Origin of the sequence: Actinomadura sp. SCN-SB (assembly GCF_043906805.1) — a bacterium.
Classification (GTDB): domain Bacteria; phylum Actinomycetota; class Actinomycetes; order Streptosporangiales; family Streptosporangiaceae; genus Spirillospora.
Genome location: NZ_JBIMPP010000014.1, coordinates 1 through 56300, shown reverse-complemented (window position 1 = coordinate 56300; position 56300 = coordinate 1). Strand labels below are relative to the sequence as shown.

Genomic DNA, 56300 nt, shown 5'->3' with positions numbered 1-56300 from the left:
GTGGCGATGGCCCGCAACGGCACCGACTTCGGCATCCAGGTGTCCGGGACGGGCGACCGCTGGTTCACCGGGCCCGCCGGGGTGCCCGACGGGCTCTACCTCGGCGCGTACGGGCCGGACGACGCCAACCCCGACATCGGCGACTCGGCGATCACCGAGACCGCCGGGGTGGGCGGGTTCGCGCTGGCCGCGGCGCCCGCCATCGTCCGCTTCGTCGGCGGCGAGGTGCCCGACGCGCTGGCCGCCACCCAGCGGATGTACGAGATCACGCTGGCCGAGCACCCGGCGCTGCAGATCCCGCTGCTGTCGTTCCGCGGCACGCCCTGCGGGATCGACGTGACCAAGGTGGTCCGGACCGGGATCCTGCCGGTCATCGACACCGGGATCGCGGGCCGCGAGGCCGGCGTCGGCCAGGTCGGCGCGGGCCTGGTGTCGCCGCCCGCCACCGTGTTCCAGGACGCGCTGCACGCCTTGGCCGAACTGCCCTGACTCCGCGGCCGGCTTGGGTACCTTCGGGCCATGACCGAGTCGATCGACGGTGAGCCGATCAGCGGCGTCCAGCACGTCATCGCCGCCGGGCCGTACCGGGCCGTCGTCACCGAGGCCGGCGCCGGCCTGCGGGAGCTGGAGCGCGACGGGCTGCCGCTGGTGCTGTCCTTCGACGCCGACGAGCCGATCCAGGTGTCGTTCGGGCAGTTGCTGATCCCCTGGCCGAACCGGATCGACCGGGGCCGGTACGCCTACGACGGGCGCATCCACCAGCTCGACCTGTCCGAGCCGAAGAACGAGTGCGCCATCCACGGCCTCGTGCGCTCGTCCCCTTGGACGCTGGTGGAGCGCGAGCCTCATCGCGTACGGCTGGCGCACAGGCTGATGGGGCGGGCGGGCTACCCGTTCCGCCTCGACCTGGAGGCCGACTACGCGCTGGACGCGGAGCGGGGCCTGACCGTGCGGCTGTCGGCCCGCAACGTGGGCACGCGCACCGCCCCGTACGGGCACGGCGCGCACCCCTACCTCACCGTCGGCGAGCCGATCGACGACTGCGCCGTGACGGTCACCGCCGACCGGTGGCTGCCGGTGGACGAGCGGCTGATCCCGTCCGGTCCCGCGGTGGACGTCTCCGGCACCCCGTACGACCTGCGGAACGGCCGCAAGCTCGGCGGCCAGGTCATCGACAACGCCTTCACCGGGCTGCGCAGGGACGCCGCCGGGCGCGCGTGGGTGCGGCTGACCGGCGGCGGGCGCACCACGGCGCTGTGGGCGGACGCGGCCCATCCGTGGCTGGAAGTGGTCACCGCCGACGCCGCCCCCGGCGACCGGCGCCGCCGCGGGCTGGGCGCCGAGCCGATGACGTGCCCGCCCAACGCGTTCGCCACCGGAATCGACGTGATCCATCTCCGGCCGGGTGCCCACCACACGGGATCTTGGGGGATCATGGCGGAGTGAACTTCAGCGTCCCCTCGCTCGACGACCTGTCCGCGCGGATCGCGGCGATCCGCGACGCTCACGCCACGCGGTTCCCGGGGCCCGCCACCGGGCGGCAGCCGGTGCACACCGTCTACGTGCCCGCCGACCGCTTCTCCCGCACCACGCCCGCCGACTTCGGCGCCGAGGCGCTGCGGCTGCTCAACACCCACACGCCGGGCGCCGGCTCGTTCGGCACCGCGTTCGGCCTCGATCCCGAGCTGGCCGGTCCGGTGCGGGAGCGGGTGGCGGCCAAGCTGGTGGCCGAGCCGGTCGAGGACGTGCGGATCGACTTCGAGGACGGCTACGGGGTCCGCTCCGACGAGGAGGAGGACGCCCACATCGCCCAGGTGGTGGAGGCCGTCGCCGCCGCGTACCAGGTCAAGGGGCTGCCCCACTACTGGGGGCTGCGGGTGAAGTCGTTCGCCGACGGCGCGCACGAGCGGTCCATGCGCACCCTCGACGGGTTCCTCACCGCGCTGCGCGACCGGCTGGGGCGGCTGCCGGGCGGGTTCACCATCACCTTCCCGAAGGTGGTCGCGGCCGAGCACGTCCGGGTGTTCGTCGACTACCTGGACCGGCTGGAGGGCGCGCTGGGCCTGCCCGGCGGGATCCTGCGGTTCGAGATCCAGGTGGAGACCCCCGAGGCGATCTTCGACGAGGAGGGCCGGATCGGGCTGCGCGGGATCGCCGACGCCGCCGCGGGCCGGCTGACCGCCGCGCACTTCGGCGTGTTCGACTACACCGCCGCCCTCGGCCTGCCGCCCGAGCAGCAGCGGCTCGACCATCCCGCCTGCGACTTCGCCCGGCACGTCATGCAGGTCGCCTTGGCGGGTTCGGGCGTGCGCCTGTCGGACGGCTCGACCAACGTGGTCCCCCGCAACGACGGCGCGGATGAGGTCAACCACACCTGGGCGGTGCACGCGGCCCACGTCCGGCACTCCATGCTGCACGGCTTCTGGCAGGGCTGGGACATGCATCCGGCGCACCTGCCCAGCCGCTACGCCGTCGTCTACGCCTACCACCTGTCCGGCGTCGACGAGGTCATCGGCCGCGTCCGGGCCTGGCACGAGCAGGCGGCGGGCAAGCCCAACGGCGTCCTGGACGAGCCCGCCACCATCAAGGCCCTGACGGACCGCCTCCAGCGCGCCGTGGACTGCGGCGCCCTCGACGAGAGCGCGCTGCCCGCCTCCGTCGAACGCTAGACGCCGAGCGGGGGCTCGCAGACGACGACGGGGATGCGCCGGTCCGTCCACGACTGGTAGGCGGCGTACTCGGGGTAGAGGGCCACCAGCCGCTCCCAGAGCGCGTCGCGTTCGTCCCCTTCGGCCTCGTACGCCAGCATCCGCCGCGCCCGTCCGCGCGTCCGCACCAGGACGCGGGGCTGGGACAGCACGTTGAAGTACCACTGCGGGCTGCGGGGCGTCCCGCCGCGCGACGCGACCAGCACGACGCGGTCGCCGTCGGGAAGGTAGATCAGCGCGCAGGTGCGGGCCTTGCCGGACTTGCGGCCTCGTGTGGTGAGCAGGCAGACGGGCACGCCGTGCGGGAAGGCGCTGCCGAACCGGAACCGGCCGCCGACCCGGCCTCCCGTGGCCCGGAAGACCGCCACATGGATCCGGGTGACGACCCGCATCGCGGGCGCGAAGAGCGGCGAGCCGAAGAACGCGGGGGGACCGTCGGCCATCAAGGGCTCCCTCGGGGGAAGGGGACGCGGACGTCCAAGGCATCCCTCGATCGGTTCGCCGCCAAACCCGGGCGTCTAGCGGGAACCGCTCCATTCGCCGGCGGTGACGGCGTTGAGCGCGTCGAAGAGTTCCTTCTCCTCGTAGGCGTAATGGGCCTCCAACTGGTCGTTGACGTCGGCGAGCTTGGTGCGGACCTGGTCGGGGTCGGCGGTGTCGATGTCGTCCAGGAGGGCTTGGAGGTCCCGCCGCATGCCGGTCACGGCGTCGTGTTCCTGCCTCAGGCGTTCCAGGACGGGGGCCAACTCGGGGTGAAGGCGTTGCAGGCGCGGGAACCCTTCGGTCTCCTCGCCTTGGTGATGCTCGTGCAGCGCACCGCAGAAGGCGGTGCAGTGGGCGCGTAGTTGCGCGGCCAGGTCGGGCCTCGCCGCCCCCGACGCCTGGCCGTTGGACAGATACGACTCGACGTCGGCCCGGAGCGCCGCGAGGTCCTGGCGGAGGGAACGGTGCACGTTCACCAGAAGGTCGCCGATGCCCAAGGGCTGGTCCGAGTCGGCGCGGTAGAGCGCGACGACCGGGATCTCGCGGTCGGTCTTCTCCTGGTACTCGGCGAACGCGGGATGGCGCCGGGCCTGCTCGGCGTACTTGGCCGCGCGCTCCTCGCCATGCAACGCGATCGCCGTGGCCTCGTAGGTCTCGGTGCCGATCTCGACGGTGACGCGGTTGTCGGCGAGGAGGTTGGTGAACCACTGGGGGTGGGACGGGGCGCCGGAGTTGGTGGCGAAGACCAGGACACGGTCGCCGTCGGCCAGGTACACGAGGGGGGTGGTATGGGGCCGGCCCGTCTTGGCGCCGGTGGTGGTCAGCAGCGCCAGCGTGGCGCCCTCGAACGGTCCGCCGACCGCGCCGCCGTTGGCGCGGAACTCCTCGATGATCGACCGGTTGAACTCCGCGACCTCCATGGCCGCCCCCTATCCTGATGGGTCGGATGCGACGTGCAATAGCTTTGCTTTGAAAGCAAAGCTACTTTGAATGCAAAGCTATTTGGGTCGGGCGGGGATGTCAACAGACGAACAGGGCCTCGGTGTGGACGACGGCGTGCGGACCATGCTGCTGCTGATGCCGAGGCTGATCGGGCGGGCCAAGCGGACCCCGCCGCCGGAGGTGCTGCGCTCGCTCGACCTGGCGCCGCGTCATCTGTCCCTGCTGGCGTACCTGATGTTCGACGGGCCGATGAGCGTCAACGAGCTGGCCGCGCGCCTGGAGGTCGCCCCGGCCACGGTGAGCCTCATGGTCGGCGACCTCAGCCGCAAGGGGCTGATGGAGCGGCACGCCGACCCCGCCGACCGCCGCCGCGCCATCGTCAGCATCGCCGAGGACCGGCTGCCCGCCATCCGGGACTGGCTGGCCCCGGGCGCCGCCGCCTGGCGCGCCGCGCTCGAACCGCTCACGCCGGAGCAGCGCCGCCTCGTCGTCGACGCGCTCCGCGCCTACGAGAGCGCCCTCTCCGCCCTCTCGGAGTCCGGCTAGCGGGCGCGGCGCCGGTTGAACGCCTCCAGGTCGGCGGGGGTGTCGATGTCGTCGGGCGCGGCCACGTCCGCGCACGGCACCGGCGTCACCAGCTCCGGGTGCTCACGCAGGAAGACGCGGGCGCCCGCGTCGCCCCGCGCGGCCTCGGCGACCGCCTCGAAATGCTCACCCGCGATCAGCACCGGGTTGCGGGGACGTCCCTCGTAGGTGGCGACGGCGACGCGCGCCCCCGCCTCGTACGCCTCGATCAGGCGCCGCACCGCCTCGGGGCCGACCAGCGGCTGATCGACCAGCGCGACCACGACCGCGGGGCAGCCGGACGGCAGGGCCGCCAGCCCCGCCCGCAACGACGACCCCATCCCGCTGCGCCAGTCGGGATTCGGGACGACCACGGCCCCGATCACCTCCAGCGGGGCGGCGCCGGCCACCACCAGGACGGGCGAGCAGCCACCGTCGCGCAGCGTCCGCACGCCGCGGTCGACCAGCCGCTCCCCGTCCAGCTCCAGCAGCGCCTTGGGACGGCCCAGCCTGCTCCCCTCCCCCGCCGCCAGCAGCAACCCGGCCGGACGCTCACCCATGCGCGATGCCATCACGCCACGGTAGCTACTCCTCGCGGGCCTCGCCGTGGATGCGGCCGGTGGTGGCGGTCAGCGGGCGCCCCGACCCGCCCCAGCGAAGCTGGATCAGCTCGGCCGCGATCGACACGGCCGTCTCCTCCGGGGTGCGGGCGCCCAGGTCCAGGCCGATCGGGGACCGCAGCCGCGCCAGCTCGTCCTCCTTCAGCCCCGCCTCGCGCAGCCGCGCCATCCGGTCGTCATGGGTACGGCGCGACCCCATCGCGCCGACGTACCCGGCGGGCGTGCGCAGCGCCACCTCCAGCAGCGGCACGTCGAACTTGGGGTCGTGGGTGAGGACGCAGATCGCGGTGCGCTCGTCCACCTCCGTGCCGTCGAGGAACTTGTGCGGCCACTTCACCACGACCTCGTCGGCGTCGGGGAACCGCTTCGGCGTGGCGAACACCGGGCGGGCGTCGCAGACCGTCACGTGGTAGCCGAGGAACTTGCCGATCCTGGCGACGGCGGCGGCGAAGTCGATCGCGCCGAACACCAGCAGCCGCGGCGGCGGCGCGAACGAGTGCACGAACACCGTCAGCTCGTCCAGCCGGCGCTCGCCCTCGGGCCCGTAGTGGCGCTGGCCGGTGAGGCCCTGAGCGAGCATGCCGCGCACGTCGTCGTCGACCGCCGCGTCCAGCCGCGCGGCGTACGGGGCGCCGGGCGCCAGCGAACCCGACGCGCGCTCCGGCCACACGACCCGGCGCGCCCCGATCTCGCCCGGACCGGCCACCACCGTCGCGACCGCGACCGGCTCGCGCTCCCGGATGGACGCCGCCACCTCGGCGAACTCGGGGAAGGTCGCGGGCCCGACCGGCTCGACCAGCACGTCCAGGATGCCGCCGCAGGTCAGCCCGACCGCGAACGCGTCGTCGTCGCTGACGCCGTACCGCTGGACGACCGGCTCGCCCGAGGCCATCACCTCCTGGGCCAGCTCGTACACCGCGCCCTCGACGCAGCCGCCCGACACGCTGCCGGTCACCTCCCCCGACGGCGACACGGCCATCGCGGCGCCCGCGGGACGGGGCGCGCTGCGGAAGGTCCTGACCACGGTGGCCAGGCCGAAGGTCTCCCCCGCCGCGTACCAGGCGGCGATGTCGTCGAGCACGTCACGCATGGCGATCTCCGATCAGGCGGGCCAGATCCTCCAGGGCGGCGAGGCTGTGCCCGGAGGTGAAGTCGTCGATGTGCGGCAGCGCCGCCGCCATACCCGCGGTCAGCGGCTCGTACCCGGGACGCGCCTTGTGCGGGTTCGCCCACACGACGCGGTGCGCCAGCCGGCTCAGCCGGGCCATCTGCTCGCCGAGCAGCCCCGCGTCGCCGCGCTCCCAGCCGTCGGACGCGATCACCACGATCGCGCCCCGGGCCATGCCGCGCTGCCCGAACCGGTCGAGGAACTCCTTCAGCTCCTCGCCGAGCCGGGTGCCGCCGCTCCAGTCCGGGATCGCGGCGGACGCCCCGGCCATCGCGGTGTCGGGGTCCCGGTGCCGCAGCTCGCGGGTGAGGCGGGTGAGCCGGGTGCCCACGCTGAACACCTCGACGGCGCGCCCGCCGGACCGCGCCGCCGCGTGCGCGAACCGCAGCAGCGTGTCCGCGTACGGGCTCATCGACCCGCTCACGTCCACCAGCAGCACCACGCGGCGCGGGCGGGTGCGGTGCGACCGGTACCGCAGCAGCGAGATCTCGCCGCCGCGCCGCAGCGTCTCCCGCACCGTCCGGCCCGGGTCGAGACGGCCGCGCGGGGACGGCGCGAACCGGCGCGACCGGCGCGTCTCCGTGGACGCGTCCATGACCGCGATGAGCCGGTTGACCTGGGCACGCTCGTCCGGTCCCAGCTTGGCCACGTCACGGTTGCGCAGCACCTCGACCGCGCTGGCCGTCGCCACCTTGACCTCACGCGGCTCCTCCTCGTCGTCGCCGTCGCCCGGGTCGCCGGGTGACACGACGGGCATGTGCCGCACGATCACCGTGGGCGGCGGACGGCGTCCCGGGCGGACGGTCAGGCCCGAGAAGTACGCGGCGAAACAGCGGTCGTAGCGCGGCAGGTCGTCGGGATCGGCGCACAGCGTGAGCCGCCCCGCCCAGTACACGTCCGTCCGGTCGAGCACGTCGAGATGGTCGAGGGCCCGCAGCATGGCCTGCACCCGCTCGGGATCGGCGTCACCACCGGCGGCGCGCAGCGTCCGCGCGAAACCCACGATCGTCTCCGTGACGTCACGCCCGGCCGGCATGTGCGGTCAGCCCCCGTTCAGCAGCCCGTCGATGCCGTCGGCGAGGACGCGCTGCTGGTCCTCCCGGTACTTCAGGACGGTGCCCAGCGTCACGGCCGCGACCTCCGGGTCGAGCTCGCGGACGCCCAGGCTCACCAGCGCCTCGGTCCAGTCCAGGCTCTCGGCGACGCCCGGCGGTTTGAGCAGGTCGGCGTCGCGGAGGCGTTGCGCCGCCGCGGCGACCTGACCGGCCAGGCGCTCGGCCGCGTCCGGCAGCCGGCGACGGATGATCGCGACCTCGCGGTCGAAGGACGGGTGCTCCAGCCAGTGGTACAGGCAGCGCCGCTTGAGCGCGTCGTGCACCTCGCGCGTGCGGTTGGAGGTGACCACCACCACCGGGGGACGTTCCGCCCGGATCGTTCCGAGCTCCGGCACCGAGATGGTGAAGTCGCTCAGCACCTCCAGCAGGAACGCCTCGAACTCGTCGTCGGCCCGGTCGATCTCGTCCACCAGCAGCACGCTGGGCGTGGTCTCCAGGGCGCGCAGCAGCGGGCGGGCCATGAGGAAGCGCCGGTCGTACAGCTCGCCCTCCAGCCGCGCCACGTCGGTGACGCCGGCGGCCTCGGCCGCGCGCAGGTGCAGGAGCTGGCGCGGGAAGTCCCAGTCGTAGAGCGCCTGGGAGGCGTCCAGGCCCTCGTAGCACTGGAGCCTGATCAGCGGGGCGCCGAGCACCGCCGCCATGGTCTTGGCCAGCTCGGTCTTGCCGACGCCCGCCTCCCCTTCGAGGAAGAGCGGGCGTCCCATCCGCAGCGCCAGGAAGGCGGCGGTGGCCAGCCCGTCGTCGCACAGGTACGCGTGCCGGTCGAGCAGCACGGCCAGTTCCGCCGGGTCCGCGGGGAGGGCCGGGTGTACCGGACCGGGCGGTGACGCGATCTCACCCACTCCCACAGGCTACTCATCCGGGGACGGCACCAATACGGACGGGGCGCCCTTTTTCGTTGAGATTTATACAGGTTAATCCGGTAGGGAAAGTTGACTAATCCGGGACGGCGAGTGACCATCGGGCCCATGAGCGAGGACGATCTCACCGCCGAGGCCGCCTACGAGAGCGCACGCGCCCGCCAGTGGCGCGAGCGGCTCCGAGGTCCGGTGTCCCGCCGGACCCTGTTCCGCCTCTCCGCGGCGGGCGCCGCGGGCGCGGGCCTGGGCGCGGCCGGGGGCCTGGCCCGTCCCGCGGACGCGGCCGGGCCGATCGTCAAGCCGCTGCCTCCGGAGCTGTTCGTCGCCCACGGCACCAACGCCGAGACACGGTGGGAGGCGATGCGCGACCAGGGCTACCTCACCCCGGCGGACCGGTTCTTCGTCCGCAACCACATCGCGACGCCCCTCATCGACGCGCGCACCTGGCGGCTCCGGCTGTGGGGGACGGGCCTGCACGGCTCCCCCACCGAGGAGCGCCCGGTCGAGTTCACCTATGAGGACCTGCTGGGCATGCGCGCCGAGACCATCACCGCGTTCATCGAGTGCACCGGCAACGGGCGTGGCTTCTTCACCTCCCAGCAAGGGCAGCAGGTATCCGGCACGCCGTGGAAGCTGGGCGCCATCGGGGTGGCCCGCTGGCGCGGTGTGCGGCTGGCGTCGGTCCTCGAACGCGCCGGGCTCACCCGCCACGCCGTGGACGTGCTGCCACGCGGCCTTGACGCCGAGTACGTCGACGGAGGCGTGAACATGGGGCGCGTACGGCGGCCCCTGCCGGTGGCCAAGGCCCTCAAGGACGTCCTGCTCGCGTACGAGATGAACGGCGCTCCCCTGCCGCCGGACCACGGGCACCCCGTCCGCCTGGTCGTGCCCTCCTGGGTGGGCATCGCGTCCATCAAGTGGCTGGGCGACATCCAGGTGTCGGACCAACCGCTCTTCTCCCCGTGGAACACGCGCTACTACCGCTTGTTCGGGGACGCCTACCCACCCGAGGGAAGCGCCCCGCTCACGCGCATGAACGTCAAAAGCGCCTTTGAATTGCCCTGGGATGCCACCTTCCCAGGTGGGCGCGTGCATGTGCTGCATGGCCGCTCCTGGTCAGGCAACGGCCGCATCCGTCAGGTGTCCGTCAGCACGGACGGCGGCGCCACCTGGCACAGGGCCAAGCTGCACGGCCCCGGCCACGCCCGGGCGTGGGTGCGCTGGCAGTACCCCTGGCGCACTCCCAGCGCCCCTGGAAGCCATGTCCTGATGGCGCGGGCCACGGACGAGACGGGCGCCACCCAGCCCGCCACCGTCCCGCACAACACCCTCGGCTACCTGTTCGGCGCCGTCGTCCGTCACCCCGTGACGATCTCCTGACCACCTCCGGCCTCACTCGCGGCGCGATTCGGGGGGCGTGCCCATCCCATCACTTGCCGCGTCCCGGGGCGCGGCGTGACGATGCCCAATGACAGCAGGAGGAGCCATGGCCCTGTGGAAGCCCGACCCGACCTTCTACGCCTCCCCCCGCGACGCCGTGGGAGCACCACCGGAAAAGCTCGCCTATGTCGCCGCCTTCGACAGGGCGGCCGAGAAACCCGACGCCATCGCCGTCCTCGACGTGGATCCGCAGTCGGCCGCCTACGGCGACGTGGTCGGCTGGACCGAACTCCCCCACACCGGGGACGAACTCCACCACTTCGGCTGGAACGCCTGCTCCAGCGCGCTGTGCCCGTACGCGCCGCACCCGCACGTCGAACGCCGGTACCTCATCGTCCCCGGGCTGCGCTCGTCCCGGATCTACGTCATCGACACCAAGGACAAGCCCACCGCGCCGGAGATCATCAAGGTGATCGAGCCGGAGGAACTGGCCGAGCGCGCCGGGTACTCGCGTCCCCACACCGTCCACTGCGGGCCCGAGGGGCTCTACGTGACGGCCCTGGGCGGCGCGAACGGGCACGGCGGCGCGCCGGGGCCGGACGACGAGGCGGGACACGACGGCCCGGGCGGCATCGCGATGCTCGACCACACCTCCTTCGAGGTGCTGGGCCGCTGGGAGGTGGACCGGGGCCCGCAGCACCTGGCCTATGACGCCTGGTGGCACATCGCGCACGACGTCCTGGTCACCTCCGAGTGGGGGACGCCGTCCATGGTCGAGAACGGCGTCGTGGGCGAGCTGCTCCTGGGCCGCAAGTACGGCCACAAGCTGCACTTCTGGGATCTGCGCAAGCGCCGCCACGTCCAGGAGGTCGATCTGGGCGACGAGCACCAGATGGTGCTGGAGCTGCGTCCCGCGCACGACCCGACCAGGCAGTACGGCTTCGCGGGCGTGGTGGTCAGCGTCGAGGACCTGTCGGCGTCCGTCTGGCTCTGGCATCGCGACGGCGGCGCGTGGGCCGCCACGAAGGTCATCACCATTCCCGCCGAGCCCGCCGACGCCGCCGCGCTGCCGCCCGTCCTCCAGCCGTTCGGGGCGGTGCCACCGCTGGTCACCGACATCGACCTGTCCGTCGACGACACGTGGCTGTACGTGTCGTGCTGGGGCACCGGCGAGCTCAAGCGCTACGACGTGAGCGACCCGTTCAAGCCCGTGGAGGCGGGCTCGGTCCGCATCGGCGGCATCGTCGGCCGCACCCCCCACCCGGCCGCGCCCGACCTGCCCCTGGCGGGCGGCCCGCAGATGGTCGAGGTGAGCCGCGACGGCCGCCGCGTCTACGTCACCAACTCCCTGTACGGGGCGTGGGACGACCAGTTCTACCCCGACGGCGTCGGCGCCTGGATGGCCAAGCTCGACTCCAGCGCCGACGGCTTCGGCTTCGACGAACGGTTCTTCCCGCACGGGGCCGCGTTCCGCGGGCTGCGCCCCCACCAGACCCGTTTGCAGGGCGGGGACGCCTCGTCCGACTCGTACTGCTACCCGTGAGCAACGGCTCGCTCGCCGCGCTCGTCGCTCTCGGGGCCTTCCACGGCCTCAACCCCGCCATGGGGTGGCTGTTCGCCGTCGCGAGAGGATTGCAGGAACGCAGCCGCGCGCTGCTCCTGCAGTCCCTCCCCGCCATCGCCGCGGGCCACGCGGTCTCGGTCGGGCTCGTGGCCGTGCTGGTCGCCCTGACCCGTTCCGTGGTCGCCACGCAGGTCGTGGCGATCGCGGGCGGCGTCGTCCTCGTCGGGTTCGGCCTCTACCGGCTGCTGTCCCAGCGCCACTTCCGCTGGGTGGGCATGCGCGTCTCCCTGTGGCAGTTGGCGGGCTGGTCGTTCCTGATGTCGTCCGTCCACGGCGCCGGGCTGATGCTGCTGCCCGTCCTGACCTCGTCCGGCGCCGGCGGGGCCCACCACGACGGCCACCGCTTCGCCGCCTCCGCCGGGAGCGACCTGTCCGCGGGCGTCTTCGTCACCGGCGTCCACACCCTGGCCATGTTCGTCGCGGCGGGCACGATCGCGGTCCTGGTCTACGAGGTCGTCGGGCTGACCGTGCTGCGGCGGGCCTGGTTCAACCTGGACCGCGTCTGGGCCGCCGCTCTGATCACCGCCGGCGCCGTCACGCTCTTCACCGCCACGTCCTAGCCCGTCCGTACAGGTGACGCCGGTCGCCGCCGCGGGCCGGAGCCCGGTCACCGTCCGCGGCGGTGAACCCGCCCCCGCGCGGGTATCAATCCCCGGGGGGTGATGATCTTGCTGGACGCGGCGTGGAAGGCGCTCGGGGGTGAGCCCGGCCTGCTCGGGACGATCGAGCGGAGCGGACCCGCGGCGACGCTGCCGGCCCGGCTGGACGTGACCGGGATGCCGATGGCCTGTGCCGGGGCGGCGGGGGTCGCCGCCGCGGAACTGGAGCGGGCGCGTGGGAGCGCGTTGCCGCGGGTGCTGCTGGACAGCCGGGCGGTGGCGGTGGCGTTCGCGGAGGAACAGCACCTGAGAATCGACGGGATGCCCCAGAACTCGTCCGGTCCGTTGTCGCGGTTCTGGAAGGCCGCAGACGGATGGGTGCGGACGCACGGCAACTACCGGCACCATCGCAGGCGGCTCTTCAAGTCGCTCGGCGTCGAATCGGTGAACGACCCGGTCCCCGCCCTGGAGTTCATCATCCGTGACGCCCGCGCGGAGGAGATCGAGGAGACCGTCTCCGAGGCGGGCGGCCTCGCCGTCGCGGCCCGGACGGCCGAGCAGTGGGACGCGCACCCCCAAGGGGCGGCCGTGGCCGGCCAGCCCTTGGTGACGTCGATCCCGACGGGCAAGGGCGGGCGGCGGCGCGGGGCGGCGCCCCCGGCGTCCCCCATGGACGGTGTGCGCGTGCTCGACCTGACCCGGGTCATCGCGGGCCCCGTGGGGACCCGCTCGCTCGCGTACTTCGGCGCGAAGGTGCTCAGGATCGACTCGCCCGCGCACGCCGAGTTCCCCGTTTACCACGTGGTGACCGGGCCCGGGAAGCGGTCCACGTTCCTGGATTTCAGCGACCCCGTCGACAACTCGCGGCTGCGGGAGCTGCTGCGGGACGCGGACGTGGTCGTCCTCGGCTACCGGCCCGGCGCGCTGGACCGGTACGGGCTGGCACCCGAGGAGCTGGTCGACGAGTATCCCGGTCTCGTCGTCGCCTCCCTGTCGGCCTGGGGCAGGGAAGGGCCATGGGCGCGGCGGAGAGGGTTCGACAGCCTGGTGCAGGCGGCCTCGGGGATCTCCTTCGTCGAAGGGCGGCCGGGGACGCTGCCCGTCCAGGCGCTCGACCACGGGACCGGCTATCTCCTGGCGGCGGCGGTGATGCGGGCCCTCGCCGAGGGAGGCGGGTGCCGGATCGAGCTGTCCCTGGCGCGGACGGCCGCCTGGCTGCTCGCCCACTCGGGGGACGGGACCGCCACGGACTTCGACCCCGGCCCGTACCTGGACGAGGTCGCCGGCGTCCGCTACGCCCTGCCCGCGGTACGGCTGGAGGGCGGGCCGCGCACGTGGAAGCGTCCGGCGCCGATCTGGGGATCGGACGGGCCCCGCTGGACCTAGGACGGGTCCGGGGCCTCCCCGTGCCGGTGGACGAGCGACTGGAGCTCGTCCAGCTGCCGGGCGGCGTGGGCGCGTTCGGCGCCGTTGATGCCCATGGCGCCGATGGACGTGCCGTCCGACAGGTCCAGGGTGGGCCAGGGCTCACCGGTCGTCATGGTGACGTCGACGATCTCGGCCCATGCCAGGCGGCGGCTGCGGAAGGCGTTGACCACGGTGACCCCGCCGCAGTCGGCGACCACGCGGCAGCGCGCGAGCATGTGCAGGATCCAGGCCAGCGCCAGGCCGAACACGACCATCAGGACGCGGTCGACCACGGTGAACCGGGGGGGCACCACGACGGCGAGCAGGATCATGCCGAGCACGATCACGCCCGCCGTCGTGTACGCGACGACGCGGGTGGTGCGGGGGCGCCAGACCACCGGCAGCGCGGGGAGTTCGGTCAAGGGTCCGGGAGACCTCAATCAACGATCTTGGAGATGGGGATCTCCAGGATGTCCCGCGCGCCCGCCGCCTTCAACGCCGGGATGAGCGTGTTGACCCCGCGCTTGGCGACCACGCTCTCCACCGCGTGCTGCTCGCCGCCCGCCAGCGAGGTGACGGTCGGGGACGACATGGCCGGCATGATGTCCAGGACGGCCTTCAGGTCGGCGGCGTCGACGTTCAGCTTCAGCAGGACGTTGCCGCGGGCCCGGATCGCGCCCTGCAGCAGCAGCGCGATGTCCTCCATCGCGGCGCGCTTCCCGGCGTCCTCGTAGGACTCGCGGTTGGCGACCAGCTCGGTGTAGCTGGTCAGCAGGGTGTCGAGGATCCGCAGCCCGTTCTTGCGCAGCGAGGAGCCGGTCTCGGTCAGGTCGACGATGGCGTCCACGATGTCGGGGACCTTCGCCTCGGTCGCGCCGTAGGACGGGACGACCGTGGCCTTGACGCCGTGCCGGTCCAGGTACCGCCGGGTCATGGCGGGGAACTCGGTGGAGATCCGGACGCCCTCCGGCAGGTCGGACACCGTCCGCCAGGGCGCGTCGTCGGGCACCGCCATGATCACGCGGACGGGGTTGCTGGTGGCCTTGGAGTACTCCAGCTCGCCGAGGCTCACCACGTCGGCCTCGGTCTCGGTGATCCAGTCGCGGCCGGTGATGCCCAGGTCGAACAGTCCCTGTTCGAGGTAGGTGGGGATCTCCTGGGGGCGCAGCACCCGGACCCGGTCGATCCGCGGGTCGTCGATCTGGGCGCGGTAGTCGCGGTCGGACGCGCGCCGCACGGTGAGGTCGGCGGCGTCGAACAGCTGCATGGTCGCCTTCTCCAGGGACCCCTTGGGCAGGACGAGAGACAGCACGAGAGAACCTTTCGTGGGTGTGGGATGCGTGCGGATTCCGGGGGCGTTCTCAGGAGCCCAGATGCTCCCCGCCGTGCCCGGCGTGGCCGTGATGCCGCGGGCCTCGCAGGGTCAGTGCCATCGCGCGCCCGAGCTCGTGTGCGGCCACCATCGCCTCCCATCCCGTGGTACGTCCCTCGCCGGCCGCCTCGCCGGGCCGGCGTCGTCCGGTCACCGATCCTACGCGGTCCCGGTCACGCTTCGCCCGCCCGCCCCTCCCCGGCGCGCCGCGCCGTCCCGCCCGCGTCAGCCGCGCCCGCCGGACGAGCCGCCCGGCGAGCCGGTGGACGACCTGAGCCGGCGCAGGGTCAGCGCGGTGTCCAGGGCGGCCACGACCGACTCCCAGCCCTTGTCCTCCTTGCTGTCGGGGAACCCGGAGCGCGCGATGGCCTGCTCCTGGTCGTCGCAGGTGAGGACGCCGTTGCCGACCGGGGTGGACGCGTCCAGGGCGACCCGCGTCACCCCGGCGGTGACCGAGTCGCAGACGTGGTCGAAGTGCGCGGTCTCGCCGCGGATCACCGCGCCCAGGCAGACGACCGCGTCCAGCCGCCGGGCCAGCTCCTGCGCGACGACCGGCAGCTCCAGCGCGCCCGCGACCCGCGCGACCACCGGCTCCCGGACGCCGCACGCCTCGGCCGCCTCGACCGCCCGCTTGAGCAGTTGGTCGGTGATGTGCCGGTGCCACCGGGTGCAGACGATGCCGAGGGTGAGCCCCTCCGCCCGCACGACGGTGTCCTCGGGACGTCCCGTACCGCTCATGACAGCCCCTCGATCTGGTGTCCGAGACGGTCGCGCTTGACCGTCAGGTAGCGCCGGTTGTGCGGGGTGACGGCGGCGGGCATGGGCTCCCGGCCCAGCACCTCGACGCCGAAGCCGTCCAGCCCCTTCAGCTTGGCCGGGTTGTTGGTCAGCACCCGCACCGACCGGACGCCCAGTCCGGCGAGCATGTGCGCGGCGTTGGAGTACTCGCGGGCGTCGGCGGGCAGGCCCAGCTCCAGGTTGGCGTCCACGGTGTCGGACCCGTTGTCCTGCAAGGCGTAGGCCCGCAGCTTGGCCAGCAGGCCGATGCCGCGGCCCTCGTGGCCCCGCAGGTACAGGACGACGCCGCGCCCCTCGGCCGCGATCCGCTCCATGGCGGCGTCCAGCTGGGCGCCGCAGTCGCAGCGCTCGGAGTGCAGCACGTCGCCGGTGAGGCACTCGGAGTGCGCCCTGACCAGGACGTCCGTGCCGTCGCCCAGGTCGCCCAGCACCAGCGCGAGATGCTCGCCGCCGTCGATGGCGCTGGAGAACCCGACCGCGCGCCACGTCCCGTACCGGTTCGGCAGGCGGGTCTCCACGACCCGCTCCACCAGCGACTCGGTCCGCTTGCGGTACTCCACGAGCTGCTCGATCGAGATCAGCTTGAGGCGGTGCTCCTTGGCGAAGATCTGCAGCTCGGGCAGCCTGGCCATGGTGCCGTCGTCGTTGACCACCTCGGCCAGCACCCCGGCGGGCGCGAGCCCGGCGAGCCGCGCCAGGTCGACCGCCGCCTCGGTGTGGCCGCGGCGGCGCAGCACGCCGCCCTCGTGGTAGCGCAGCGGGAAGACGTGCCCGGGACGGACCAGCTCGTACGGCTCGGTCGCCGAGTCGCACAGCGTCCGGATCGTCCTGGCCCGGTCGGCCGCCGAGATGCCCGTGCTGACGCCGTCGCGGGCGTCCACGCTCACCGTGTAGGCGGTGCGCATCCGCTCGGTGTTCTGCGCGGTCATCAGCGGGATCTGCAGGCGGTCCAGGTCCTCGCCCAGCATGGGGACGCAGATCACGCCGCTGGTGTAGCGGATAGTGAAGGTCAGCAGCTCGGGCGTCGCCTTCGCCGCGGCGAAGATGATGTCGCCCTCGTTCTCGCGGTCCTCGTCGTCCACCACCACGACCGGGCGACCGGCCGCGATGTCGGCCACCGCCTCCTCGACCGGGTCGAAGATCCCGGTCCCGATCTGCTCGTCCGTACCGCTCATGCGCGCACCGCCTCACGCCGGGGGCTCCGCTCGATCCGTGCCCGGGACTCCCGGTGCCAGTCGCGGAACCCGATCATCACCATGACGAAGAAGACGCCGTACACCGCGGCCGAGACGTACAGTCCCGACTTCAGTGCCAGCGGGACGCCGACCAGATCGACCAGCACCCAGATGAGCCAGAAGTCGGTCAGCGCGCGGCTCTGCGCGAAGGTCGCCACCGCGCTGCCGACGAAGATGTAGGCGTTCGCCCACGGCGACCAGGCGATCCGCAGCCAGTCGAGGTGGAGGAACAGCTGCGCGACCAGCGCGGTGCCCAGCACCAGCGCGGCCAGCAGCACCACGCGCTCGCGGGCGGTCGCGGGACGGACCGCCAGGCGCCCGTGCTCCCCGCGGCGGCCGCGCGCCCAGCTCCACCAGCCGAACACCGCCAGGCCGATGAACAGCACCTGCTTGAGCGCGTTGCCGGGCGCGTCGGCGTGCAGCGAGGCGGCCAGCAGGAGGAGGGCGCCGGTGAGCTGCACGGGCCAGGTCCACAGGGTCTTGCGCATGGCCAGCCAGACCACGGCCAGGGAGAGCAGGTTGCCGATGAGATCGGTCCAGAGGATGTGCTCGCCGAAGAGCTCGAAGCTCGCGTTCAGCAGGCTCATGAGGGCTCACCCTGCCGCCCGGCGCGGGGGCCCAGCATGCGCTCGACGTACTTGGCGACGACGTCCACTTCGAGGTTGACGGGGTCGCCGCTGGTCTTGTGGCCGAGGGTGGTGAGGGCGAGCGTGGTGGGGATGAGCGCGACGCTGAAGCGGTCGGCGCCGGCCTCGACGACGGTGAGGCTGATCCCGTCGACCGTGATGGAGCCCTTGCCGACCAGGTAGCGGCTCAGCTCGGCGGGCAGGGAGATGGTGACCAGGTCCCAGCGTTCGCCCGGCTCGCGGGACAGGATCGTGCCGACGCCGTCCACATGGCCCTGGACGAGATGGCCGCCGAGCCGGTCCTGGAGGCGCACGGGACGCTCCAGGTTGACCCGCGACCCGGGTTCGAGGGCGCCGAGGCTGGACTTGGCGAGGGTCTCCTTGATGACGTCGGCGGTGAAGGCGCCGTCCTTCACCTCGACCACGGTGAGGCAGACGCCGTTGACGGCGATGGACGCGCCGTGGACGGCGTCCTGGGTCACCAACGGCCCACGGACGGTGAGCCGCGCCGAATCGCCGGCGGATTCGATCGCCACGATCTCGCCGAGCTCTTCGACGATGCCGGTGAACATCCCGGGCCTCCAATGTCCGATGCGAGGGCTCCGGGGATGTCACGGTCGAGCGGCGCCCCGAGCAGGGGCGTACGGCGCGCTGCCTCCCATCCGGACTTTCACCGTCGGTCCCGGAGTTCCACCGGGTCAACCGGCCGATGGCGTCGGCCGGGTCGCGGACTGTCACCGCCGGTTCGGAGTTTCACCGACCCCGGAGCACGCGTTCACTGCTGCCAACCAGTGTGCCATGCCGTGCATTCCCCGCCGCATGTGACGAATGCCACGATCACGCACCCTGTCCCGCCAGCATAGTCAACCAAGCGACCGCTTGGTAGTCCTGATGGCCGATCATTCAATGTTCAATGATCTCTGGGAGGGGTAGGAAACGATCGCCTGAAGGCGCCTTGACACTCGATCCCCCCGGAGGTGGTCATGGACGTCGTCGTTCTGATCGGGCGCATCCTCTTCACCACCGCCTTCCTGATGGGCGGGCTCGGACACCTGACCGCCACGCAGGCGATGAGCGGGTTCGCCGCGAGCAAGAAGATCCCGCGGCCCACGCCGGCGGTGCAGGTGTCCGGCGTCTGGATCCTGCTGGCCTCCGTCCTGCTCGTCCTGGGCGTGTGGCCCGATCTCGCCGCGCTGATGCTGGTCGTGTTCCTGCTGGCCACGGCGTTCCTCATGCACGACTTCTGGACGCTGCGGGACGAGCAGGCCAAGCAGATGGAGCAGATCCAGTTCACCAAGGACCTCTCCCTCGCGGGAGCGGCCCTGGCCCTGTTCGCGGTCTACGCCATGGACCCCCACCCGGGGCTGAACCTCGTGGGACCGCTCTTCTGAGGTGTCACCGGGGGCCGCGTGCCGTCCGCCAGAAGCCGAGGATCAGAGCGGCCCCCACCACCACGTGCATGAGCGCCAGCACGGCCTTCGTCGCCCCCGTCGCCTGCACTTGGAGGATCGGCGTGAACGACAGCAGCAGGACGGCCACGGCGACCACCGTCCAGACGGTACGGGCGCGGGCGGCGGCGAACCGCTCCAGCGCGGCGAGGAGGGCCCAGCCCGCCAGCGAGGGCACGATCGCGAAGACCAGCACCGGCACGATGTCGACCTCCGTCGCCCCCCGTCCCGGCTGCCGCACGGCCAGGTCCTGGTCGAACACCGTGCGGGCGACCAGCCACACCACCACCGCCGCGAGCACCGCCGCGGCCACGGCGAGCGCCCTGCCGAGGCGGCGGGCGCCGGCCGCGCCCTCGCGGACGTCCTGCGATCTCGACACCATCGCGTCCTCCACATCCTTCATAGTGAACATTATTGATGACCTCAACTATTGAGTCACTCTAGGGGTTATTCTTGAGGACCTCAACATTCAGGGCGCACCAGCGCTGCCTATGATCGAAGGATGAGCGCCGTTCCCGCAGCCGGCACGACGAGCCGGGAGCTGATGGACCTGGTGTTCGGCATCGCCACCCGCGTCCGGGACGGCCTCCAGGAAGCGCACGCCGACCTCGGCCTGCCGCCCGTCCAGGCGCAGGCGCTGTCCACCCTTGGCGAACCCGTCCCCATGCGGGAACTGGCCAACAGGCTGGCATGCGACGCGTCCAACGTGACCGGCATCGTGGACGGCCTGGAAAGGCGTGGTCTGGTCGAGCGCCGCCCCGACCCGCGCGACCGGCGCGTCAAGCAGCTCGTCCTCACCCCCGAGGGCGAGCGGATGCGCGACACCCTGAACGCGCGCGTGGACAGGGTCGCGGCCAAGGTCTTCGACCTGCCTGAGGCCGACCGGAAGGCCCTCCGCGACCTGCTGGCCCGCCTGGTGGACGCGCCCTCGCCACGCCGCTAGCGCGGCGCGCCCCGCAACTCCTCCGCGTCCCACGCCACGCCCTCCGCGGGGACGCGGAGCAGGGTCAGCAGCTTGCGGCGCAGGGTCGCGAACCCCGGCGTGTCCACCGCCCGCGACCGGCCCAGGTCGACCTCGATGGACTCGATGATGTGCCCGCCGTCCAGGACCATGAGCCGGTCGGCCAGCAGGATCGCCTCGTCCACGTCATGGGTCACCAGGAGGGCCGCGAAGCCGTGCAGGGCGCGCAGCCGCCCGAACAGGGCCTGCATCTTCAGGCGGTTGAGGGCGTCCAGAGCGCCGAACGGCTCGTCCATGAGGAGCAGTTCGGGCTCGCGGATGAGGGCGCGGGCGATCGCCACCCGCTGCGACTGGCCGCCCGACAGCTCCGCGGGCCACGCCCGGCCCCGGTCGGCCAGGCCGACCTCGGCGAGCGCCGAGGCGGTACGGGACGCGGCGTCCTTGCTGCGGACGCCCAGGGCCACGTTGTCGGCCACGCGCTTCCAGGGCAGCAGGCGGTGCTCCTGGAACACCACGGCGCGGGACTCGGGCACCTTCACCGTGCCCGTCGCCTCGTCGTCCAGCCCGGCCAGGATGCGCAGGAGCGTGCTCTTGCCCGAGCCGCTGGCGCCGAGGAGGGCCACCACCTCGCCGTGGCCGATGGTCAGGTCGACGCCGTCCAGCACGACGGTGTCGCCGAACGACCGGCGGACGCCCGCCGCCTCCACTACGAGGCCTGAAGACCGCGCCGCCATGACAGCAGCCTCCTCTCCCCCATGCGCAGGGCCAGGTCCGACAGCAGCCCGAGCACCGCGTACACCAGCAGGCCGAGCACCACGACCTCCGTCTGGGAGAACTCGCGGGCCTCCATCATCAGGAAGCCGATACCGCCCTCCCCATTCACCTGCTCGCCGACCACCAGGCTGAGCCAGCCGGCCGCGAACGCCAGCCGCACCCCGAGGAACAGGGACGGCAGCGCGCCGGGCAGCACCACGTGCCGGACCCGTTCCAGCCAGGTCAGGCCGCAGGTGCGGGCGGCCTCCACCAGCCGCTCGTCGATGCCGCGGATCCCGGCGTAGGTGTTGAGGTAGATCGGGAAGAAGGCGCCGAGCGCCACCAGCGTGACCTTCAGCGACTCCCCGATGCCCAGCCAGATGATCAGCAGCGGCACCAGCCCGAGATGCGGCAGCATCCTGGCCATCTGCACGGGCGGGTCGACCAGGTCGTCGCCGAGGCGCAGCAGGCCCGCCACCGCGCCCAGCACCAGTGCCAGCGTGCCGCCGATCACGAGCCCCAGCACGGCGCGCCGCAGCGAGTCGAGCAGGGAGCCGCCGAGCGTGCCGTCCGCGGAGAGCCGCCAGGCCGCCTCCAGCACCGTGCTCGGCGGGGACAGCTTGTCCGGCGGCAGGACGCCCGCGCGGGCCGCGCCCTCCCAGAGCACCAGCAGCACGACCGGCGTGGTCAGGCGGCGCAGCCGGGCGCTCACTCGAAGACCGCCGAGTACCGGTCGTCCACCCGTCCGGCGATGTCCACCTTGCCGGGGATGAGGTCCAGCGCGGTGAACCCGTCCGCGATCTTCTGCAGCTCGGCGCCGATCGAGGCGTCGACCGGGGCCGGCGGCTGCGCGCTGCGGGCCAGCGCCCGGTCCGCGACGTCGGCGGGGATCTTCAGCTCCGGGGCCAGGATGCGGGTGCGCTCGGCCGGGTTGGCGATCCCCCAGTCGGTGACCTGCCGGTAGGTCTTCAGGAACGCCTCGATCCGCTGCGGCTTCTCCTTCAGCGCCTTGGGCGAGACCAGGATGTACTCGCGGTTGTTGGCCAGCCCGCTCGCGTCCGCGAGGATCGTCACCCCGGGCCGCTCGGCCAGCGCGAAGTAGGGGTCCCAGATGATCCACGCGTCGATCTGGTCGTTGTCGAAGGCGGGCCGCCCCTCGGCGGGCTTGAGGTACCTGACCTTCACGTCGTTCATCGTCATGCCGTTGGCCTCCAGCAGCCTGACCAGCAGCCAGTGCACGTTGGAGCCCTTGTTGAGCCCGATGGTCCGGCCGCGCAGGTCCTGGAACGACCGGAAGCCCTTGCTCTCCTTGACCAGGACCGCCTCGCCCTTGGGCACCGGCGCCGAGGTCCCGACGATCGCGAAGTCGATCCGGCCAGCGGCGGCGAAGATCGGCGGGGCCTCACCGGTCTGCCCGATGTCGATGGAGCCCGCCTTCAGCGCCTCGGTCAGCGCGGGGCCGCTCTCGAACAGCGACCAGGTCGTCCCGGACGCGGCGGACCGCGCCTTGACCAGGCTCAGCCCGCCGAACCTCTGGTAGCCGACGCGCAGCGTCCCACCGGACGACCCGGCCTCTTCGCCACCCCCGCACGCGGCGAGCCCGCCGCAGCCGAGCACCAGCAAGAGACCGGCCAGTACGGCCGTGATTCGACGCATGTTCACGCTCCTTGCCGAACAGAGATCGGCAGCAGCATATAGGACAAATCCGACCGTTTGACTAGGGATCAGGCGCGGCGAACGTCACTCCGGCGGCGCGGCCGGATCAGCGCCGGCGGTGCGTGCAGACGTGCAGGGCGTCGCGGGTGGCGGTGACGGCGGTGAGGTCGGGGATGATCAGGTCGGCGCCGGCGAGCCGGGCGGCGTCATGGCTGGTGGTCAGGGCGAGGACGGTGGCGCCCGCGGCACGGCCCGCCCGGACCCCGGCGGGCGAGTCCTCGACGACGACGCAGTGGCGCGGATCGGCGCCCAGGCGGCGCGCGGCCAGCAGGTAGCCGGACGGGTCGGGCTTGCCCGCCTCCACGTCGGACGCCGTCACCGCGACCTCGGGCAGCGGGATCCCGGCGGCCCGCGACCGGGCCTGGAGCTGGGCGGCGTCCATGGAGGTGACCATGGCCCAGGGCAGGCCGTTCATCGCGGAGAGCAGTTCCCGGGCGCCCGGGGCCGGCAGGACGCTGGAGACGTGGTCGGCCTCGATGGCGCCCAGCCGTTCGGCGGCCTCGGTCACGCGGTCGGGCGGGAGGAAGTCGGCGACGCTGTCCTCGGTGCGGCGGCCATGGGTGACGGCGAGGTAGGCGTCGGCGTCGACACCGTACTCGGCCGCCCACACCCGTGCCGCCCGTTCGACCAGAAGCATGGAGTCGATCAGGGTGCCGTCCACGTCGAACAGGACGGCGGGGCACGGGAGGGTCAGCGACGTCACGTGGCGGCGGCCTTCTCCGCCTGCGTGCGCAGCGCGCGGACCGCCGCGGCGGGATCGTCGGCCCCGTAGACGGCGCTGCCCGCGACGAACACGTCCGCGCCCGCCTCCGCGCAGCGTTCGATGGTCTCGGCGCTGACGCCGCCGTCCACCTGCAACCAGACCGGGCGGTCGCCGATCAGGGCGCGGGCGCGGCGGACCTTGGGCAGCACGACGTCCAGGAACCTCTGCCCGCCGAAGCCCGGCTCCACGGTCATCAGCAGCAGCATGTCGATCTCCCCCAGCAGATCCTCGTACGGCTCCACCGGCGTCGCGGGGTTGATGCCCAGCCCGGCGCGGGCCCCGGCCGCGCGGATGGCGCGCAGCGTGCGGATCGGCGCCTTGGCGGCCTCGGCGTGGATGGTCACGCTCCCGGCGCCGACCTCGGCGTACCGCGGTGCCCAGCGGTCCGGGTCCTCGATCATCAGATGGCAGTCCAGCGGCAGCGCGCTGGTCTTGAGCAGCGCCTCCACCACCGGCAGCCCGATGGTCAGGTTCGGCACGAAGTGGTTGTCCATCACGTCGACGTGGACCCAGTCGGCGTCGTCGGCGATGGCGGCGACGTCGTCGGCGAGCCGGGCGAAGTCGGCGGACAGGATGCTGGGTGAGATCTGCTGAGCCATGATGCGGCCGAGTCTATTGCCGGACGCCCGTATCTTCCGGGGGAGGTCCCCCGGACCCCCCGAACGGCTTCGCCCCCCTGCCGGGACGTCCCTCACCCGGCCGGGTGAGCACGCGGGGGGTGCGCCCGGCGAGCCCCAGGCGGATGAACGCCTCCGGGGCGCCCGCCGCCACCCACACGCCGAGCACGGCCTGGACGATGAACGCCGGCACGGGATTCTCGCCCAGGAACAACCCGGCCGTGAAGATCACCAAGCCCCCGGCCACGCCGACGGGGATCCGGGCCAGCCGCCGCCACACCGCCCCGCCGGGCTCGTACCCGACCAGCCGGTTCGCGAGGGACAGCCCCGCCAGCAGGCCGCACAGCCCGCCCGCCGCGGCGGCGCCCTCGGACAGCGAGATCGGCTCCAGGCTGCCGCCCGCCTCGACGATCCTGCGCGCCCAGCCCGCGGGCCAGCGCCAGCCGTCCAGCGGCCGCATGGCGGCCCACATGGCCACGACGAACGCCAGCCCCGTCGCCAGGCTCAGCCCGAGCTGCTGGGCGAGGGGACGCCGCGTCCACCACGGCACGACCCGCGGCTCGGCCCACAGCACGACGCCCAGGAGACCGGCGCCGATCAGCCATCCGGTCACGACCTGTCCCGGTGAGTGGACGCCGAGCACGATCCTGGACACGCCGATCAGCGCGACCACCGCGGCGGCCGCGGCCCACGGCGCGCTCCGGCGGGTCCACGCGGCGAGGAGCCCCCAGAACACCGGCGCGTTCTGGGCGTGCCCCGAGGGCATGCCGAACGAGTCATGGGGCTCGTGCCCGGTGACCGAGTGGTCGGTCCAGAACGGGCGGGGGTCGTGGAACAGCAGCTTCAGCGTGACGTTGACGGCGGCGCTCACCAGCAGCGCCACCGCCAACCGCGCCCCCTGTACGCGGTCCACGCACCAGTAGACGAGCACCAGGACCGGCACGTAGAGGCCCGCGCTGCCGAAGAACGACACGACGTGCATGGTGTCGGTGAGCACGGATCTCCCTACGCGTCGACCGGCGGGCGCCCCCGGCGCCCCACGAGCGCCACCGAGATTACTGAGCGCTACCGGCTCGACGTCTCCGCAACACGCAAAGGTTCCCGGGCGCTCACCCGCCCGGCGCGTCACCCTTCCTGAGCAGGGCGAGGAACATCGCGTCGGTGCCGTGCCGGTGCGGCCAGAACTGGGCGTAGGGGCCGTCCCCGAGGCCGGTGAGCCCCGGCGCCAGCCCGGCGAGCACGGCCGGCGAGCCGAGCCGTTCGACGTCCTCGCGACCGCGCAGCACGTCGTCCACCACGACCCGGGTCTCGGCGATGTGCGGCGAGCACGTCACGTACGCCACCACTCCCCCGGGCCGCACCGCGTCGAGGGCGTGCCGCAACAGGTCGCGCTGCAACGGGCCGAGCTCGGCCACGGACTCGGGGCCGCGCCGCCAGCGGGCCTCGGGGCGGCGGCGCAGCGCGCCCAGGCCGGTGCACGGCACGTCCAGCAGGACCCGGTCGAACGTGCCGGGCCGCCAGGCCGGGACGCGGCCGTCGGCGACGACCACCCCCGCCCGGTCGTCGACGGCGCGGCGCACCAGCGTGGCACGCTGCGGCTGGACGTCGGCGGCCAGCAGCCGGGCGCCGCGCCCGGCGGCCAGGCCCGCCAGCAGCCCCGCCTTCCCGCCGGGCCCCGCGCACAGGTCGGCCCACCGCTCGTCGCGCCCCTCGACGGGCACGGCCGCCAGCGCCAGGGCCACGAGCTGGCTCGCCTCGTCCTGGACGGCGGCGCGGCCGTCCCGCACCGCGTCGATCGCCGCCGGGTCGCCCTCGGGCAGCACCGCCGCGTACGGCGAGTACGACGCGGGCTCGGCGCCCGCCTCCAGCAGGTCCGCGACGGCCGCCCGGCCGGGACGGGCCACGAGCGTGACGCGGGGACGCCTGTTGTCGGCCTCCAGCAGGTCCTCGATCTCACCGCGGTCGGGCCCCAGGGCGTCGCGCAGCGCGCTGACGATCCACGCGGGGTGGCTGTGCGCGACCGCGAGGCGGGCCGTCTCGCCGCCGTGGTCCGGGACGACGATCGCGAGCCAGCCGTCCAGGTCGCGGGTGGCGACCTTGCGCAGCACCGCGTTGGCGAACTTGGCCTGCCCGGGACCGGCCACCGAGCGCGCCAGGTCGACGGCCGTCCCGACGGCGGCGTGCGGCGGGATGCGGGTGGCCAGGATCTGGTGCGCGCCGAGGCGCAGCACGTCCAGCAGCGGCGGGTCGATACGGCGCAGCTCGCGGTCGCTGCACAGCGCCAGCACGGCGTCGTAGGTGCCGCGGCCGCGCAGCGTGCCGTAGGTGAGCTCGGTGGCCAGGGCGGCGTCCCTGCCGGTCAGCCCGCGGTCGCGCAGCCGGGACGGCAGCAGCAGGTTGGCGTAGGCGTCGCGGGTCTCCACGGCGCGGATCACGTCGAAGGCGGTGCGGCGCACCAGGTCCTCGGGACGTCCGGTCCGGCGCGGCCCGGGCGGCCTGCGGGTGCGGCCGGGGCGCCCGTGGCCGCCTCGGCGGTTGCGTGCGGGAGGCATCAGACCAGGACGTCCTCACCGGTGAGGGCCGCGCCGCGCGTCCAGTCCAGCGCGGACATCCGCCGCCTGCCCTGCGGCTGCACCTCGCCCAGCGCGACGGGATGGGTGCCGGTGCCGACCAGGACCTCCTTCTTGGAGGCGCGGATCCGCCCCGGCTCCAGCCGCTCGCCGCCGAGCGCGCCGCCGTCCGCGGCCGGGCGGACGGGCCCGAGCTTGAGCCGTTCGCCGCGGAACGTCGTCCAGGCGCCCGGCGTGGGCGTGCAGGCGCGGATCAGCCGGTCGATGCGCTGGGCGGGCGCGGTCCAGTCGACCCGCGCGTCCTCGGTGGTGATCTTGGGGGCGTGCGAGACGCCCTCCTCCGGCTGCGGGCGGGCCTCCAGCACCCCGGCCTCGATCCCGTCCATCGTGTCGCGCAGCAGCGTGGCGCCCGCGACGGCCAGCCGCCCCAGCAGGTCCCCCGCCGTGTCGTCCGGGCGGATCGGCTCGGTCAGCACCCCGTACACCGGCCCGGTGTCCAGGCCCTCCTCGATCCGGAAGGTGGCCGCGCCGGTCACGTCGTCGCCGTGCAGGATCGCCGCCTGGACGGGCGCGGCGCCGCGCCAGGCGGGCAGCAGCGAGAAGTGCAGGTTCACCCAGCCGTGCCGGGGGATGTCCAGGGCCGCGCGCGGCAGCAGCGCCCCGTAGGCCACCACCGGGCAGCAGTCGGGCGCGATGGCGCGCAGCCGGTCGAGGAACTCCGGGTCACCGGCCTTCACCGGCTTGAGCACCTCGATCCCGGCCTCCCCGGCGCGCCGCGCGACCGGGCTCTCCCTCAGGCCGCGGCCCCGTCCCGACGGCGCGTCGGGGCGGGTCACCACCGCGGCCACCTCGTGCCGCGGCGACTCCAGCAGGGCCTCCAGCGACGGGAGCGCCGTCTCCGGCGTACCGGCGAAAACCAGCTTCACGGGTCTCAGATGGCCTTTCCGAAGGTGCGGTGCGGGGACTCCTTGACCACGGGCGCGGGCTCGCCGAACCACTCGGCCTCGCGGATCGCCTTCATCGCGGCCTTGCGCTGCTCGGGGTCCATCCGGTCGATGAAGATGATCCCGTCCAGATGGTCGGTCTCGTGCTGGACGCAGCGGGCCAGCAGGTCGGTGCCCTCCAGCGTCACCGGCTCGCCGTACATGTCGAACCCCTTGGCCACCGCCCGCACGGCGCGGGGCGTGGGGAAGGCCAGTCCGGGCAGCGACAGGCAGCCCTCGTCGTCGGTCTCCTGCTCCTCCGACAGGTCCAGGGTGGGGTTGACCAGGTGCCCCAGCCGGTCGTCCACGTAGTAGGTGAACACCCGCAGCCCCACGCCGAGCTGCGGCGCCGCGAGCCCCGCCCCCGGGGCGTCGATCATCGTGTCGGTGAGGTCCTTGACGAGCTGCCGCAGCTCCTTGTCGAAGTCCTTGACGGGCTCGGCCGGAGTGCGCAGCACGGGATCGCCGAAGAGGCGGATGGGCTTGACGGCCAACGAGGACTCCGTTTCCTGCCAGGGACGCCGGTCGTGGGTCCGGACGCTCGGGATCGATGGTCCAGTCTACGAAGGTGATCGCACCGACCGCGCCTTGTACGCGGCGGTGCGGGCGGCCTTCGCGATCGCCCGGTCGGGATGGTGGGCGCCGAGCGCCGCCAGCACGTCCACCACCCCGGGATGGTCGGCGCGCCACATCTCCTCCACCATGCCGGTCAGGTCGGCGCCCGCCGGGGCGTCGGTCACGGCGGCGGCGACCGCGTCGCGCGGCTCGGCGGTCTCCAGCATCCCGGCGACGGTGTCGACGAACAGCCACAGGTAGTCGTCGCGGCCGAGCCCGCCGCCGTCCGTGCCCTCGGCCAGCCGGTCGAGCCAGAGCACGGCGTAGGGGCGGACGGGACGCTTTCCGCTCGCCTCGCGCACGACGCCGGCGGCCTCCGGCCCCACGCGCTGCAGGACGGCGGCGGCGAGGTTGCGGGCGCCGGGGCCGCCGGTGCGCATGACCTCCAGCAGCTCGCGGGCGGCGGCCTCGGCGTCCCGTCCCTCCAGCCAGCCGGTGATCTCCTCGTCGGCGGTGTCCTGGCGGTGCCAGGTGAGCCCGGACACCAGCGCGGCGGCGGGCGCGTCCGCCAGCTCGCCCACCACCGGGGCGGCGAAGCCGTCGGCCAGCAGCAGCTCCCGCACGGCCCACACGCCGAGCGGGGTGAGGACGTGGCCCTCACCGGCGCCGTCCAGCACGCCCCAGCGGGTCAGGTCGTCGATCTCCAGGGCCAGCGCCGCCGCGACCGCCTCGGACAGCTCGGCGGCGTCGCCGGCCTCGTACGCCTCCATGACATGCCCGGCCAGCAGCTCCGCCAGCTCCTCCCGCGGGGTGGGCGCCTCCTGCTCGTACAGGTGGATCAGCACCCCGGTCAGCTCGTTCTGGACGAGCCGTACCGCGTCCAGCCCGTCCTTGGGATCGTGGCCGGGCACCGCCACCCCGTCGAACACGCGTACCCAGACGTCCAGCATCGCCGCGTCGTCGGGGCCGTCCAGCACGCCGTGGTTCGGTCCCGGCGCGGCCGTGCCGCCGGTTTCGGCGATCACCCCGGCGTCCACGGCGGCCCACCAGAGCCGGTCGAGCTCGGGCAGGTCCGCCTGGCTCTCGACCTCCGGGGAACGCCTCGGCGTGGCGAGGCCGAGGGACTCGGCCGCCGCGACCGCGTCAGCGGCGCCCAGATCTCCGAACTCGTCCACGGGACGCCCGCCGTCCGTCCACGCCGCCAGGGCGCGGACCTCCTCGGTCAGCGCCGACGCGCGCGCCGCGGCGGCCACCTCGGCCTCGGGCGCCAGGCGCACGGGCGGGACGATCCGCTCCTCGGCCTCGCGCAGGTACTCCTCGGTGCGCGCGTACCGCTCCTCCTCGGGCAGCGCCTCGAAGTCCCGCACCCACCGGTCGACCGCGTCCTCGTCGTCCACGGGCACGCCGTCGGCGACCATCATGCCGGTGATCAGCTCGGCGGCGGCGCGCCGCTCCTCCCCGTCCGCCGCCGCGACGATCTCCTCGAACTCGGGGACGAGGCGGTCGAGCGCGTCCTCCAGCGCCGCGGCGGCCTCGGCGGTGACGGCGCCCGACTCGCGCAGGTACGCGAGCAGGGAGCGGGCGGCCCGCACGACCTCGGGCGCCTCCTCGCCGTCCGCGACCACGGACTCGGGGAAGACCTCCAGCATCAGCCGGCGCAGCAGATCCGGGGTCAGGTCCGCGGCGCCCGGAAGGCCGAGCTCTTCGCGGGCCAGGTCGAGCAGCAGCACGATCCCCCGCACGTCCACGGCCTCCGCGCCGCCCTCCCCGCCGCCCTCCGCGGCGTCCCGCGCGTCCGCCCAGCGGCGCAGATCGTCGGCGACGGCGTCCACCCAGTTCTCGGCCACCCGAGAACCTTAGTGGCTCGCCGGTGGCGGTTCAGATGAGTTCGAGCGGGTCGATCTGCACCCGCACGGGATCGGGCGCCTTGCGGGCGCTGCGTATCCCCTGCGCCGCCTGGAGCGCCTTGCCCAGAGCCGCCCCGGCGGCCCTGGGCACCCTGACGAGCGCGCGTTCCCTGCCGGCGTCCCTGTCGGCTTTTCTGTCGGCTCTCTGGTCGGCGCCGTCCCGTCCCGCCAGCGGGACGGGGCCGAGGATCTCCGCGCCGTCCGGGAGCCTGGCGTGGGCCAGCAGGTCCCTGATCGCCGCCGGTGTCCCGGTCAGCGACGCCATGCGGACGGCCGGGGGGAACCCGGCGTGGCGGCGGTCGGCCAGTTCGCGCTCGGCGTAGGTGATCGGGTCCCAGCGGAGGAGCGCCTGCGCGGGCGGCAGCCCGCCGTCGGCGGAGACCACCAGGGGCGCGGACGGCCTCAGCAGCGCGGCGGCGTTCATCCAGCGCCTCAGCGTCTCCTCCCCCGCCCTCAGATCGGCCCTGCCCAGCAGCACCCACCCGTCCAGGAGCAGCGCGGCCGCATAACCCTCACCCTCGGCGACGGGCTCGGCCCCTGGAGTGGACACCACGAGGGCCGGTGCCTCCCCCACCCGGTCGAGCACCGCGTCCTTACCGGACGTGCGCACCGGCACTCCCGGGAAGGCGCGCCCCAGCTCCTCGGCCGTACGCCGCGCACCGACGACGACCGCCCGCATGTGGCGGTGGCCGCACTCGGGGCAGTGCCAGTCACCCGCGATACGACCGCACCACCGGCAGTACGGGGCGGCATGGGCCGACCTCAGCGCGAGCGGCCCCTGGCATGCCTCACACCGGGCCGGGGTGCGGCACCGTACACAGGCCAGGCCCGGCAGGTAGCCGCGGCGCGGAACCTGCACCAGGACAGGCCCCTCCTCCAACGCCTGCCGCGCCGTCTCGAACCCGATGTGGGTGAGCCGTGCGGTGCGGGCCGCGTTGTCCTTGGCGACCTCCGCGTCATCCCCTACCGGACGCACGCGCGGCATCGACCGGCGCACCCGATTCCGTTCGGCGGCCAGGGTGTGGGCCCAACCCGACTCCACAAGCTGCGTCGCCTCGGTTGTCCGCGTGAACCCCCCGATCAGGGCCCCGGCGCCCGCCCTGTGCGCGCGCAACGCCAGCACTTCACGCGCGTGCGGGTAGGGGGCGTGCGGCTCGGCGTGGACGTCGTCACCGTCGTCCCACAACACCACCAGACCCAGGTCGGCGACAGGGGCGAACATCGCCGCCCGCGTGCCGACCACCGCCCGCACCCTGCCCCTGCGTACGGCGAGCCACCGCCGGTAGCGCTCGGCCGGGCCAAGCTCCGCCGTGAGCGCGACATGCCGCCGACCGCTCCCCCCAAGCTCCTCGGTCAGCGCGGCATCGACGCGATCGACGTCCCGTCCGTCCGCCACCACCACGAGCGCGCCCCGCCCGCCCGCGAGCGTGGCCGCCACCGCCCGCGCGATCGCCGCCGGCCACTCGGGACCGGGCAACGCCGTCCACACGGCGCGCGGCGCACGGCCGTCCTCCAGCGCCCTCAGGAACGACCGGCCCGCGGGGTAGGCCGCCCACGGCCCGGGACCCCCGGGCTCGGGCGGCTCCTGTGACCACGGCCCTTCGTCCGGTTCCGCCTCCACCCGCGCGTGGCGGGGCGGCACGGCGAGCCTCAGCACGTCGGCGAAGGTCCCCGCGTACCGGTCGGCCACCTCCCTGGCCAGCGCGGCGATCTCCGGTGACAGCACGGGCTCGGACGAGGTGACCCGCTCCAGGAACGACAGCCGCCCCTCATGCGCGCTCTCGGCCACCCGGTCGAGCACGAGCCCGTCCACGAGCTGCCCCGCGAACCGGACCCGCACCCGGCACCCGGGCACCACCGTGTCGTCCATCGCCGCCGGCACGTGGTAGTCGAAGGGCCGGTCAAGGTGCGCGAGCGACACGTCCACGGCGACCCGCGCCACCGGCAACCGCGCGGCGGGCTCCTTGGCCCCCTTCTTCTTTCCCGCGCCCTTCTTGGGAGAGGTCCCGGACCCGCCGGCGGGCACCCGGGGCACGTCCCCCAGCCCCGGGATCACCCCGGGGCCGGGATCGGACTCCCCTGGCCCGCCGTCATACGTCACGTCCCCCGTCCTACCAGACCCGCCGGACACCGCAGAAAGGCTCCAGAAGAGAAGGCTCCAGAAGATAAAGTGCCCACCGTTAGGTCGTAGCGCAGAGGTCGTCGCGCCCGGACCCACATCCGGGAGGACGCCGGTTCGATTCCGGCCGGCCTACCCCGTGCGCACGCGAAGGCCCCGGAGACGCCCGCGTCTCCGGGGCCTTCGCCGTTCCGGTCAGAGGCCGGCGGCCTTCGCCAGGTCGGCGGCGCGGTCGGTGCGCTCCCAGGAGAAGTCCGGCTCGGGACGGCCGAAGTGGCCGTACGCGGCGGTCTGGGAGTAGATGGGGCGGAGCAGGTCCAGGTCGCGGACGATCGCGGCGGGACGCAGGTCGAACACGTCCAGGACGGCCTGCTGGATCTTCTCGGCCGGCACCTTCTCGGTGCCGAAGGTCTCCACGAAGACCCCGACCGGGTGCGCCTTGCCGATCGCGTAGGCGACCTGCACCTCGGCGCGGTCGGCCAGCTCGGCGGCCACGATGTTCTTGGCCACCCAGCGCATCGCGTACGCGGCGGAACGGTCGACCTTGGACGGGTCCTTGCCGGAGAAGGCGCCGCCGCCGTGCCGGGCCATGCCGCCGTAGGTGTCGACGATGATCTTGCGTCCGGTCAGGCCCGCGTCGCCCATCGGCCCGCCGATCTCGAACCGCCCGGTGGGGTTGACCAGCAGCCGGTAGCCCTCGGCCGCCAGGTCGAACTCGGCCAGCACCGGGTCGACCACGTGCTCCTTGATGTCGGGGGTGAGCAGTTCCTTGAGGTCGATGTCGGGGGCGTGCTGCGAGGACACCACGACGGTGTCCAGGCGCACCGCGCGGTCGCCGTCGTACTCGATGGTCACCTGGGTCTTCCCGTCGGGACGCAGGTAGGGCACCAGGCCGCTCTTGCGCACCGCCGACAGCCGCTGCGCCAGCTTGTGCGCCAGCGTGATCGGCAGCGGCATCAGCTCGGGGGTCTCGCGGGTGGCGTAGCCGAACATCAGGCCCTGGTCGCCGGCGCCCTGGCGGTCCAGCTCGTCGGTGCCCTCGCCCTCACGGGCCTCGTAGGCGTCGTCCACGCCCTGCGCGATGTCGGGCGACTGCGCGCCGATGGACACCGACACGCCGCAGGAGTGGCCGTCGAAGCCCTTCTTGGACGAGTCGTAGCCGATCTCCAGGATCTTGTCGCGGATCACCCCGGGGATGTCCACGTAGGTCTCGGTGGTCACCTCGCCGGCCACGTGCACCTGGCCGGTGGTGATCAGGGTCTCGACGGCGACCCGGCTGCCCGGGTCGTCCTTGATCATCGCGTCGAGGACGGCGTCGCTGATCTGGTCCGCGATCTTGTCCGGGTGTCCCTCGGTGACGGACTCGGAGGTGAACAGGCGGCGAGACACGTACGTGAACTCCTTGCAGCGGCTGCTGACTGATGTCGCAGGGCGGACGGTGGATGACGGCACCCGGCGGGACCCGCCGGACCGTGTTTTACGCCGGGACGCGGCCGGTGGGCGGCTCGGCGTGCCGCAGTCTACAAGTGACGTCCGCGACGGCCGGACGGGACCGGAACCGCCGGGACCCTTTCGGACCTTACCGGCAGGGCACCCGGGACGGAACTCGGCCGCGGGTGCCGTGACCTGCCTCTCATGGGCGTTCAGGCGGCCGGACGAGGCGCCAGGCGGGCGACGACCAGATCCCAGACCACCTCGGCGAGCGCCTCCTTGGCACCGCGCGGCACATCGGTGACCGACCCGTCGGCGCCCAGCACCACGGCGGCGTTGTCGGGACGGCCGAAGGCCAGGTCCTCGCCCACCTGGTTGACCACCAGCAGGTCGCAGCCCTTGCGGGCGAGCTTGGCGCGGCCGTTGGCCAGCACGTCGTCGGTCTCGGCGGCGAACCCGACGATCACCTGGCCCGGCGTCCTGCGGGCGGTCAGCTCGGCGAGGATGTCGGGATTCTTGACCAGGCGGATCGGCTCCGGCTCGGCGCCCGGCACCTTCTTGATCTTCGAGCCGGCGTACCCGGCGGGTCGGAAGTCGGCCACGGCCGCGGCCATCACGACCGCGTCGGCCTCGGCGCCGTCCGCACCGCCCACGGCGTCCAGGACGGCCTCGCGCATCTCCTCGGCCGACCCGACGCGGACGACCCGCGCCCCCGCCGGATCCGGCAGCGCGACGTTGGCCGCCACGAGCGTGACCCGCGCCCCGCGCGCCACCGCCGTACGCGCCAGGGCGTACCCCTGGAGCCCCGAGGACCGGTTGCCGATGAACCGCACCGGGTCGATCGGCTCGCGCGTCCCGCCCGCGGAGACCACCACGTGCCGACCCGCGAGGTCGTGCGGGTCCTTGCCGGGACGGGCCAGGACGTGCCGCGCGACCTCGAACAGCTCCTCCGGATCCGGCAGCCGCCCGGGGCCGGTGTCGGCGCCGGTGAGCCGCCCGGACGCGGGGTCGATCACGATGGCGCCGCGGGACCGCAGCGTCTCCACGTTGGCCCGGGTGGCGGGGTGCTCCCACATCTCGGTGTGCATCGCGGGCGCGAACACCACGGGACATCGCGCCGTCAGCAGGGTGTTGGTCAGCAGGTCGTCCGCCAGGCCGTGCGCGGCCTTGGCGAGCAGGTCGGCGGTGGCGGGCGCGACGAACACCAGGTCGGCGCTCTGCCCGTGCCGAACGTGCGGCACCCGGGGGACGTCGTCCCAGACCCGCGCCGACACCGGGTGACCCGACAGCGCCTCCCATGTGGGCGCGCCGACGAACCGCAGCGCGTCCTCGGTCGGCACGACGCGCACGTCATGGCCCGACTCGGTGAACCGCCGCAGAAGCCCGCACACCTTGTACGCCGCGATCCCCGCGCCCACGCCGAGGACGACACGCGGCCCCGGCCGCGTCTGGGAGGAGGTCATGATCCTACGATCGCATTCCGCGCGCCCGCCCGATCATCCAGGGGCGCCCTGACACGCCCCACCTCGGCCCGGCGCGCTCCACGGCCTCCCGGGACCGCTCAGGACTCCGTCGGCTCGGCGTTCAGGAGGCCCTCGCGGGTCTCGCGGAGCGCGATCGACAGGGGCTTCTCCTGGACCTGGGTCTCGACGAGCGGGCCCACGTACTCCAGCAGGCCCTCGCCGAGCTGGGCGTAGTAGGCGTTGATCTGCCGGGCGCGCTTGGCCGCGATGCTCACGAGGCCGTACTTGGTGTCGACGACCTCCAGGAGCTCGTCGATCGACGGGTTGGTGATGCCTTCGCTGCTGGCTGCCACTCTGTGGCCTTCCACTAGGGACTTCTCTACGGCACGACGGGACCCCCGCCGCCTGGCGGGCCGTCGTGTCAGTGAACAGCCATCAAGGCTAGCAGCTCACGGCACACGTGCTCGACGGACGTGTTGACCAGGGTGACGTCGAACTCCTTCTCGGCGGCCAGCTCCACGCGGGCCGCCTCCAGGCGGCGCTCGATCACCTCGGGCGGCTCGGTGCCGCGGCCGACCAGCCGGCGCACCAGCTCCTCCCAGGACGGGGGGGCCAGGAACACCAGCAGGGCGGAGGGCATGGACCTGCGGACCTGGCGGGCGCCCTGCAGGTCGATCTCCAGGAGCACCGGCTCGCCCCGGGCGAGCCGGTCCTCCACGGGGCGGCGCGGGGTCCCGTAGCGGTTGCCCGCGAACTCCGCCCATTCCAGGAGTTCTCCCTCGGCGACGAGCCGGTCGAAACCGGCGTCGTCGACGAAGTAGTACTGCACCCCGTGGGTCTCGCCCGGCCGGGGGGGCCGGGTGGTCACCGAGACCGACAGCCACACCTCGGGGTGGGCCCGCCGGATCTCGGCGACGACCGTGCTCTTGCCGACGCCCGACGGGCCGGACAGGACCGTCAAGCGGCGCATGAGCGCATTCCGGGGATGGGAGCCATCCGGCGCTGGTTCGGGTGCGCCGGAGCCGGACGGGATGGAGCCGTGCGGATCGGAGAGGTCCGCACCGGCCGCGACGGGACCACCGTCGCGCCCGTCCATGAGTCGATGGTCAGCGGTTTCCACCGCCGCCGAACTCACGCTCCAGGGACGCGCGCTGGTTGGCGCCGAGGCCCCGCACGCGGCGGGACTCGGCGATGCCCAGGCGCTCCATGATCTGCTTCGCGCGGACCTTGCCCACGCTGGGCAGCGATTCGAGGAGGGCCGACACCTTCATCTTCCCGATGACGTCGTCGGTCTGCCCCTCCTTGAGGACCTCGGCAAGCGAGAGCCCCCCGTGCTTGAGCTTGTTCTTAACCTCGGCCCGCTCCTTGCGGGCCTTGGCAGCCTTCTCCAGGGCTGCGGCGCGCTGTTCGGGGGTCAGGGGCGGAAGAGCCACGCCGGGTCACCTCAGGTTTCCACTCGACGGAGTCGGACGGGTGAGGAAACTAGCGAGTTCACCGCCCATAAGGCAACGTGAAGTGCCGTTTGGCACACCACAAAATCACGGATATCACTCCTTGGCGTGTCCTGAATACGGAGCGTGCACAAGTCAGGCGTCCGCGACACCCATCCCCCCGCCTTGCAGGGACTATTGCTTGATCGTGAAAAACCGTCCCCCAATGACCCGTTCGTGTCACTCCCCTCCCCGCAACCCCCACCCATCCGGACTCGCCGATCATCCACCCGTGAGCGGGCCGTCACCGTCCGCAGTCTACCGAGGACCTGGGGAGGAGCCAGGGAGGGGCCGGGGAGGGCCGTGCGGGCGCCCTACTCGCCGTAACGTGACTCTCGTCACCTGACGGCCCTTAATCACGCTTTACGGACGCGCGTAACCGGTGCCGCTAGGACGCGTCCGCATAGGACCGGCGGAGCGCGGCGGCGATGGCGGCCGCGGCGGCACCCGGATCGGGCGCCCCCGTGATGGGGCGGCCGATCACCAGGAGGTCCGCTCCGGCCTCCAGCGCCGCCTCCGGTGTCGCCACCCGCGCCTGGTCCTGGTTCGCCGCCCCCGTGGGACGCACGCCGGGCGTGATCAGCGTGATGTCCGGCCCCACCTCGCCGCGCACCGCCGCCGCCTCCCGCGGCGAGCACACCAGCGCCTGGGCGCCCGCGCCCACCGCCAGGGCGGCCAGCCTGCGCACCGCGTCGGACGCGGGACCGGCCAGGCCGATCGCGCCGAGGTCGGCGTCCCCGAGCGAGGTGAGCACGGTGACCGCCGCGATGCGGGTGGACGGCGCCGCCTCCACCGCCGCGCGGATCATCGCGGGGCCGCCCGCGGCGTGCACGGTCAGGTACGCGGGCCGCAGCCGGGCCACGGCGCGCGCGGCGGCCGCCACGGTCGCCGGGATGTCGTGCAGCTTCAGGTCCAGGAACACCTGGACGCGGCTGGCGCCCCGGACGCTGGCGACCGCGTCCGGCCCGTACCGCATGTACAGCTCAAGCCCCACCTTGACCGTGCTGACGTGCGGCGTGACCAGGGTGGCCCACCGCGCGGCGGTCTCGATGTCGGGCGCGTCAAGGGCGACGGCGATCGGGGCGGGTACGGCGGTCACGAGAGCCTCTCCTTCAGTTCCCCGGGCTCGGCCACGGGCGTGTTCCTTGCCCCGTCCCCGTCGGGCGCCTGAGCCGCGGGGGCGGGGGCGGGCTCGGGCCGGACCTGCGGTGGTACGTACCCGGCGGGTTTGTGGGCCAAGCCCACGGCATCGGCGACACGGGCGATCCCGCAGGCGCCCAGGGCCTCCTCAAGCTCCCGCAGGATCCTCGGGACGGCCATCGGGTCGTGGAACAGGGTGGTGCCCACGGCGACCGCGGACGCGCCCGCCAGGACGAACTCCAGAGCGTCCCGGCCGGAGCTCACCCCGCCCACGCCGATGATGGGGACGCGGGGCAGCGCGGCATGCACCTGGTAGACGCAACGGATCGCGACGGGGCGCAGCGCCGGCCCCGACAGGCCCCCGGACACGCCGGTGAGGGCGGGCCGCAGCGTCCCGGTGTCGATCGCCATGCCCTCCATGGTGTTGATCAGGGTGAGGCCGTCGGCGCCCGCGTCCACGCACGCCAGCGCGATGGTGACGATGTCGGTCACGTCCGGCGCCAGTTTGGCCATGACCGGGACGCCGGGACGGGCGTGCGCCTTCACCGCCCTCACCACCGCGGCGGCCGGGGAGGGATGCCAGGCGAACATGCGGCCACGGTCCTCGACGTTGGGACAGGCCACGTTCACCTCGATCGCGGCGATGCCGGGGATGGACCGCAGCCGCCGCGACAGGTCCCCGAACTCCTCCACGCTGTTGCCCGCGACCGACACGATCGTCCGCACGCCCCGCTCGGCCAGCCAGGGAAGGTCGTGCTCCAGGAAGCCCTCGATGCCCGGACCCGGCAGCCCCATGGCGGTCAGCAGGCCGCTGGGCGTCTCGGCCATGCGCGGCGTGGGACGGCCCGCCCGCGGCTGCATCATCACCGAGGTCGAGGTGAACGCCCCAAGCCGGCCGAGGTCGAAGAACTGGGCCAGCTCGCGTCCCGTACCGCCGCACCCGGACGCGGTGAGCACAGGGTTGGGCAGTTCCAGGTCCCCCAGCCGTGTCGCCAGGTCGGCGCTCACCGCGGGCCTCCTTCCGTGAGGACGCGGGGGGCACCCAAGGCGTCGAACGGGATCGTCCCCAGGTCGCCCCAGCGGACGCGGTCGCCGCGCAGGACGGGGCCGTCCGCGCAGGCCCGGACCATGCGGGTCAGGCCGTCGTCGCCGTGCATCGGGAGTATGCACGTCATGCACACACCGATGCCGCACGCTCCTGTCTCCTGAAGGAACGACTCCACCGAGACCTGCGAGGGCAGGCCGTGCTCCGACGCCACCTGGGTCACCGAACGCAGCAAGGGGGTGGGGCCGCACGCGTACACGACGTCGGCTCCGGTCTCCTCGATGACCCTGGGCATGACGTCGCGGACGGTCGCCTTCTCTCCCAGCGAGCCGTCCTCGGTGGTGATCGTGGCGGAGTCGCCGATGCGCTGCGCCATGCGGGAGCCGAAGACCTGCCGGGCGGAGGGGCCGCCCAGCAGGAAATGCACCCGGCAGCCCCGCCGGTGCAGCGTGTCGGCCAGCGCGAACAGGGCCGCGCCCCCGGGCCCGCCACCGGCCAGCAGGCAGCTCACGGGATCCCTGGGCAGCCGGAACGGGCGCCCCAGCGGGCCGACCAGGTCGAGCTGGTCGCGGGAGCGGCGGCCCGCCAGCCACGCCGTGCCCGGCTCACGGTCGGCGAACACCAGCTCCACCGTGCCGCCGTAGTCGGACTTGACCTCGTACACCCCGAAACACCGGCGGACCAGGCGGCCGGTGTGCTCACCGCCCACGGCCAGCGCCACGAACTGCCCCGGCCGGAACCGCTCGGCGATCGCCGGAGCCACCAGCGTCAGGGCGTGGTAGTCCTGCACCTGGCGGACGGTCAGGACGGTGGCCGTCGTTTGCAGGGTCTCGCGTTCCTTGTGAGGGGGCGACCCCCCACGCCCCCCGCGCAAGTCGGGCACGCTTTCGGTCGTCGCCCGTTTCGGCGTGGCCGGCCCGGCGAGGCTCCGCCCCGCACCCCGGTCAGGGGCCCCGCCGCCATGGGGGGCTTCGCCCCCTTGCCCCCCTTGGGGCTTCGCCCCCTTGGGCGGGGGGTCCTGGTCCTGGCGGGCCTCTTGCCTACGCCCGGGTGACATCAGCTCCTCCTCGGCCGTGCGCGTCGCGCAGGCGCTCGGCATGTTCCTGCAGCGAACGGACGCCGACGTGGCCGCCGGTGATGGCCTCCACGCCCTGGACGGCCGCGGCCAGGCCCTGGACGGTGGTCACGCACGGGACACCGCGCAGCACCGCCGCCGTGCGGATCTCGTAGCCGTCCAGCCGTGGCCCGGATTGGCCGGGGCTGCCGAACGGAGTATTGACGATGAGGTCCACCTCGCCGTCGAGGACGCGCCGCACGATGGTGGGTTCGCCGTCGGGTCCAGGACCGTCGCTGTGCTTGCGCACGATCTTGGCATGCACGCCGTTGCGGCGCAGGACCTCCGCGGTCCCCTCCGTGGCAAGAATCTCAAAGCCCAGGTCAGCCAGCCGCTTGACGGGGAACACCATGTGCCGTTTGTCGCGGTTCGCCACCGAGACGAACGCGCGGCCCTTCGTGGGCAGCGACGCGCCGTAGGCACCCTGCTGTGACTTGGCGTAGGCGGTGCCGAACACCTCGTCGATGCCCATGACCTCGCCCGTCGAGCGCATCTCCGGCCCGAGGACGGTGTCGACGCCGTGGCCCTCGGCGTTGCGGAACCGGTCGAAGGGCAGCACCGCCTCCTTGACCGCGATCGGCGCGTCCAGCGGCAGCGACCCGCCGTCGCCGGTCTCCGGCAGCAGGCCCTCCGCGCGCAGCTCGGCGATCGTCGCGCCCATCATCACGCGGGCCGCGGCCTTCGCCAGCGGGACGGCCGTCGCCTTGGAGACGAACGGGACGGTGCGGGACGCGCGCGGGTTGGCCTCCAGCACGTACAGGACGCCCGCCGAGAGGGCGTACTGGACGTTCATGAGGCCGCGCACGCCGATGCCGCGCGCCAGCGCCTCGGTGGACTCGCGGATGCGGCGCACGTCCTCGCGCCCGAGGGTGATCGGCGGCAGCGCGCACGCCGAGTCGCCGGAGTGGATCCCGGCCTCCTCGATGTGCTCCATGACGCCGCCCAGGTACAGCTCCTCGCCGTCGAAGATCGCGTCCACGTCGATCTCGATGGCCTCGTCCAGGAACCGGTCGATCAGCACCGGGTGCTCGGGCAGCGCGCCCGTGCCCAGCGCGACCGTGGCCTTGGCCATGTACGACTCCAGCGTGGCGTCGTCGTACACGATCTCCATGCCGCGCCCGCCCAGCACGTAGGAGGGCCGTACCAGCACCGGGTAGCCGACCTCGGCGGCGATCTCGCGGGCCTCCTCGTAGGTGGTGGCGGTGCCGTGCTTGGGCGCGAGCAGGCCGGCGCGGTGCAGGACCCGCCCGAACGCGCCGCGCTCCTCGGCCAGGTGGATGCTCTCGGGGGACGTGCCGACGATGGGGACGCCCGCGTCCTTGAGCTTCTGGGCCAGGCCGAGAGGGGTCTGCCCGCCGAGCTGGACGATCACCCCGGCGACCTCGCCGGTGCGCTGCTCGGCGTGCACCACCTCCAGCACGTCCTCCAGGGTCAGCGGCTCGAAGTACAACCGGTCCGAGGTGTCGTAGTCGGTGGACACCGTCTCGGGGTTGCAGTTGACCATGACGGTCTCGTAGCCCGCCTCGGCGAGGGTGAAGGAGGCGTGCACGCAGGAGTAGTCGAACTCCACGCCCTGCCCGATCCGGTTCGGCCCGGACCCCAGGATGATCACCTTGGGCCGGGTGCCGTACGGGACCTCGGTCTCCTCGTCGTAGGCCGAGTACAGGTAGGGCGTGCGGGCCTCGAACTCGGCGGCGCACGTGTCGACGGTGAGGTACACCGGGCGGATGCCGAGCGCGTGCCGCAGCTCCCGGACCACCTCTTCGGACAGGCCGCGCAGCTCGCCGATCTGGGCGTCGGAGAAGCCGTGCCGCTTGGCGCGCAGCAGCTTGTCGCGGGTGAGGGCGTCGTCGGCGGTGCGGATCTCCTCGGCGATCTCGTTGATCGCGACGATCTGGTCGAGGAACCACGGGTCGATGCCGGTGGCCTCGTACGCCTCCTGGACGGACGCGCCCGCCCACAGGGCCCGCTGGACGGCGCGGATCCGGCCGTCGTGGGGCCTGCGCGCCCGTTCCAGCCAGGTGGCCTTGTCGCCGGAGCCGCCCTTCCAGGAGAAGGAGGAGCCCTTCTGCTCCAGCGAGCGCAGCGCCTTCTGCAGGGCCTCGGTGAAGTTGCGGCCGATCGCCATGGCCTCGCCCACCGACTTCATGTGGGTGGTGAGGGTGGGGTCGGCGCCGGGGAACTTCTCGAACGCGAACCTCGGCACCTTGACCACCACGTAGTCGAGGGTCGGCTCGAACGACGCCGGGGTCTCGGCGGTGATGTCGTTGGGGATCTCGTCGAGGGTGTAGCCGACCGCCAGCCTCGCCGCGATCTTGGCGATCGGGAAGCCGGTCGCCTTGGACGCCAGCGCCGACGAGCGCGACACCCGCGGGTTCATCTCGATCACGATCATGCGGCCGGTGCCGGGCTGCACGGCGAACTGGATGTTGCAGCCGCCGGTGTCCACCCCGACCTCGCGGATCACCGCGATGGCCACGTCCCGCATGTTCTGGTACTCGCGGTCGGTCAGCGTCATCGCCGGGGCCACGGTGATCGAGTCGCCGGTGTGCACCCCCATCGGGTCCAGGTTCTCGATGGAGCAGACGATCACCACGTTGTCGGCGCGGTCGCGCATGACCTCCAGCTCGTACTCCTTCCAGCCGAGGATCGACTCCTCCAGGAGCACCTCGCCGGTCGGGGACGCGTCCAGCCCGGCGCCCGCGATGCGGCGCAGGGCGTCCTCGTCGTGGGCGAACCCGGACCCGGCGCCGCCCATCGTGAACGAGGGCCGCACCACGACCGGGTAGCCCAGCTCGGCGGCGGCCTCCAGCACCTCGTCCATCGAGTGGCAGATGCGCGAGCGCGCGGACTCGGCGTTCAGGCCGTGCTCGGCGGCGACCTTGGCGACGACCTCCTTGAACCGCTCCCGGTTCTCCCCGGCCTGGATCGCCTCGACGTCGGCGCCGATCAGCTCGACGCCGTACCGCTCCAGCACGCCGCTCTCGTACAGGACGATCGCGGTGTTCAGCGCGGTCTGCCCGCCCAGCGTGGGCAGCAGCGCGTCCGGCCGCTCCTTGGCGATGATCTTCTCGACCACCTCCGGGGTGATCGGCTCGACATAGGTGGCGTCGGCGAACTCCGGATCGGTCATGATCGTCGCGGGGTTGCTGTTGACCAGCACCACCCGCAGGCCCTCGGCCTTGAGCACCCGGCACGCCTGGGTGCCCGAGTAGTCGAACTCGCACGCCTGGCCGATCACGATCGGCCCGGAGCCGATCACCAGCACGGACTCCAGATCCCGGCGGCGGGGCATTACCGCGGCCCCTTTCCCTGCATGAGGTCGCAGAAACGGTCGAACAGCCCGGAGGCGTCGTGCGGTCCCGCCGCGGCCTCAGGGTGGTACTGGACGCTGAACGCCGGGCGGTCGAGCAGCCGCAGCCCCTCGACGCAGCCGTCGTTCAGATTGACGTGGCTGACCTCGGCCCGCCCGTACGGGGTGTCGAACGGCCCGTCGGTGGGCGCGTCCACCGCGAACCCGTGGTTGTGCGCGGACACGTCGACCTTGCCGGTCGTGCGGTCCTTGACGGGCTGGTTGATGCCGCGGTGCCCGAACCTCAGCTTGTAGGTGCCCAGGCCGAGCGCGCGCCCGAAGATCTGGTTGCCGAAGCAGATCCCGAAGAACGGCGTGCCGGCGTCCAGGACCCCGCGCAGCGCGTCCACCGCGTAGTCGGCGACGGCCGGGTCGCCGGGGCCGTTGGAGAAGAACACCCCGTCCGGTCCCAGGTCCAGGATGTCGGCGGCCGTGCTGGTCGCGGGCAGCACGTGCACCTCGCAGCCCCGCTGCGCCATCCGGTACGGGGTCATCGACTTGATGCCCAGGTCGACGGCCGCGACCGTGAACCGCTTCTCGCCGTGGGCCCTGACCACGTACGGCTCCGGGGTGGACACGTCCCGGGCCAGGTCGGCGCCCTCCATCGACGGGCTGGCCAGCACCTTCTCCAGGAGCTCCCGCTCGGGAGCCGCGGCGGCGGGGCCGCTGAAGATCCCGGCGCGCATCGCGCCGCGGTCGCGCAGGTGCCGGGTGAGCGCCCGGGTGCCGGTGATCGCGATGCCCACGACGCCCTGCTCGCGCAGCGCCGACCCCAGCGAGCCGGTCGCGCGCCAGCTCGACGCCACGCGCGCGGGCTCGCGCACCACGTATCCGGCGACCTGGATGCGGCGCGACTCGGGGTCCTCCTCGTTCACACCGGTGTTGCCGATGTGCGGGGCGGTCATCGCCACGATCTGCCGGGCGTACGAGGGGTCGGTCAGGGTCTCCTGGTAGCCGGTCATCCCGGTGTTGAACACCATCTCCCCGAAGGTCTCGCCCTCGGCCCCGTACGCGGCGCCGCGGAACACCCGCCCGTCTTCGAGGATGAGAACCGCCGTGCTCACCGGCGCGTTCCGCTCGCCGGCGCTCGGCCGATCGCTCACGACGTTCACTGAAGCTTTCCTTCCAGGACGGTGGGCCTGCCGCGCAGGAACGTGGCCACGACGCGGCCGGGCAGTTCCATCCCGGCGTACGGGGTGTTGCGGCTCTTCGAGGTCATGCCCATCGGGTCGACGGCGCGGCGCGGCGACGGGTCGTACAGGGTGATGTTGGCGGGCTCGCCGGGTTCCAGCGGACGGCCCTGGCCGGACAGCCGCCCGATGCCGGCCGGGCGGGAGGACATGCGGTCGGCGACCCCGGCCCAGTCGAGCAGGCCGGTGGCGACCATCGCCTCCTGCACCACCGACAGCGCCGTCTCCAGGCCGATCATGCCCATGGCTGCCACCGCCCACTCGGTCTCCTTGGCCTCGACCGGGTGCGGGGCGTGGTCGGTGGCGACGCAGTCGATGGTGCCGTCGGCCAGCGCGTCGCGGAGGGCGGTCACGTCCTCGGCGGTGCGCAGCGGCGGGTTGACCTTGTAGATGGGGTCGTAGCTCTCCGCGCGGGCGTCGGTCAGCAGGAGGTGGTGCGGGGTCACCTCGGCGGTGACCTGCCAGCCCTTGCTCTTGGCCCAGCGGATGATCTCCACCGAGCCGGCCGTGGACACATGGCAGACGTGCAGGCGGGACCCGACGTGCTGGGCCAGCAGCACGTCCCGCGCGATGATCGCCTCCTCGGCCGCCGCGGGCCAGCCGCCCAGGCCGAGCCTGGCCGACACCTCGCCCTCGTTCATCTGCGCGCCCTCGGTCAGCCGCGGCTCCTGCGCGTGCTGGGCCACCACGCCGTCGAACGCCTTCACGTACTCCAGCGCCCGGCGCATGATCACCGCGTCCGCGACGCAGTGGCCGTCGTCGGAGAACACCCGCACCCCCGCGGGCGAGTCGGCCATCGCGCCCAGCTCGGCGAGCTGCTCGCCCTTGATGCCCCGGGTGACCGCGCCGACCGGCCGCACGTCGCAGTACCCGGCCTCGCGTCCTAGCCGCCACACCTGCTCGACCACGCCCGCGGTGTCGGCGACGGGGTCGGTGTTGGCCATCGCGTGCACGGCGGTGAACCCGCCCATCGCGGCGGCGCGGGTGCCCGACTCGACGGTCTCGGCGTCCTCCCGCCCCGGCTCGCGCAGGTGGGTGTGCAGGTCGACCAGGCCGGGCAGCGCGATCAGCCCGTCGGCCTGGACGACCTCCGCCCCGGCCGCGTCCAGGTTCCGGCCGGTCTCGGCGATCCGCCCGTCCCGGACGAGCAGGTCCCGCGGCTCGCCGCCGAGGATGCGGGCGTCCTTGAGGAGAAAGCGGGCGGTCATCGGGCGGCCTCCTTGCCGATCGCGGGTTCCGAGCCTCCGAGGAGGAGGTAGAGGACGGCCATGCGGGCGAAGACGCCGTTGGCGACCTGCTCGACGATGGTGGACCTGACCGAGTCGGCGACCTCGGCGGCGATCTCGACGCCGCGGTTCATCGGCCCGGGGTGCATGACGATGGCGTGCTCGGGGAGCTGCGCCATGCGGTCGCCGTCCAGCCCGTAGCGGCGGCTGTACTCGCGGACGGTCGGGAAGTAGGCGGCGTTCATCCGCTCCGCCTGGACGCGCAGCATCATCACCACGTCGCTCTTGGGCAGCACCGCGTCCAGGTCGTACGACACGGCGCACGGCCAGGAGCCGACCGCGACCGGCAGCAGCGTCGGCGGGGCGACCAGGGTGACGTCGGCGCCGAGGGTGTGCAGCAGCAGCACGTTGGAGCGCGCCACCCGGCTGTGCAGCACGTCCCCCACGATCGTGACCTTGCGGCCCTCCAGGGCGCCCAGGCGGCGCCGCATGGTGAACGCGTCGAGCAGCGCCTGCGTGGGGTGCTCGTGCGTGCCGTCGCCGGCGTTGACCACGCTGCCGCGCACCCAGCCCGCCAGCCGGTGCGGCGCGCCGGACGCGCCGTGCCGGATGACCACGCCGTCGGCGCCCATCGCCTCCAGGGTGAGCGCGGTGTCCTTCAGGCTCTCGCCCTTGGACACGCTCGACCCCTTCGCGGAGAAGTTGATCACGTCGGCGGACAGCCGCTTGGCCGCCGCCTCGAAGGAGATCCGGGTCCTGGTGGAGTCCTCGAAGAACAGGTTCACCACGGTGCGGCCGCGCAGCGTCGGCAGCTTCTTGATGGTGGACCGCCCCGAGACCTGCGCCAGCTCCTCGGCGGTGTCCAGGACCAGCAGGGCGTCGTCCCTGCTCAGGTCGGCGGCCGAGATCAGATGCCGGTTCATCGGCGCCCCCTCCCGTCGCTCCGGGTGGACGGCCCCCCGCTATGGGCGGGCCCGAGCGTGACGGCGTCGCGGTCGTCGTTCTCGGTCAGCAGCACCTTCACGGTCTCCCGCTTGGACGTGGGCAGGTTCTTGCCCACGTAGTCGGCGCGGATCGGCAGCTCGCGGTGGCCGCGGTCGACCAGGACGGCGAGCTGGACGGCGCGCGGCCTGCCCAGGTCGTTCAGGGCGTCCAGCGCGGCCCGCACGGTGCGGCCGGAGAACAGCACGTCGTCGACCAGCACCACGATCCGGTCGTCCACGCCCTCGGGCGGCATCTCGGTGCGGCCCAGCGCGCGGGCGGGCTTCAACCGCAGATCGTCGCGGTACATGGTCACGTCGAGCGAGCCCCACGGCACGCGGCGCCCCTCGACCTCCTCCAGCTTGGCGGCCAGCCTGCGGGCCAGCGTGACGCCGCGGGTCTGGATGCCCAGCAGGACGACGTCGCCGCCGCCCTTGGTGCGTTCGAGGATCTCGTGCGCGATGCGGGTGAGCGCGCGCCGGATGTCGGGGCCTTCGAGAACCGATTTGTGGCCGGCGCCCGGGGGCGTCACGGGCGCGGTCTCGGTCCCCGTTTCGGGGGGCCGCTCCGGTCTGGAGGCAGCATTCACCGCCGGAACCTCCTTTCCCGCCTCACGGGACGGGCATTAAAGGACGTTGTGTCGCACTCACGGTAGCAGTCCGCGATCCCTGCCCTTCACCGGGCCTTGCGGCGTCTTGCCTGGTGAGAGTGGTCACATAGGGTTCACTTGGAGTGCATCCCGGGCGCCGCCACGGCGTGTCCCGCCGCCGCGCGGGAAGGCTCGGAGGCGCCGGGGCGGGGCGCGCCCGGGGGAGCTTCGCCGCGATCCGGACGGACCGAAGGGAGACCTGCGGATTCGACCGCTTTTTTCCAATCAGCTTGACCTGGGGCCGCCGCCGTTTTACCGTCACTGTCCGTAACCATCCCTGGAGACAGTACTTCGAGGCCGTCACAGGCTGAAAAGAGCTGGCTCCCCCTGGGCACCGCCCGGGGCCCGACGACAACCGAAAGTGAGCCTGGGGGCCGCAAATGCCGTCTGAATACGCAAAGGCTCTCGGTGCGCGACTGCGCGCCATCCGCACCCAGCAAGGACTGTCCCTGCACGGTGTGGAAGAGAAGTCCCGTGGCCGCTGGAAGGCCGTTGTCGTGGGTTCGTACGAGCGGGGCGACCGCGCCGTCACCGTTCAGAAGCTGGCCGAACTCGCCGATTTCTATGGCGTGCCGGTCTCCGAGTTGCTGCCCGGCGGTGCCGCGCCGAGCCCGCTCGGGCCAACGCCGAAACTCGTGATCGACCTCGAGCGGCTCCAGCAGCTTCCGAAGGACAAGGCCGGTCCCCTCGCCCGCTACGCCGCGACGATCCAGAGCCAGCGGGGCGACTACAACGGAAAGGTTCTGTCCATCCGCCAGGAGGACCTGCGCTCGCTCGCGGTCATCTATGACAAGTCCCCGACCGAGCTCACCGAAGAGCTCATCACCTGGGGCGTCCTGGACCCCGAGGCGCGCCGCGCCGTCGAGTCCTTCTGACCCCCCATTCCCCCCGGCCAGGGCCGATCGGACCGTTCCGGTCGGCCTTCTTCAGGCCAGACCGCGGGGCCCCGCGCACACCGGCGCGCGGGGCCCCGCGGGCGTTCCCGGCCATGTCCGGGCCTCGGCCCCGCTCAGGCCGCCGTTGGACGCGCCTCGCCCGCGAACGTGGGCCTGGCCACGATCTACCGCCAGTTCCCGACCAAGGAGGCCCTGTACGAGGCGGTCGTCCACGCCCGCCTGCGCGCGCTCGCCGGCTGGGGCGTCGACGTGAAGGCCGGGCCGGACGACCTCAGGGACGACATGGTCGGCGCCATCGAGACGCTGCTCAGGCGCGCCCAGTCGGCCGGCGCCGTCCGGGACGACGTCGGGATGCCGGAGGTGCTGGCCCCGCTGGGCGCCGCGTGCCTGGCGGCCGAGCGCGGCCGGTGGGACGAGGAGACCCGCGACCGCGCTCTGGCCGTCATGTTCGACGGGTTCCGGCGGCCTCGGTCATGACCCCGTCCCGCTGGGCGCGGCTCTCCAGGGACACCTCGGGGAGAAGGCGGCCCAGCGGCCCCGGCAGCCACCAGGCGCGCCGGCCCAGCAGTCCCATGACGGCCGGGACGATCAGGCAGCGGATGACCACGGCGTCCAGCAGGATCGCCACGGCGAGGCCCAGCCCGAACTGCTGGAGCATCCGGCTCGGGCTCAGGACGAACGCGGCGAACACCACGATCATGATGAGCCCGGCCGCCGTGATCACCTGGCCGGTCGCGGCCAGCCCCTCCCGCACGGCCGCGGACGGGTCCCGGGTGCGCGCCCACTCCTCGTGGATCCGCGACAGCAGGAACACCTCGTAGTCCATGGACAGGCCGAACACGATCGCGAAGATCATCACGGGGATGAACGCCTCGATGGGGCCTTGCGGCACCCCGAACCACCCGTGCTGGAACACCAGGGTGATCGCGCCGAGCGCCGCCGCGATGCTGAGCAGGTTGAGCAGCGCCGCCTTGACCGGGATCAGCAGCGAGCGGAACGCGACCAGGAGCAGCAGCGTCGACAGCACCACCACGATCGCCACGAACACCGGCAGCCGGGCGCCCACCTTGTCGGAGAAGTCCTGCGCGGCGGCCGTGGAACCGCCGACCAGGTAGCCCTCAGGCAGAACGTCGTCACGCAGCGTGTGGACGAGGTCGGCGGTCCGCGGCGCCTGCGGGGCCGAGTCCGGGAACACCAGGACGGTGAACAGCCGGCCGTCCTGGGACGGGATCGGCGGCGTGGCCGCGGCGACGCCCTCGGTCTCCGACAGGACGCCCTGGATACGGCGCCCCTCCGCCATGCCGCCCTCCGCCACGACGACCAGCGGGCCGTTGAAGCCGGGACCGAACCCCTCGGCGAGCAGGTCGTATGCCTTGCGGGTGGTGGACGAGGCGGGGTCGTTCCCGGCGTCGGCGAAGCCCAGGCGCATGTCCAGCGCGGGAGCCGACAGGGCGAGCAGCGCCAGCACGGCGACCAGCAGCGGCGCGACGGGGCGGCGCTGCACGGCCGTGGCCAGCCGCCGCCAGCGGCCGCCCGGCTCCCGTCCGCGCGCCACCGCGCGCCCGGCCCGTTTGCGGACCTGCCGCTCGATCCGCCCGCCGAAGACGCCCAGCAGCGCGGGCAGCAGGAGCAACGAGGCGAGCATCGTGACCAGCACGGTCAGCGCCACGGCGAGCGCCACGCCCCGCAGCGAGCCGAGGCCCAGCGCGACCAGCCCCAGCAGCGCGATGACCACCGTGCAGGCGGCGATGAACACGGTGCGTCCCGCCGCGTCCAGCGCCCGCACCGTCGCCTCCCTCGGCCGTGCGCCCTCCAGCAGCTCGTGCCGGTACCGGTAGAACACCAGCAGCGCGTAGTCGACGCCGACGCCCAGCCCCACCAGCATCATGATCGGCGGGGTGAAGTCGGCGACCGTCGCGACCCGCGAGGCCAGCACGATCAGCCCCATCGCCGAGCCCACCGCGAACAACGCGGTGACCAGCGGCAGCGCGGCGGCGATCAGCGAGCCGAACAGCAGCACCAGGACCACCAGCGCGGCCAGCATGCCCGCGCCCTCGGCCCCGCCGCCCCCCTCCTCCGCGCCGCGCGCCGCGTCACCGCCGACCTCCACCTGGACGCCGGGGGACGCGGCGGTCCGCGCGGTGTCGATGATGCGGACCACATCCTCCCTCGGCACGCTCTCCGCCTTGGCCGTGAGCGTCACGGTGGCGTAGCCGATCGTCCCGTCGCGGGAGACGGCCTGGGCGTCGTCGTAGGGGGCGCGGACGGCGGCCACGCTCGGCAGGCCGCCGATCCGGCCGAGGGCGGCGCGCACGTCCCGCTGGACGGCCGGCGCGCGCAGCCCGTCCCGTGCCCTGACCACGACCTGGAGGCTGTCGCCCGCCTGCTGCGCGCCGTGCTCGGCGAGCAGGTCGGAGGCGCGCTGCGACTGCGTGCCCGGCAGCGAGAAGTCGTTGCGGTAATCGGCGCCGACCACCTGCGACGCCGCCGTGACCCCCACCAGCACCAGGACCCAGATGCCCAGCGCCAGCCACCGGTGGCCGTACGACCAGCCGGCGAGGCGCCCGAACAGGCCGGGTCCGTGGCGAGGCGTATGAATCTCGGGTTTCGTATCGGTTGCGTACTGGTCCATGCCAACACCGTGGGCGAAGACCGGTCCGCTCCGGATCGGCCGCGAGTCCCGAGATCACCGCCGCGTTTGTTGCGCCCGGCGTGCCGCTTCTACGCCTCGTGTTGCGCCCACCCCGGCCCCACCAGGGCACTCTCGTACGCGAACACCACCAGGCCCGCCCGGTTCCGCACGCCCAGCTTCGACGTGACGCGGCTGACGGCGCTGCGGACGGTGGCCTCGCTGAGCGACAGCCGCTCCGCGATCTCGTCGTTCGCCAGGCCCTCCGCGACCAGCGTCACCAGCTCCCGTTCGCGCGGCGTCAGCGTGTTCACCCGGGGGTCGGCGGCGGGACGCGGCGCCCGCCCCGCGTACTGGGCGATCAGCCGCCGGGTCACCGACGGGCTGATCAGCGCGTCGCCGCGGGCCGCGACCCGCACCGCCCGGATCAGGTCCTCCGGGTCGGTGTCCTTCACCAGGAAGCCCGCGACCCCCGCGCGCATCGCCCCGTACACGAACTCGTCCATGTCGAAGGTGGTGAGGATGACGACGCGGACCGCGGGCAGCTCGACGACGATCCGCCGGGCGGCGTCGAGTCCGTTCATCCCCGGCATCCGGATGTCCATGAGCACCACGTCGGGACGCTCCGCCCGCGCCGCCTCCACCGCCGCCGCCCCGTCCGCGACCTCTCCGACCACGGCGATGTCGTCCTCGTCGTCGAGCAGGGCGCGGAACCCGGCGCGCACCAGCGCCTGGTCCTCGGCGAGCAGGACACGGATCATGGGGCGGCACCATAGGGCAGCCGCGCCCGCACCCGGAAGCCGCCGCCCGGCATGGGCCCGGCCGCCAGGTCCCCGCCCAGCGCCCGCGCGCGTTCCCGCATGCCCCGGATCCCGTCCCCGCCACCGTGGGACGTGGCCTCCGCGCCGCGCCCGTCGTCCTCGACCTCAAGGCGCAGCCCGCCCGTCTCGTAGGCGATCGTCACCCGCACCGTGCGCGCGGCGGCGTGCCGGGTCACATTGGTGATCGACTCCTGGAGGATCCGGTACGCCGCCAGGTCGACACCGGCCGGCAGCTCCCGCGGCTCGCCCTCCGTCACCACGTCCACTTTGAGTGCCGCCAGCTCCGCGTACCGCTCCAGCTCCTCCAGACGGGCCAGGCCGCTCGCCGGCGCCGTCGGCTCCGCCTCGTCCACCTGACGCAGGACGCCCAGGGTCGACCGCAGCTCGCGCAGCGTGTCCCGGCTCGCCTCCTTGATCACCTTGAGCGCGGTCCCGGCCTGGTCCGGGTCGCGCCCGATCCGGTGCAACGCGGTGCCCGCCTGCACGTTGATCATCGACAGGTGGTGGCCGACCACGTCGTGCAGCTCCCGGGCGATCCGCAGCCGCTCCTCCGCCTGGCGGCGCCGCGCGTCCGCCTCCACCCGCCGCACCGCCGCCTGCGCGTAACGCTGCCTCCCATGCCGGACGGTGCCCAGCGCCACCATCGCCACCACCCAGCCGCCCAGCATGAACATCGTGATCCCGTTGAACTCCGAGTTGCCCGCCAGCGTCCCCAGGCCGGTCTCGACCAGCAGCGCCACGCCCAGCGCCGCCGCCGCGACCGTACGCCCCGCCGCGGCCACCGCGTACAGCAGCACCATCACCACGACCAGCAGCGGCCCGTCCAGAGGGCTCAGCACGTAGAACACCATGGACACCGTTAACGCGTAGGCGCATGCCGCCACCGGGTACCGCCGCCACAGGAAGAGCGCCCCGCACACGCTGAGCACCAGCGCCCAGTCCAACAGCACCTGCGGCCACGGCCGCGGGGGCGTCCGCACCGCCGAGACTGCCGTGGCGGCCACCACCAGCGCCGTCACGCCCGCTGGGAAGAGCATCCCTTCAGCTTAGGACCGCGTCCCGGGGTGAGCAGAGCCATCACCAGGACGGCGCCCATCACGCCCGCGCTGACCGCGAACCCGAGCGTGAACCCGCTCTCCGCGGCCCCCGACGCCGCCACGATCACCGCGCTCACCTGCGTCCCCAAGGCGGCGCCCATCGTACGGGTCAGCGTGTTCACACCGGTCGCCACCCCGGTCTCCCCGGGCGGCACCGCCGCCACCACCAGATTCGCCACCGCCGCGTACGCCAGCCCGATGCCCAGCCCCCGTACGACACTCCCCGTGTAGAGCTGCCACATCGCCTCGTGCTCGAACGTCACGAACCCGTACCCGAACGCGGTCAGCACCGCCCCCGCCACCAGAATGGCCCGCGACCCCAGCGCGCGGTCAAGCATCCCCGCCACCAGCCCCGCCACCGTCATCGCCACGCTCGACGGCAACTGAAGCAAGGCCGCCTGCGTCGCGGTCGCCCCGAACCCGAACCCGTTCTCCTCCGGCTGCTGCACCAGCAAGGGGAACAGCAGCCCGCCCGACAGCAGCGCGTACCCCGACAGCAGCGAAGCGAGGTTCGCCGTCCAGATCGCCCGCCGCCGCATCAGCCGTAAGTCGACGAGCGGCCGCTCGACCCGCCTCTCCACAACGAACCAGACGACCGCCAGCGCAGCGGCCGGGCACCCCAACCCCAACGCCCCCCACCCCCAAGCCGTCGCCTGGGTGAGCGCCGCCAGCGCGATCGCGAGCCAGCCGGCGAACAGCACCCCACCCCACCAGTCGATCCGCACCACCGTCCCCCCACCGACGTCCGGAACGATCCAATAGGCCGCCACCAGCCCTGGCACGAGCCCCATCACGGGCACCCACAGCAACCACCGCCACCCCAGCCCATCGATGATCGGCCCGGCCACGCACCACGACAGCCCGCCCCCGGCCCCCAGCATCGACGACATCAACCCCACGGCCGACGCCGTCCGGTCCGGCGGGAACACCTCACGCATGATCGTGAACGCGAGCGGGAAGACACCCCCGCCCACCCCGGCGAGCACCCGCCCCACCAGCATCACGCCGAGCGTCCCCGCCGACGCCGCCACCACCATCCCCGTGGCGGTCACCACGAGGACCACCAGCAGCACGGGCCGTGGCCCGTACATGTCCCCGAGCCGCCCCACCACAGGCGTGGCCACCCCGGCCGACAGCATCATCGCCGTCATCGCCCAGGCCGCCCCGGCCTCGGACGTCCCCAGCCCGTCCTTGATCAGCGGCAGCGCGGGCGCGATGACCGCCATCGCGAACGCGTAGGCCATGACCCCGAGAAAAGCGAGCAGTGGAACCAACCCGCGCCGCGCCCCAGGCCCCGCCAACACCCCTCCTCAAGCCACCCCAAAGGCTCTCACACCCCCCAAACCCCGCCCCGGCACGTCAGAGACCGCACTTCGCCCAAACGATCTTTCCGCCTTCCATCGTCGGTCGCGTGCCCCACTCGTGAACGAGCCGGGACATCATCAACAGCCCCCGCCCCGAAACCGACTCGTGGTCCTCCGACCTCAGAACCGGCCGCCCCTCCCCCTGGTCCCAGACCTCGATCACCGCCAGGCCATCCCGCTCGTCCCGGAACACCCGCACCACGATGAACCCCGCCCCATGCCGGTAGGCATTGGTCACCAGCTCGGTCACCACCACACGACCGACGTAGTCGTCCCGGTCCCCCCACTCACGGAACCGCTCGGCAACGAACCGCCGAGCCGACACGGCAGCACGCTCCGTGGGCTGAAGAACCAGCGTCGGGATCTCGGGTGCGTAGGCAACAGCCATCAGACCGCCCCCGTTGCCCACGACCCGACCATGGCCCCACCCACCGCAGGACACGGGAGAGCCGGCCCCTCGCCACCGCGCTCCGCCCCAGGACGGATCGCGATCACGTTCAGGACCGGCGCCCGCACTACGCCACAGGCCAGCCCGCGAGGGGCGGCGACAGCCGCATCCAACGGCGCACTCGCATATCTGAGGCGGTCAGGGTCTTCATTTTCGGCCGGGGACGCCCAGCAGCAGAACTGGGCGATGCCATCCACCGGCACGCGGAGTGGTGTCGCCTGCACGCGACCAAGATTGGCGCGACTCCCGTGGCCGGAGGGACAGGAATTCTGTCCCCTCTAAACCAGCATCCCTATGCGGTCCGCCAGATCCTGAGCACTGCGGCGCAAGTCGGATGGCCCTTGCGTCGCTTCCAAGACCATTCTCCGGGCATACCCGTTGTACCGGATGGTCTCTGGGGCGGACACGTATGCGGCGTCCAGCGTGGCAAGCACGGCAGACTGATCCCCGGCCAGTCGCCAGGCACGCGCCACCTCGATCAGATGACGGCCCTTCCGAGGTTGAGAGGGGATCGGAGCCCGTTCCGATCTCCTGGCCTGCTTGCGTGCCTCTCCACCTTGTCGCAGCTCGACCGCGACCGTGACCGCGTGCGCCCCCATGATCACCCGCGAGAACGAGGTCATCGGCTCGTAGTAGTTGTCAGGAAGTCGCCGCGCGATCTCGTCGGCCTTCTCCCACCAGTGCCAGGCGGTGCCCTTTTCCCCGGCGCGCGCGGCGGTATATGCCATTTCGTGGTGCAATGCCCCCCACATCGCGACCAAGCCGTCCTCCCCGCTGTCAACGTGTGGCTCAAGCATTTCCAAGCCCTCACGATTGACCGTCTCAGCGGCGTCGAAGTCGCCGTTGTCGCGGTGAGCCTGGGCGGCAAGCCATACGGCGCCGGCGAAGGAACGGGGGTCCTCGGATTCCTCGGCCGCCATCATGGACCGCTCGACCACCCGCCAGAGCAGGTCAGCGGACGGCTGGTAGGCCACGAAGAACTGCGTGAGGTGATAGACCTGCGCCAGAAGGGCGAGCGCACGTCGCCGTTCGTCACCCTCGTATGCTCGGGCGGCGTGCTTGGCGTCCCGGATCAGCTCCGGGAGGAGCCCGCCCAGGACCGTACGGTGATCGGGCGCCGAGTGCCGCGCACGCCATGCCGCGTCAAGCCGCGCCTGCAAGTGGTTCAGCGGGGCGGGCGGCCCCGCGACCGATACGGCCACGGCGTTGATCGCGTTCCGTACCGCTGGCAACGCCGCGTGCCCAGGGCCTCTGAACATGGTCGTGGGCATGGGCTGTCCCCCGACGAGCCTGCCGACGTCCCGGATCCTCAGCGCCTCGGCCAGGCTGATCAGCATGGGCAGCTTGGGCTGGTCGATCTCGCCGCGCTCGATCGCCTTGATCCATCGACCGTTCTTGCCGACCAGGCCGCCGAGCACTTCTCGGGACATGCCACGACGCTCGCGGAAGAAGCGAATCCGCTGCCCGACGGTCAGGCTGGGGTCAGCCGGATCCGGTGTACGGTCATACATAGGCCCCGCACCTTTCTGATGCCTCGACGACTTCAGGCTACGGCGCAGGCTGCCTGATGCGCGCCGGTGACGTTGACAAGGACGCACGGCCATGGTGCAGCTCCTAGAGCGTTGCAGCCCTACCAGGACGCCCGTCGGTTGAGACGCACAGGGCACATACGGACCAGCACCGAAGACGAGCCGACCCGCGCCCTGCGCTAACCGGACGTAGGGCTCAACGTCAACGCGCCGAAGCACCGCAAACAACGTAGTTCCAAGCGCTGCGATCGCGTCCGAAGGCAGATTCGAGCGAAGCAAGAATCTGATCGCGGAGCGAGCCCCTGGGCGAGTCGGAGCGATGCAGCGATCGCCGCAGGCGCGACAAGCGACGAGCCGCCATTAGGCGAGGAGCGCAGCTCGTGCTTGCCAATGAACACAGTCGCACTCTCCTCAGCCCGTTGCCCCCAGCCCCGGACGGCGCCCGGGCGTTGCGATCGCGACCGAAGGCAGGGGCGAGCGCCAGCGAGACCCTGATCGCGAAGCGAGCCCTCCAGGGCGAGTCGAAGCGATGCAGCGATCGC

56 protein-coding genes, 1 tRNA gene and 1 riboswitch (1 of these 58 running past the window's edge) are annotated in these 56300 nt (G+C 73.1%); of the genes, 13 read left to right on the top strand and 44 right to left on the bottom strand.

What is annotated here, in order from left to right; genetic code table 11:
* The 3 genes in view from ACGWYJ_RS12040 to ACGWYJ_RS12030 are tightly spaced (at most 30 nt apart) and all read left to right on the top strand, a layout consistent with a single transcriptional unit that may run on beyond the window.
* Positions 1-489, top strand: the 3' portion of a protein-coding gene (locus tag ACGWYJ_RS12040; RefSeq protein WP_395105982.1) for a DUF1116 domain-containing protein. It extends 921 nt beyond the left edge of the window; 489 of the gene's 1410 nt are visible here — the last part of the coding sequence; the start codon falls outside the window, past its left edge; its stop codon occupies positions 487-489.
* 30 nt (positions 490-519) lie between these two features.
* Entirely contained in the window at positions 520-1446 is a 927-nt protein-coding gene (locus tag ACGWYJ_RS12035) for an aldose 1-epimerase family protein (RefSeq protein WP_395105981.1), read from the top strand.
* On the top strand, positions 1443-2669 hold the full coding sequence (locus tag ACGWYJ_RS12030) for a DUF6986 family protein (protein ID WP_395105980.1): 1227 nt from the start codon (positions 1443-1445) through the stop codon (positions 2667-2669). The genes ACGWYJ_RS12035 and ACGWYJ_RS12030 overlap by 4 nt, the downstream gene beginning before the upstream one ends.
* On the opposite strand, the gene ACGWYJ_RS12025 is transcribed toward ACGWYJ_RS12030, so the two are convergent.
* Complete coding sequence (locus ACGWYJ_RS12025; RefSeq protein WP_395105979.1) at positions 2666-3151, bottom strand: nitroreductase family deazaflavin-dependent oxidoreductase; 486 nt, start codon at positions 3149-3151, stop codon at positions 2666-2668. The genes ACGWYJ_RS12030 and ACGWYJ_RS12025 overlap by 4 nt on opposite strands.
* Before the next feature lie 75 nt (positions 3152-3226).
* Positions 3227-4111: a nitroreductase/quinone reductase family protein gene (locus ACGWYJ_RS12020; protein WP_395105978.1), complete on the bottom strand. Its 885-nt coding sequence runs from the start codon at positions 4109-4111 to the stop codon at positions 3227-3229.
* Between the two features lie 97 nt (positions 4112-4208).
* Here ACGWYJ_RS12020 and ACGWYJ_RS12015 point away from each other — a divergent pair, with 97 nt between their 5' ends.
* The gene (locus tag ACGWYJ_RS12015; protein WP_395105977.1) at positions 4209-4679 is read left to right on the top strand and encodes a MarR family winged helix-turn-helix transcriptional regulator; all 471 of its coding nucleotides are present in this window, start codon (positions 4209-4211) and stop codon (positions 4677-4679) included.
* Here the strand turns inward: ACGWYJ_RS12015 and ACGWYJ_RS12010 are convergent.
* Genes ACGWYJ_RS12010 through ACGWYJ_RS11995 form a run of 4 tightly spaced genes read right to left on the bottom strand, consistent with a single transcriptional unit; the run spans position 4676 to position 8442 of the window.
* On the bottom strand, positions 4676-5269 hold the full coding sequence (locus tag ACGWYJ_RS12010; RefSeq protein WP_395105976.1) for an NTP transferase domain-containing protein: 594 nt from the start codon (positions 5267-5269) through the stop codon (positions 4676-4678). The two genes, ACGWYJ_RS12015 and ACGWYJ_RS12010, sit on opposite strands and share 4 nt — an antisense overlap.
* Before the next feature lie 13 nt (positions 5270-5282).
* Complete coding sequence (locus tag ACGWYJ_RS12005; protein WP_395105975.1) at positions 5283-6407, bottom strand: XdhC family protein; 1125 nt, start codon at positions 6405-6407, stop codon at positions 5283-5285.
* On the bottom strand, positions 6400-7488 hold the full coding sequence (locus ACGWYJ_RS12000; protein WP_395105974.1) for a VWA domain-containing protein: 1089 nt from the start codon (positions 7486-7488) through the stop codon (positions 6400-6402). The genes ACGWYJ_RS12005 and ACGWYJ_RS12000 overlap by 8 nt, the downstream gene beginning before the upstream one ends.
* A gap of 39 nt (positions 7489-7527) precedes the next feature.
* Entirely contained in the window at positions 7528-8442 is a 915-nt protein-coding gene (locus ACGWYJ_RS11995; protein ID WP_395105973.1) for an AAA family ATPase, read from the bottom strand.
* A 126-nt stretch (positions 8443-8568) separates the two neighbouring features.
* Here ACGWYJ_RS11995 and ACGWYJ_RS11990 point away from each other — a divergent pair, with 126 nt between their 5' ends.
* From ACGWYJ_RS11990 to ACGWYJ_RS11975, 4 genes are all read left to right on the top strand, one after another.
* Positions 8569-9840, top strand: coding sequence for a sulfite oxidase (locus ACGWYJ_RS11990; RefSeq protein ID WP_395105972.1), 1272 nt, complete (start codon positions 8569-8571; stop codon positions 9838-9840).
* Between the two features lie 106 nt (positions 9841-9946).
* The gene (locus ACGWYJ_RS11985) at positions 9947-11383 is read left to right on the top strand and encodes a selenium-binding protein SBP56-related protein (protein WP_395105971.1); all 1437 of its coding nucleotides are present in this window, start codon (positions 9947-9949) and stop codon (positions 11381-11383) included.
* A complete protein-coding gene (locus tag ACGWYJ_RS11980; RefSeq protein WP_395105970.1) occupies positions 11380-12024 on the top strand; it encodes a hypothetical protein in 645 nt (214 codons plus the stop codon). Before ACGWYJ_RS11985 ends, ACGWYJ_RS11980 begins: the two co-directional genes overlap by 4 nt.
* 102 nt (positions 12025-12126) lie before the next feature.
* Entirely contained in the window at positions 12127-13449 is a 1323-nt protein-coding gene (locus tag ACGWYJ_RS11975) for a CoA transferase (protein WP_395105969.1), read from the top strand.
* Here ACGWYJ_RS11975 and ACGWYJ_RS11970 read toward each other — a convergent pair.
* The 7 genes from ACGWYJ_RS11970 to ACGWYJ_RS11940 form a co-directional block, all read right to left on the bottom strand.
* A complete protein-coding gene (locus ACGWYJ_RS11970; RefSeq protein WP_395105968.1) occupies positions 13446-13892 on the bottom strand; it encodes a PH domain-containing protein in 447 nt (148 codons plus the stop codon). The two genes, ACGWYJ_RS11975 and ACGWYJ_RS11970, sit on opposite strands and share 4 nt — an antisense overlap.
* A 14-nt stretch (positions 13893-13906) precedes the next feature.
* Positions 13907-14782 carry an ATP phosphoribosyltransferase gene (gene hisG, locus ACGWYJ_RS11965; protein ID WP_395105967.1) on the bottom strand — a complete coding sequence of 292 codons (876 nt, stop codon included), beginning with the start codon at positions 14780-14782 and terminating at the stop codon, positions 13907-13909.
* A gap of 49 nt (positions 14783-14831) precedes the next feature.
* A complete protein-coding gene (locus tag ACGWYJ_RS11960) occupies positions 14832-14996 on the bottom strand; it encodes a hypothetical protein (RefSeq protein WP_395105966.1) in 165 nt (54 codons plus the stop codon).
* Between the two features lie 71 nt (positions 14997-15067).
* A complete protein-coding gene (ribH, locus tag ACGWYJ_RS11955) occupies positions 15068-15580 on the bottom strand; it encodes a 6,7-dimethyl-8-ribityllumazine synthase (protein ID WP_395105965.1) in 513 nt (170 codons plus the stop codon).
* Positions 15577-16815 carry a bifunctional 3,4-dihydroxy-2-butanone-4-phosphate synthase/GTP cyclohydrolase II gene (locus ACGWYJ_RS11950; RefSeq protein WP_395105964.1) on the bottom strand — a complete coding sequence of 413 codons (1239 nt, stop codon included), beginning with the start codon at positions 16813-16815 and terminating at the stop codon, positions 15577-15579. The genes ribH and ACGWYJ_RS11950 overlap by 4 nt, the downstream gene beginning before the upstream one ends.
* Positions 16812-17462, bottom strand: a complete 651-nt coding sequence (gene pnuC / locus ACGWYJ_RS11945) for a nicotinamide riboside transporter PnuC (protein ID WP_395105963.1) — start codon at positions 17460-17462, stop codon at positions 16812-16814. Before pnuC ends, ACGWYJ_RS11950 begins: the two co-directional genes overlap by 4 nt.
* Positions 17459-18073 carry a riboflavin synthase gene (locus ACGWYJ_RS11940; protein WP_395105962.1) on the bottom strand — a complete coding sequence of 205 codons (615 nt, stop codon included), beginning with the start codon at positions 18071-18073 and terminating at the stop codon, positions 17459-17461. The genes pnuC and ACGWYJ_RS11940 overlap by 4 nt, the downstream gene beginning before the upstream one ends.
* Positions 18074-18145: 72 nt before the next feature.
* Positions 18146-18276, bottom strand: a riboswitch (FMN riboswitch).
* Positions 18277-18484: 208 nt separating this feature from the next.
* Between ACGWYJ_RS11940 and ACGWYJ_RS11935 the strand changes: the two genes are divergently transcribed.
* Positions 18485-18892 (top strand): DoxX family protein, encoded by a 408-nt coding sequence (locus ACGWYJ_RS11935; RefSeq protein ID WP_395105961.1) that lies wholly within the window; start codon positions 18485-18487, stop codon positions 18890-18892.
* Between the two features lie 4 nt (positions 18893-18896).
* Here ACGWYJ_RS11935 and ACGWYJ_RS11930 read toward each other — a convergent pair whose 3' ends face one another.
* Positions 18897-19352, bottom strand: coding sequence for a DUF6069 family protein (locus tag ACGWYJ_RS11930; protein ID WP_395105960.1), 456 nt, complete (start codon positions 19350-19352; stop codon positions 18897-18899).
* A 99-nt stretch (positions 19353-19451) separates the two neighbouring features.
* On the opposite strand from ACGWYJ_RS11930, the gene ACGWYJ_RS11925 reads away from it, so the two are divergent.
* Positions 19452-19892, top strand: a complete 441-nt coding sequence (locus ACGWYJ_RS11925) for a MarR family winged helix-turn-helix transcriptional regulator (RefSeq protein ID WP_395105959.1) — start codon at positions 19452-19454, stop codon at positions 19890-19892.
* Here the strand turns inward: ACGWYJ_RS11925 and ACGWYJ_RS11920 are convergent.
* From ACGWYJ_RS11920 to ACGWYJ_RS11870, 11 genes are all read right to left on the bottom strand, one after another.
* Complete coding sequence (locus tag ACGWYJ_RS11920) at positions 19889-20644, bottom strand: ABC transporter ATP-binding protein (protein WP_395105958.1); 756 nt, start codon at positions 20642-20644, stop codon at positions 19889-19891. The two genes, ACGWYJ_RS11925 and ACGWYJ_RS11920, sit on opposite strands and share 4 nt — an antisense overlap.
* On the bottom strand, positions 20617-21375 hold the full coding sequence (locus ACGWYJ_RS11915; RefSeq protein WP_395105957.1) for an ABC transporter permease: 759 nt from the start codon (positions 21373-21375) through the stop codon (positions 20617-20619). The genes ACGWYJ_RS11920 and ACGWYJ_RS11915 overlap by 28 nt, the downstream gene beginning before the upstream one ends.
* Positions 21372-22319, bottom strand: coding sequence for an aliphatic sulfonate ABC transporter substrate-binding protein (locus tag ACGWYJ_RS11910; protein ID WP_395105956.1), 948 nt, complete (start codon positions 22317-22319; stop codon positions 21372-21374). The genes ACGWYJ_RS11915 and ACGWYJ_RS11910 overlap by 4 nt, the downstream gene beginning before the upstream one ends.
* Positions 22320-22425: 106 nt before the next feature.
* Positions 22426-23082: an HAD-IA family hydrolase gene (locus ACGWYJ_RS11905; RefSeq protein WP_395105955.1), complete on the bottom strand. Its 657-nt coding sequence runs from the start codon at positions 23080-23082 to the stop codon at positions 22426-22428.
* Positions 23079-23741, bottom strand: coding sequence for a ribulose-phosphate 3-epimerase (gene rpe, locus ACGWYJ_RS11900; protein WP_395105954.1), 663 nt, complete (start codon positions 23739-23741; stop codon positions 23079-23081). The genes ACGWYJ_RS11905 and rpe overlap by 4 nt, the downstream gene beginning before the upstream one ends.
* A gap of 13 nt (positions 23742-23754) precedes the next feature.
* On the bottom strand, positions 23755-24756 hold the full coding sequence (locus tag ACGWYJ_RS11895) for a phosphatase PAP2 family protein (RefSeq protein ID WP_395105953.1): 1002 nt from the start codon (positions 24754-24756) through the stop codon (positions 23755-23757).
* Between the two features lie 112 nt (positions 24757-24868).
* A complete protein-coding gene (locus tag ACGWYJ_RS11890) occupies positions 24869-26311 on the bottom strand; it encodes an RsmB/NOP family class I SAM-dependent RNA methyltransferase (RefSeq protein WP_395105952.1) in 1443 nt (480 codons plus the stop codon).
* The gene (gene fmt / locus ACGWYJ_RS11885) at positions 26311-27255 is read right to left on the bottom strand and encodes a methionyl-tRNA formyltransferase (RefSeq protein ID WP_395105951.1); all 945 of its coding nucleotides are present in this window, start codon (positions 27253-27255) and stop codon (positions 26311-26313) included. Before fmt ends, ACGWYJ_RS11890 begins: the two co-directional genes overlap by 1 nt.
* A 5-nt stretch (positions 27256-27260) precedes the next feature.
* Positions 27261-27806 carry a peptide deformylase gene (gene def, locus ACGWYJ_RS11880; RefSeq protein ID WP_285694032.1) on the bottom strand — a complete coding sequence of 182 codons (546 nt, stop codon included), beginning with the start codon at positions 27804-27806 and terminating at the stop codon, positions 27261-27263.
* Between the two features lie 66 nt (positions 27807-27872).
* Positions 27873-29714 (bottom strand): hypothetical protein, encoded by a 1842-nt coding sequence (locus ACGWYJ_RS11875; protein ID WP_395105950.1) that lies wholly within the window; start codon positions 29712-29714, stop codon positions 27873-27875.
* A gap of 31 nt (positions 29715-29745) precedes the next feature.
* Positions 29746-31875, bottom strand: coding sequence for a primosomal protein N' (locus ACGWYJ_RS11870; RefSeq protein ID WP_395105949.1), 2130 nt, complete (start codon positions 31873-31875; stop codon positions 29746-29748).
* 80 nt (positions 31876-31955) lie between these two features.
* Between ACGWYJ_RS11870 and ACGWYJ_RS11865 the strand changes: the two genes are divergently transcribed.
* Positions 31956-32029: transfer RNA gene (locus ACGWYJ_RS11865), tRNA-Trp, on the top strand.
* Between the two features lie 59 nt (positions 32030-32088).
* Here the strand turns inward: ACGWYJ_RS11865 and metK are convergent.
* From metK to pyrR, 13 genes are all read right to left on the bottom strand, one after another.
* Complete coding sequence (gene metK / locus ACGWYJ_RS11860) at positions 32089-33282, bottom strand: methionine adenosyltransferase (RefSeq protein WP_395105948.1); 1194 nt, start codon at positions 33280-33282, stop codon at positions 32089-32091.
* A 254-nt stretch (positions 33283-33536) separates the two neighbouring features.
* The gene (gene coaBC, locus ACGWYJ_RS11855) at positions 33537-34787 is read right to left on the bottom strand and encodes a bifunctional phosphopantothenoylcysteine decarboxylase/phosphopantothenate--cysteine ligase CoaBC (protein ID WP_395105947.1); all 1251 of its coding nucleotides are present in this window, start codon (positions 34785-34787) and stop codon (positions 33537-33539) included.
* Positions 34788-34885: 98 nt separating this feature from the next.
* Positions 34886-35140, bottom strand: coding sequence for a DNA-directed RNA polymerase subunit omega (gene rpoZ, locus ACGWYJ_RS11850; protein ID WP_285694027.1), 255 nt, complete (start codon positions 35138-35140; stop codon positions 34886-34888).
* A gap of 68 nt (positions 35141-35208) precedes the next feature.
* Positions 35209-35757 (bottom strand): guanylate kinase, encoded by a 549-nt coding sequence (gene gmk / locus ACGWYJ_RS11845; RefSeq protein ID WP_395105946.1) that lies wholly within the window; start codon positions 35755-35757, stop codon positions 35209-35211.
* A gap of 136 nt (positions 35758-35893) precedes the next feature.
* Positions 35894-36220 carry an integration host factor, actinobacterial type gene (mihF, locus tag ACGWYJ_RS11840; protein ID WP_285694025.1) on the bottom strand — a complete coding sequence of 109 codons (327 nt, stop codon included), beginning with the start codon at positions 36218-36220 and terminating at the stop codon, positions 35894-35896.
* Positions 36221-36665: 445 nt separating this feature from the next.
* Positions 36666-37376, bottom strand: a complete 711-nt coding sequence (gene pyrF, locus ACGWYJ_RS11835) for an orotidine-5'-phosphate decarboxylase (RefSeq protein ID WP_395105945.1) — start codon at positions 37374-37376, stop codon at positions 36666-36668.
* Positions 37373-38425, bottom strand: coding sequence for a dihydroorotate dehydrogenase (locus ACGWYJ_RS11830; protein WP_395105944.1), 1053 nt, complete (start codon positions 38423-38425; stop codon positions 37373-37375). The genes pyrF and ACGWYJ_RS11830 overlap by 4 nt, the downstream gene beginning before the upstream one ends.
* Positions 38422-39345: a dihydroorotate dehydrogenase electron transfer subunit gene (locus tag ACGWYJ_RS11825; protein ID WP_395105943.1), complete on the bottom strand. Its 924-nt coding sequence runs from the start codon at positions 39343-39345 to the stop codon at positions 38422-38424. The genes ACGWYJ_RS11830 and ACGWYJ_RS11825 overlap by 4 nt, the downstream gene beginning before the upstream one ends.
* Positions 39346-39502: 157 nt before the next feature.
* A complete protein-coding gene (carB, locus tag ACGWYJ_RS11820) occupies positions 39503-42871 on the bottom strand; it encodes a carbamoyl-phosphate synthase large subunit (protein ID WP_395105942.1) in 3369 nt (1122 codons plus the stop codon).
* Positions 42871-44031, bottom strand: coding sequence for a glutamine-hydrolyzing carbamoyl-phosphate synthase small subunit (gene carA, locus ACGWYJ_RS11815; protein WP_395105941.1), 1161 nt, complete (start codon positions 44029-44031; stop codon positions 42871-42873). The genes carB and carA overlap by 1 nt, the downstream gene beginning before the upstream one ends.
* A 5-nt stretch (positions 44032-44036) precedes the next feature.
* Entirely contained in the window at positions 44037-45326 is a 1290-nt protein-coding gene (locus ACGWYJ_RS11810) for a dihydroorotase (RefSeq protein WP_395105940.1), read from the bottom strand.
* Positions 45323-46267 (bottom strand): aspartate carbamoyltransferase catalytic subunit, encoded by a 945-nt coding sequence (locus tag ACGWYJ_RS11805; RefSeq protein ID WP_395105939.1) that lies wholly within the window; start codon positions 46265-46267, stop codon positions 45323-45325. The genes ACGWYJ_RS11810 and ACGWYJ_RS11805 overlap by 4 nt, the downstream gene beginning before the upstream one ends.
* On the bottom strand, positions 46264-46857 hold the full coding sequence (gene pyrR / locus ACGWYJ_RS11800) for a bifunctional pyr operon transcriptional regulator/uracil phosphoribosyltransferase PyrR (protein WP_395105938.1): 594 nt from the start codon (positions 46855-46857) through the stop codon (positions 46264-46266). The genes ACGWYJ_RS11805 and pyrR overlap by 4 nt, the downstream gene beginning before the upstream one ends.
* Positions 46858-47354: 497 nt before the next feature.
* On the opposite strand from pyrR, the gene ACGWYJ_RS11795 reads away from it, so the two are divergent.
* Both ACGWYJ_RS11795 and ACGWYJ_RS11790 read left to right on the top strand, forming a co-directional pair.
* Positions 47355-47849, top strand: a complete 495-nt coding sequence (locus ACGWYJ_RS11795) for a transcriptional regulator (protein ID WP_030145002.1) — start codon at positions 47355-47357, stop codon at positions 47847-47849.
* 168 nt (positions 47850-48017) lie between these two features.
* Positions 48018-48347 (top strand): hypothetical protein, encoded by a 330-nt coding sequence (locus ACGWYJ_RS11790; protein ID WP_395105937.1) that lies wholly within the window; start codon positions 48018-48020, stop codon positions 48345-48347.
* On the opposite strand, the gene ACGWYJ_RS11785 is transcribed toward ACGWYJ_RS11790, so the two are convergent.
* The 6 genes from ACGWYJ_RS11785 to ACGWYJ_RS11760 all read right to left on the bottom strand — a co-directional run bounded on the left by ACGWYJ_RS11785 (position 48313) and on the right by ACGWYJ_RS11760 (position 55740).
* Positions 48313-50502 (bottom strand): MMPL family transporter, encoded by a 2190-nt coding sequence (locus ACGWYJ_RS11785; protein ID WP_395105936.1) that lies wholly within the window; start codon positions 50500-50502, stop codon positions 48313-48315. The two genes, ACGWYJ_RS11790 and ACGWYJ_RS11785, sit on opposite strands and share 35 nt — an antisense overlap.
* A gap of 89 nt (positions 50503-50591) precedes the next feature.
* A complete protein-coding gene (locus tag ACGWYJ_RS11780) occupies positions 50592-51260 on the bottom strand; it encodes a response regulator (RefSeq protein WP_395105935.1) in 669 nt (222 codons plus the stop codon).
* A complete protein-coding gene (locus ACGWYJ_RS11775; protein WP_395105934.1) occupies positions 51257-52357 on the bottom strand; it encodes a sensor histidine kinase in 1101 nt (366 codons plus the stop codon). Before ACGWYJ_RS11775 ends, ACGWYJ_RS11780 begins: the two co-directional genes overlap by 4 nt.
* Positions 52336-53661, bottom strand: coding sequence for an MFS transporter (locus ACGWYJ_RS11770; protein ID WP_395105932.1), 1326 nt, complete (start codon positions 53659-53661; stop codon positions 52336-52338). Before ACGWYJ_RS11770 ends, ACGWYJ_RS11775 begins: the two co-directional genes overlap by 22 nt.
* A gap of 115 nt (positions 53662-53776) precedes the next feature.
* Complete coding sequence (locus tag ACGWYJ_RS11765) at positions 53777-54169, bottom strand: ATP-binding protein (RefSeq protein ID WP_395105931.1); 393 nt, start codon at positions 54167-54169, stop codon at positions 53777-53779.
* Positions 54170-54507: 338 nt separating this feature from the next.
* Positions 54508-55740, bottom strand: coding sequence for a helix-turn-helix domain-containing protein (locus tag ACGWYJ_RS11760; RefSeq protein ID WP_395105930.1), 1233 nt, complete (start codon positions 55738-55740; stop codon positions 54508-54510).
* Positions 55741-56300: the final 560 nt, after the last annotated feature.

Coding starts and splice junctions, on each gene's coding strand:
- ACGWYJ_RS11990 (WP_395105972.1), top strand. CDS start 8,569: ATGAGCGAGGACGATCTCACCGCCGAGGCCGCCTACGAGAGCGCACGC.
- ACGWYJ_RS12005 (WP_395105975.1), bottom strand. CDS start 6,407: ATGCGTGACGTGCTCGACGACATCGCCGCCTGGTACGCGGCGGGGGAG.
- ribH (WP_395105965.1), bottom strand. CDS start 15,580: ATGAGCGGTACGGGACGTCCCGAGGACACCGTCGTGCGGGCGGAGGGG.
- rpe (WP_395105954.1), bottom strand. CDS start 23,741: ATGGCTCAGCAGATCTCACCCAGCATCCTGTCCGCCGACTTCGCCCGG.
- ACGWYJ_RS11795 (WP_030145002.1), top strand. CDS start 47,355: ATGCCGTCTGAATACGCAAAGGCTCTCGGTGCGCGACTGCGCGCCATC.
- ACGWYJ_RS11770 (WP_395105932.1), bottom strand. CDS start 53,661: ATGGCCTACGCGTTCGCGATGGCGGTCATCGCGCCCGCGCTGCCGCTG.
- ACGWYJ_RS11940 (WP_395105962.1), bottom strand. CDS start 18,073: ATGTTCACCGGCATCGTCGAAGAGCTCGGCGAGATCGTGGCGATCGAA.
- ACGWYJ_RS12035 (WP_395105981.1), top strand. CDS start 520: ATGACCGAGTCGATCGACGGTGAGCCGATCAGCGGCGTCCAGCACGTC.
- gmk (WP_395105946.1), bottom strand. CDS start 35,757: ATGCGCCGCTTGACGGTCCTGTCCGGCCCGTCGGGCGTCGGCAAGAGC.
- ACGWYJ_RS11810 (WP_395105940.1), bottom strand. CDS start 45,326: ATGACCGCCCGCTTTCTCCTCAAGGACGCCCGCATCCTCGGCGGCGAG.
- ACGWYJ_RS11985 (WP_395105971.1), top strand. CDS start 9,947: ATGGCCCTGTGGAAGCCCGACCCGACCTTCTACGCCTCCCCCCGCGAC.
- ACGWYJ_RS11760 (WP_395105930.1), bottom strand. CDS start 55,740: ATGTATGACCGTACACCGGATCCGGCTGACCCCAGCCTGACCGTCGGG.
- ACGWYJ_RS11930 (WP_395105960.1), bottom strand. CDS start 19,352: ATGAAGGATGTGGAGGACGCGATGGTGTCGAGATCGCAGGACGTCCGC.
- ACGWYJ_RS11805 (WP_395105939.1), bottom strand. CDS start 46,267: ATGAACCGGCATCTGATCTCGGCCGCCGACCTGAGCAGGGACGACGCC.
- pnuC (WP_395105963.1), bottom strand. CDS start 17,462: ATGAGCCTGCTGAACGCGAGCTTCGAGCTCTTCGGCGAGCACATCCTC.
- ACGWYJ_RS11950 (WP_395105964.1), bottom strand. CDS start 16,815: ATGAGCGGTACGGACGAGCAGATCGGGACCGGGATCTTCGACCCGGTC.
- ACGWYJ_RS12020 (WP_395105978.1), bottom strand. CDS start 4,111: ATGGAGGTCGCGGAGTTCAACCGGTCGATCATCGAGGAGTTCCGCGCC.
- ACGWYJ_RS12025 (WP_395105979.1), bottom strand. CDS start 3,151: ATGGCCGACGGTCCCCCCGCGTTCTTCGGCTCGCCGCTCTTCGCGCCC.
- ACGWYJ_RS11785 (WP_395105936.1), bottom strand. CDS start 50,502: ATGGACCAGTACGCAACCGATACGAAACCCGAGATTCATACGCCTCGC.
- ACGWYJ_RS12015 (WP_395105977.1), top strand. CDS start 4,209: ATGTCAACAGACGAACAGGGCCTCGGTGTGGACGACGGCGTGCGGACC.
- ACGWYJ_RS11890 (WP_395105952.1), bottom strand. CDS start 26,311: ATGCCTCCCGCACGCAACCGCCGAGGCGGCCACGGGCGCCCCGGCCGC.
- ACGWYJ_RS11775 (WP_395105934.1), bottom strand. CDS start 52,357: ATGCTCTTCCCAGCGGGCGTGACGGCGCTGGTGGTGGCCGCCACGGCA.
- ACGWYJ_RS11765 (WP_395105931.1), bottom strand. CDS start 54,169: ATGGCTGTTGCCTACGCACCCGAGATCCCGACGCTGGTTCTTCAGCCC.
- carB (WP_395105942.1), bottom strand. CDS start 42,871: ATGCCCCGCCGCCGGGATCTGGAGTCCGTGCTGGTGATCGGCTCCGGG.
- ACGWYJ_RS11910 (WP_395105956.1), bottom strand. CDS start 22,319: ATGCGTCGAATCACGGCCGTACTGGCCGGTCTCTTGCTGGTGCTCGGC.
- ACGWYJ_RS11935 (WP_395105961.1), top strand. CDS start 18,485: ATGGACGTCGTCGTTCTGATCGGGCGCATCCTCTTCACCACCGCCTTC.
- coaBC (WP_395105947.1), bottom strand. CDS start 34,787: ATGACCTCCTCCCAGACGCGGCCGGGGCCGCGTGTCGTCCTCGGCGTG.
- ACGWYJ_RS11925 (WP_395105959.1), top strand. CDS start 19,452: ATGAGCGCCGTTCCCGCAGCCGGCACGACGAGCCGGGAGCTGATGGAC.
- ACGWYJ_RS11920 (WP_395105958.1), bottom strand. CDS start 20,644: ATGGCGGCGCGGTCTTCAGGCCTCGTAGTGGAGGCGGCGGGCGTCCGC.
- ACGWYJ_RS12010 (WP_395105976.1), bottom strand. CDS start 5,269: ATGGCATCGCGCATGGGTGAGCGTCCGGCCGGGTTGCTGCTGGCGGCG.
- ACGWYJ_RS11780 (WP_395105935.1), bottom strand. CDS start 51,260: ATGATCCGTGTCCTGCTCGCCGAGGACCAGGCGCTGGTGCGCGCCGGG.
- ACGWYJ_RS11975 (WP_395105969.1), top strand. CDS start 12,127: ATGATCTTGCTGGACGCGGCGTGGAAGGCGCTCGGGGGTGAGCCCGGC.